At 42.1% G+C, this 57,444-nt stretch carries 59 protein-coding genes and 1 pseudogene (2 of these 60 running past the window's edge); 32 read left to right on the forward strand and 28 right to left on the reverse strand.

What is annotated here, in order from left to right:
- Window positions 1-154 carry the 3' portion of a hypothetical protein gene (locus LZZ98_RS01330; protein ID WP_237786326.1) on the forward strand. The gene continues 134 nt to the left of window position 1, outside the view, so 154 of the gene's 288 nt are visible here — the last part of the coding sequence; its start codon lies beyond the left edge, outside the window; it ends in the stop codon at window positions 152-154.
- A gap of 273 nt (window positions 155-427) precedes the next feature.
- Here LZZ98_RS01330 and LZZ98_RS01335 read toward each other — a convergent pair whose 3' ends face one another.
- A complete protein-coding gene (locus LZZ98_RS01335) occupies window positions 428-2,932 on the reverse strand; it encodes an acyl-CoA dehydrogenase (protein WP_237786327.1) in 2,505 nt (834 codons plus the stop codon).
- Between the two features lie 376 nt (window positions 2,933-3,308).
- Between LZZ98_RS01335 and LZZ98_RS01340 the strand changes: the two genes are divergently transcribed.
- Window positions 3,309-3,626: a Nif3-like dinuclear metal center hexameric protein gene (locus LZZ98_RS01340; protein WP_237786328.1), complete on the forward strand. Its 318-nt coding sequence runs from the start codon at window positions 3,309-3,311 to the stop codon at window positions 3,624-3,626.
- A gap of 178 nt (window positions 3,627-3,804) precedes the next feature.
- Here the strand turns inward: LZZ98_RS01340 and LZZ98_RS01345 are convergent, their stop codons facing one another.
- Together LZZ98_RS01345 and LZZ98_RS01350 are read right to left on the reverse strand one after the other, a co-directional pair.
- Window positions 3,805-4,572, reverse strand: a complete 768-nt coding sequence (locus tag LZZ98_RS01345) for a nitroreductase family protein (RefSeq protein ID WP_237786329.1) — start codon at window positions 4,570-4,572, stop codon at window positions 3,805-3,807.
- 104 nt (window positions 4,573-4,676) lie between these two features.
- Window positions 4,677-5,477, reverse strand: coding sequence for an enoyl-CoA hydratase (locus LZZ98_RS01350; RefSeq protein WP_237786330.1), 801 nt, complete (start codon window positions 5,475-5,477; stop codon window positions 4,677-4,679).
- 104 nt (window positions 5,478-5,581) lie between these two features.
- On the opposite strand from LZZ98_RS01350, the gene LZZ98_RS01355 reads away from it, so the two are divergent.
- From LZZ98_RS01355 to LZZ98_RS01370, 4 genes and pseudogenes are all read left to right on the forward strand, one after another.
- A complete protein-coding gene (locus LZZ98_RS01355; RefSeq protein ID WP_237786331.1) occupies window positions 5,582-6,151 on the forward strand; it encodes a nicotinate-nicotinamide nucleotide adenylyltransferase in 570 nt (189 codons plus the stop codon).
- A 46-nt stretch (window positions 6,152-6,197) separates the two neighbouring features.
- Window positions 6,198-6,761 (forward strand): YceI family protein, encoded by a 564-nt coding sequence (locus LZZ98_RS01360; RefSeq protein ID WP_237786392.1) that lies wholly within the window; start codon window positions 6,198-6,200, stop codon window positions 6,759-6,761.
- A 48-nt stretch (window positions 6,762-6,809) separates the two neighbouring features.
- Window positions 6,810-7,025, forward strand: a pseudogene (locus tag LZZ98_RS01365) (nicotinate-nicotinamide nucleotide adenylyltransferase); the annotation flags it as partial.
- A 57-nt stretch (window positions 7,026-7,082) separates the two neighbouring features.
- Entirely contained in the window at window positions 7,083-7,661 is a 579-nt protein-coding gene (locus LZZ98_RS01370; RefSeq protein WP_237786332.1) for a YceI family protein, read from the forward strand.
- Between the two features lie 45 nt (window positions 7,662-7,706).
- Here the strand turns inward: LZZ98_RS01370 and LZZ98_RS01375 are convergent, their stop codons facing one another.
- Window positions 7,707-8,597, reverse strand: coding sequence for a LysR family transcriptional regulator ArgP (locus LZZ98_RS01375; protein WP_237786333.1), 891 nt, complete (start codon window positions 8,595-8,597; stop codon window positions 7,707-7,709).
- Between the two features lie 118 nt (window positions 8,598-8,715).
- Here LZZ98_RS01375 and LZZ98_RS01380 point away from each other — a divergent pair, with 118 nt between their 5' ends.
- Entirely contained in the window at window positions 8,716-9,315 is a 600-nt protein-coding gene (locus LZZ98_RS01380; RefSeq protein ID WP_237786334.1) for a LysE/ArgO family amino acid transporter, read from the forward strand.
- A 78-nt stretch (window positions 9,316-9,393) separates the two neighbouring features.
- Here LZZ98_RS01380 and LZZ98_RS01385 read toward each other — a convergent pair whose 3' ends face one another.
- The 5 genes from LZZ98_RS01385 to dapD all read right to left on the reverse strand — a co-directional run bounded on the left by LZZ98_RS01385 (window position 9,394) and on the right by dapD (window position 12,794).
- Window positions 9,394-9,852 carry a peroxiredoxin gene (locus LZZ98_RS01385; RefSeq protein WP_237786335.1) on the reverse strand — a complete coding sequence of 153 codons (459 nt, stop codon included), beginning with the start codon at window positions 9,850-9,852 and terminating at the stop codon, window positions 9,394-9,396.
- Window positions 9,853-10,006: 154 nt separating this feature from the next.
- Entirely contained in the window at window positions 10,007-10,420 is a 414-nt protein-coding gene (locus LZZ98_RS01390; protein ID WP_086175586.1) for a hypothetical protein, read from the reverse strand.
- Window positions 10,421-10,433: 13 nt separating this feature from the next.
- Window positions 10,434-11,105, reverse strand: a complete 672-nt coding sequence (gene queC, locus LZZ98_RS01395) for a 7-cyano-7-deazaguanine synthase QueC (protein ID WP_237786336.1) — start codon at window positions 11,103-11,105, stop codon at window positions 10,434-10,436.
- Between the two features lie 45 nt (window positions 11,106-11,150).
- The gene (queE, locus tag LZZ98_RS01400) at window positions 11,151-11,861 is read right to left on the reverse strand and encodes a 7-carboxy-7-deazaguanine synthase QueE (RefSeq protein WP_237786337.1); all 711 of its coding nucleotides are present in this window, start codon (window positions 11,859-11,861) and stop codon (window positions 11,151-11,153) included.
- Between the two features lie 111 nt (window positions 11,862-11,972).
- On the reverse strand, window positions 11,973-12,794 hold the full coding sequence (gene dapD, locus LZZ98_RS01405; RefSeq protein ID WP_086175583.1) for a 2,3,4,5-tetrahydropyridine-2,6-dicarboxylate N-succinyltransferase: 822 nt from the start codon (window positions 12,792-12,794) through the stop codon (window positions 11,973-11,975).
- Between the two features lie 299 nt (window positions 12,795-13,093).
- Between dapD and carO the strand changes: the two genes are divergently transcribed.
- The gene (carO, locus tag LZZ98_RS01410; protein ID WP_237786338.1) at window positions 13,094-13,849 is read left to right on the forward strand and encodes an ornithine uptake porin CarO; all 756 of its coding nucleotides are present in this window, start codon (window positions 13,094-13,096) and stop codon (window positions 13,847-13,849) included.
- Between the two features lie 86 nt (window positions 13,850-13,935).
- On the opposite strand, the gene LZZ98_RS01415 is transcribed toward carO, so the two are convergent.
- From LZZ98_RS01415 to LZZ98_RS01450, 8 genes are all read right to left on the reverse strand, one after another.
- Window positions 13,936-14,835: an outer membrane protein transport protein gene (locus LZZ98_RS01415; protein ID WP_330848184.1), complete on the reverse strand. Its 900-nt coding sequence runs from the start codon at window positions 14,833-14,835 to the stop codon at window positions 13,936-13,938.
- A gap of 89 nt (window positions 14,836-14,924) precedes the next feature.
- Window positions 14,925-15,848, reverse strand: a complete 924-nt coding sequence (locus LZZ98_RS01420) for a CysB family HTH-type transcriptional regulator (protein ID WP_237786339.1) — start codon at window positions 15,846-15,848, stop codon at window positions 14,925-14,927.
- 56 nt (window positions 15,849-15,904) lie between these two features.
- Window positions 15,905-16,966, reverse strand: coding sequence for a sulfate/molybdate ABC transporter ATP-binding protein (locus LZZ98_RS01425; protein WP_237786340.1), 1,062 nt, complete (start codon window positions 16,964-16,966; stop codon window positions 15,905-15,907).
- Between the two features lie 11 nt (window positions 16,967-16,977).
- Window positions 16,978-17,871 carry a sulfate ABC transporter permease subunit CysW gene (gene cysW, locus LZZ98_RS01430; RefSeq protein ID WP_086175578.1) on the reverse strand — a complete coding sequence of 298 codons (894 nt, stop codon included), beginning with the start codon at window positions 17,869-17,871 and terminating at the stop codon, window positions 16,978-16,980.
- On the reverse strand, window positions 17,868-18,701 hold the full coding sequence (gene cysT, locus LZZ98_RS01435) for a sulfate ABC transporter permease subunit CysT (protein ID WP_237786341.1): 834 nt from the start codon (window positions 18,699-18,701) through the stop codon (window positions 17,868-17,870). Before cysT ends, cysW begins: the two co-directional genes overlap by 4 nt.
- An 85-nt stretch (window positions 18,702-18,786) precedes the next feature.
- The gene (locus LZZ98_RS01440) at window positions 18,787-19,392 is read right to left on the reverse strand and encodes an RBBP9/YdeN family alpha/beta hydrolase (protein ID WP_237786342.1); all 606 of its coding nucleotides are present in this window, start codon (window positions 19,390-19,392) and stop codon (window positions 18,787-18,789) included.
- A gap of 27 nt (window positions 19,393-19,419) precedes the next feature.
- Window positions 19,420-20,433: a sulfate ABC transporter substrate-binding protein gene (locus LZZ98_RS01445; protein ID WP_237786343.1), complete on the reverse strand. Its 1,014-nt coding sequence runs from the start codon at window positions 20,431-20,433 to the stop codon at window positions 19,420-19,422.
- A 177-nt stretch (window positions 20,434-20,610) separates the two neighbouring features.
- Entirely contained in the window at window positions 20,611-21,615 is a 1,005-nt protein-coding gene (locus tag LZZ98_RS01450) for a sulfate ABC transporter substrate-binding protein (protein ID WP_237786344.1), read from the reverse strand.
- A gap of 167 nt (window positions 21,616-21,782) precedes the next feature.
- On the opposite strand from LZZ98_RS01450, the gene pabC reads away from it, so the two are divergent.
- From pabC to LZZ98_RS01470, 4 genes are all read left to right on the forward strand, one after another.
- A complete protein-coding gene (gene pabC, locus LZZ98_RS01455) occupies window positions 21,783-22,595 on the forward strand; it encodes an aminodeoxychorismate lyase (RefSeq protein WP_237786345.1) in 813 nt (270 codons plus the stop codon).
- Window position 22,596: 1 nt separating this feature from the next.
- Window positions 22,597-23,643 (forward strand): endolytic transglycosylase MltG, encoded by a 1,047-nt coding sequence (mltG, locus tag LZZ98_RS01460; RefSeq protein WP_237786346.1) that lies wholly within the window; start codon window positions 22,597-22,599, stop codon window positions 23,641-23,643.
- A gap of 9 nt (window positions 23,644-23,652) precedes the next feature.
- Window positions 23,653-24,258: a dTMP kinase gene (gene tmk / locus LZZ98_RS01465; protein WP_237786347.1), complete on the forward strand. Its 606-nt coding sequence runs from the start codon at window positions 23,653-23,655 to the stop codon at window positions 24,256-24,258.
- A 74-nt stretch (window positions 24,259-24,332) separates the two neighbouring features.
- Complete coding sequence (locus LZZ98_RS01470) at window positions 24,333-24,749, forward strand: PaaI family thioesterase (RefSeq protein WP_237786348.1); 417 nt, start codon at window positions 24,333-24,335, stop codon at window positions 24,747-24,749.
- A 67-nt stretch (window positions 24,750-24,816) separates the two neighbouring features.
- Here LZZ98_RS01470 and nadB read toward each other — a convergent pair whose 3' ends face one another.
- Window positions 24,817-26,460 carry an L-aspartate oxidase gene (gene nadB / locus LZZ98_RS01475; RefSeq protein ID WP_171264014.1) on the reverse strand — a complete coding sequence of 548 codons (1,644 nt, stop codon included), beginning with the start codon at window positions 26,458-26,460 and terminating at the stop codon, window positions 24,817-24,819.
- A gap of 226 nt (window positions 26,461-26,686) precedes the next feature.
- Between nadB and LZZ98_RS01480 the strand changes: the two genes are divergently transcribed.
- From LZZ98_RS01480 to LZZ98_RS01530, 11 genes are all read left to right on the forward strand, one after another.
- The gene (locus tag LZZ98_RS01480; protein WP_237786349.1) at window positions 26,687-28,069 is read left to right on the forward strand and encodes a Do family serine endopeptidase; all 1,383 of its coding nucleotides are present in this window, start codon (window positions 26,687-26,689) and stop codon (window positions 28,067-28,069) included.
- Between the two features lie 135 nt (window positions 28,070-28,204).
- Window positions 28,205-28,666: an acyl-CoA thioesterase gene (locus tag LZZ98_RS01485; RefSeq protein WP_237786350.1), complete on the forward strand. Its 462-nt coding sequence runs from the start codon at window positions 28,205-28,207 to the stop codon at window positions 28,664-28,666.
- Between the two features lie 172 nt (window positions 28,667-28,838).
- Window positions 28,839-30,656, forward strand: a complete 1,818-nt coding sequence (gene lepA, locus LZZ98_RS01490; protein WP_237786351.1) for a translation elongation factor 4 — start codon at window positions 28,839-28,841, stop codon at window positions 30,654-30,656.
- 20 nt (window positions 30,657-30,676) lie between these two features.
- Window positions 30,677-31,504 (forward strand): signal peptidase I, encoded by an 828-nt coding sequence (gene lepB, locus LZZ98_RS01495; RefSeq protein ID WP_237786352.1) that lies wholly within the window; start codon window positions 30,677-30,679, stop codon window positions 31,502-31,504.
- A gap of 22 nt (window positions 31,505-31,526) precedes the next feature.
- Window positions 31,527-31,901 carry a DUF4845 domain-containing protein gene (locus LZZ98_RS01500; protein ID WP_237786353.1) on the forward strand — a complete coding sequence of 125 codons (375 nt, stop codon included), beginning with the start codon at window positions 31,527-31,529 and terminating at the stop codon, window positions 31,899-31,901.
- The gene (rnc, locus tag LZZ98_RS01505) at window positions 31,873-32,571 is read left to right on the forward strand and encodes a ribonuclease III (RefSeq protein ID WP_086175563.1); all 699 of its coding nucleotides are present in this window, start codon (window positions 31,873-31,875) and stop codon (window positions 32,569-32,571) included. Before LZZ98_RS01500 ends, rnc begins: the two co-directional genes overlap by 29 nt.
- On the forward strand, window positions 32,571-33,599 hold the full coding sequence (era, locus tag LZZ98_RS01510) for a GTPase Era (RefSeq protein WP_237786354.1): 1,029 nt from the start codon (window positions 32,571-32,573) through the stop codon (window positions 33,597-33,599). Before rnc ends, era begins: the two co-directional genes overlap by 1 nt.
- Window positions 33,600-33,623: 24 nt before the next feature.
- Complete coding sequence (locus LZZ98_RS01515) at window positions 33,624-33,821, forward strand: NF038104 family lipoprotein (protein ID WP_237786355.1); 198 nt, start codon at window positions 33,624-33,626, stop codon at window positions 33,819-33,821.
- Window positions 33,822-33,833: 12 nt separating this feature from the next.
- Complete coding sequence (gene recO, locus LZZ98_RS01520; RefSeq protein ID WP_237786356.1) at window positions 33,834-34,544, forward strand: DNA repair protein RecO; 711 nt, start codon at window positions 33,834-33,836, stop codon at window positions 34,542-34,544.
- Window positions 34,545-34,569: 25 nt separating this feature from the next.
- A complete protein-coding gene (gene pdxJ, locus LZZ98_RS01525; RefSeq protein ID WP_237786357.1) occupies window positions 34,570-35,295 on the forward strand; it encodes a pyridoxine 5'-phosphate synthase in 726 nt (241 codons plus the stop codon).
- Between the two features lie 12 nt (window positions 35,296-35,307).
- A complete protein-coding gene (locus tag LZZ98_RS01530; protein ID WP_086175558.1) occupies window positions 35,308-35,961 on the forward strand; it encodes a tRNA-(ms[2]io[6]A)-hydroxylase in 654 nt (217 codons plus the stop codon).
- 144 nt (window positions 35,962-36,105) lie between these two features.
- Here the strand turns inward: LZZ98_RS01530 and lipA are convergent, their stop codons facing one another.
- Window positions 36,106-37,119, reverse strand: coding sequence for a lipoyl synthase (gene lipA / locus LZZ98_RS01535; protein ID WP_237786358.1), 1,014 nt, complete (start codon window positions 37,117-37,119; stop codon window positions 36,106-36,108).
- A gap of 209 nt (window positions 37,120-37,328) precedes the next feature.
- On the opposite strand from lipA, the gene sthA reads away from it, so the two are divergent.
- On the forward strand, window positions 37,329-38,744 hold the full coding sequence (sthA, locus tag LZZ98_RS01540) for a Si-specific NAD(P)(+) transhydrogenase (RefSeq protein ID WP_086175556.1): 1,416 nt from the start codon (window positions 37,329-37,331) through the stop codon (window positions 38,742-38,744).
- Between the two features lie 109 nt (window positions 38,745-38,853).
- Here sthA and LZZ98_RS01545 read toward each other — a convergent pair whose 3' ends face one another.
- From LZZ98_RS01545 to LZZ98_RS01565, 6 genes are all read right to left on the reverse strand, one after another.
- Complete coding sequence (locus LZZ98_RS01545; RefSeq protein ID WP_237786359.1) at window positions 38,854-39,183, reverse strand: four-helix bundle copper-binding protein; 330 nt, start codon at window positions 39,181-39,183, stop codon at window positions 38,854-38,856.
- Between the two features lie 211 nt (window positions 39,184-39,394).
- A complete protein-coding gene (gene chrA, locus LZZ98_RS01550; protein WP_237786360.1) occupies window positions 39,395-40,618 on the reverse strand; it encodes a chromate efflux transporter in 1,224 nt (407 codons plus the stop codon).
- 439 nt (window positions 40,619-41,057) lie between these two features.
- Window positions 41,058-42,020 (reverse strand): TauD/TfdA dioxygenase family protein, encoded by a 963-nt coding sequence (locus LZZ98_RS01555; protein WP_237786361.1) that lies wholly within the window; start codon window positions 42,018-42,020, stop codon window positions 41,058-41,060.
- 189 nt (window positions 42,021-42,209) lie between these two features.
- Window positions 42,210-42,344, reverse strand: coding sequence for a hypothetical protein (locus LZZ98_RS15480; RefSeq protein WP_265733364.1), 135 nt, complete (start codon window positions 42,342-42,344; stop codon window positions 42,210-42,212).
- Window positions 42,337-43,551: an MFS transporter gene (locus LZZ98_RS01560; RefSeq protein WP_237786362.1), complete on the reverse strand. Its 1,215-nt coding sequence runs from the start codon at window positions 43,549-43,551 to the stop codon at window positions 42,337-42,339. Before LZZ98_RS01560 ends, LZZ98_RS15480 begins: the two co-directional genes overlap by 8 nt.
- Before the next feature lie 155 nt (window positions 43,552-43,706).
- Window positions 43,707-44,789 carry an OmpW/AlkL family protein gene (locus LZZ98_RS01565; protein WP_237786363.1) on the reverse strand — a complete coding sequence of 361 codons (1,083 nt, stop codon included), beginning with the start codon at window positions 44,787-44,789 and terminating at the stop codon, window positions 43,707-43,709.
- 421 nt (window positions 44,790-45,210) lie between these two features.
- Here LZZ98_RS01565 and LZZ98_RS01570 point away from each other — a divergent pair, with 421 nt between their 5' ends.
- Window positions 45,211-45,390: a hypothetical protein gene (locus LZZ98_RS01570; RefSeq protein WP_086175550.1), complete on the forward strand. Its 180-nt coding sequence runs from the start codon at window positions 45,211-45,213 to the stop codon at window positions 45,388-45,390.
- A gap of 69 nt (window positions 45,391-45,459) precedes the next feature.
- On the opposite strand, the gene LZZ98_RS01575 is transcribed toward LZZ98_RS01570, so the two are convergent.
- Both LZZ98_RS01575 and LZZ98_RS01580 read right to left on the reverse strand, forming a co-directional pair.
- Window positions 45,460-46,917, reverse strand: coding sequence for a sensor domain-containing diguanylate cyclase (locus LZZ98_RS01575; RefSeq protein ID WP_237786364.1), 1,458 nt, complete (start codon window positions 46,915-46,917; stop codon window positions 45,460-45,462).
- Between the two features lie 196 nt (window positions 46,918-47,113).
- A complete protein-coding gene (locus tag LZZ98_RS01580; protein ID WP_237786365.1) occupies window positions 47,114-47,902 on the reverse strand; it encodes an A1S_2505 family phage non-structural protein in 789 nt (262 codons plus the stop codon).
- Between the two features lie 182 nt (window positions 47,903-48,084).
- On the opposite strand from LZZ98_RS01580, the gene uvrB reads away from it, so the two are divergent.
- The 4 genes from uvrB to LZZ98_RS01600 all read left to right on the forward strand — a co-directional run bounded on the left by uvrB (window position 48,085) and on the right by LZZ98_RS01600 (window position 53,620).
- Window positions 48,085-50,109: an excinuclease ABC subunit UvrB gene (gene uvrB, locus LZZ98_RS01585; RefSeq protein ID WP_237786366.1), complete on the forward strand. Its 2,025-nt coding sequence runs from the start codon at window positions 48,085-48,087 to the stop codon at window positions 50,107-50,109.
- A 118-nt stretch (window positions 50,110-50,227) separates the two neighbouring features.
- The gene (locus LZZ98_RS01590; protein ID WP_237786367.1) at window positions 50,228-50,815 is read left to right on the forward strand and encodes a lipocalin family protein; all 588 of its coding nucleotides are present in this window, start codon (window positions 50,228-50,230) and stop codon (window positions 50,813-50,815) included.
- 148 nt (window positions 50,816-50,963) lie between these two features.
- Window positions 50,964-51,893, forward strand: a complete 930-nt coding sequence (rarD, locus tag LZZ98_RS01595; RefSeq protein ID WP_237786368.1) for an EamA family transporter RarD — start codon at window positions 50,964-50,966, stop codon at window positions 51,891-51,893.
- A 269-nt stretch (window positions 51,894-52,162) separates the two neighbouring features.
- Window positions 52,163-53,620, forward strand: a complete 1,458-nt coding sequence (locus LZZ98_RS01600) for a glyceraldehyde-3-phosphate dehydrogenase (RefSeq protein WP_086175544.1) — start codon at window positions 52,163-52,165, stop codon at window positions 53,618-53,620.
- A 161-nt stretch (window positions 53,621-53,781) separates the two neighbouring features.
- Here LZZ98_RS01600 and LZZ98_RS01605 read toward each other — a convergent pair whose 3' ends face one another.
- Window positions 53,782-54,633, reverse strand: a complete 852-nt coding sequence (locus LZZ98_RS01605) for an SDR family oxidoreductase (protein ID WP_237786369.1) — start codon at window positions 54,631-54,633, stop codon at window positions 53,782-53,784.
- Window positions 54,634-54,751: 118 nt separating this feature from the next.
- On the opposite strand from LZZ98_RS01605, the gene LZZ98_RS01610 reads away from it, so the two are divergent.
- The 3 genes from LZZ98_RS01610 to proB all read left to right on the forward strand — a co-directional run.
- Window positions 54,752-55,126, forward strand: coding sequence for a winged helix-turn-helix transcriptional regulator (locus LZZ98_RS01610; protein ID WP_086175542.1), 375 nt, complete (start codon window positions 54,752-54,754; stop codon window positions 55,124-55,126).
- Window positions 55,127-55,383: 257 nt separating this feature from the next.
- The gene (gene cgtA, locus LZZ98_RS01615; RefSeq protein WP_086175541.1) at window positions 55,384-56,598 is read left to right on the forward strand and encodes an Obg family GTPase CgtA; all 1,215 of its coding nucleotides are present in this window, start codon (window positions 55,384-55,386) and stop codon (window positions 56,596-56,598) included.
- A gap of 29 nt (window positions 56,599-56,627) precedes the next feature.
- Window positions 56,628-57,444: the 5' portion of a glutamate 5-kinase gene (gene proB, locus LZZ98_RS01620; RefSeq protein ID WP_237786370.1), read on the forward strand. 317 nt of this gene lie beyond the right edge of the window; the window shows 817 of its 1,134 coding nt (coding positions 1-817); its start codon is at window positions 56,628-56,630; its stop codon lies off the right edge, out of view.

Raw genomic sequence — 57,444 nt, forward strand, 5'->3', positions numbered from 1 at the left:
TGATGAAGTCTTTGTGAAATATAAGGAGAATATTCTATTTGATAGGAATTTTGCATTTTATATTAAATATGGCAATAAGATTTATGATGAAGATTGTTTTTATGAAAAATATAGAAAAGAAAGACAATTAAAAGTTTATTTTATATTTTTTTAAGTTTGGTCTTTGTGGTTTTTTGGTGGGTGGTTAAGTACAAATCTAATATTTATTTTAAATAAATAATTTATTATTTAAATTATAAAGGTGAGAAAATATCTAATACAGTAAAAGTTAATGCGGAAATTTATGGGGAATTACATAATGTTTGGTCTTTGTATATAGCGTTGCAAAAGTATTTTGCTGAGCCAAATGCTGAAAATTTAAAATCTGTTTTTGATAATGGTGACTATAAAAAACGGCCTCAATCAGCCGTTTTTTATTGCTGAAATTTTATGGGGACAATGGTTCTCGCTGTTTTGGATCAGGCATAGGGGCAGATTCTTCTTCCTTATTATAAGGGTTCTCCAGTTCCAGCGTTTGGTCCAGTTCAGAATCAAAAACATCGGTCAGCATACTGTCGTAGCGCTTGGCATTATAAACAGCAAGTTTTGATGCTTCATCTTCAGTTATAAAACCGATTGCCACGGCATCTGCAAGGCGTTCATCAAAAGTTAAACCACTAAACTGACCTTTGGATTCAGCCTTTTTGAATTTATCCCATAGGGGTTCTATTTCCAATAGCATGTTAAAGGTTGATTCCATACGACCGGTCACATCATTTTCCGCAGTGGTGTAAAACACATGTTTTTTCAGTTCATCGCGGAAAGCATTGTCCTGCATAATGATATCACCAGCCTGTTGTTTCAAAGCATCACTTGGTTTTTTCAAAGGTCGGCCCAATGGAAAACAGATAAATTTGATCAGACCGGCTGCCATACCTACCGGGAAGTTTTCAAACAAGCCATAGAATGCTTCCTGAGCATTGTAAAGTGATTTTTCCAGCGCCAGTTTGGCATGAACCTGTTCAGCCTCAGTTTTTTTGCCATGTTCATAATATTTAATTATCGCCGTGCTAATAAAAAGATTGGCATGAATATCTGCCAGGCGACCGGATAGCATTTCTTTACGCTTAATATCACCCGCAAGTAAGCCTAAACACATATCGGCAGTAACTGAAAAGTCGGCACTTAAACGGTTAATAATCTTGTAATAGGGACGGGTAAATTCATCCACATTTTTCGGTGCATCGGATGAGCCACCGATATAGCCATAGGCAAATGCACGCGCAGTACGATTCAAGGTATAGCCTAAGTGTTTAAATAACATATCGTTAAAAGTGGTTAGGGCAGTATCTTTATCCTTGGCTTGCAGCAGTTGCAATTCCTCAAACAAATAAGGATGGCAACGCATAGAGCCCTGACCAAAAATCATTAGGGAACGACTTAAAATGTTTGCACCTTCCACGGTAATTGACACAGGTATGGTCTGATACATTAATGCCAGAAAATTGCGCGGACCCATTTGTACCGCACGACCGCCGACCACGTCCATGCCATGATTGACTACATCGCGCATGGTTTCAGTGGCGTAGTATTTAGCCATTGCAGTCATGACCGCAGGTTTACCGCCTTGGTTCAGTCCACAGGTGACTAGGTAACGGAATGCTTCCAGCATATAAGTCTCGCTGGCAATATCACTGGTTGCCTCTTGTACACCTTCAAATTTACCCACAGAAATTTTGAATTGCTGGCGGATTTTGGCGAAAGCCCCTACGTTTAGATAGGTCATTTCACTTGCAGCAGTAGAGAGTGCAGGAAGGGAAATACCGCGACCTACTGCCAGACATTCCATCAGCATGCGCCAGCCTTTCCCAATATTTTCAGCACCGCCAATAATCCAGTCCAGTGGAATAAAGACATCTTTACCATCCACCGTTCCATTCATGAAGGGTACGCCCGGATTGTGTCTTGGCCCTACTTTTACACCCTCATGGCTGGCAGGAATCAGCGCACAGGTGATGCCATATTCCATTTTGCTTTTATCACCCAACAAACCTTCCGGATCGTACAGCTTAAAAGCCAAACCTATGACGGTGGCAATTGGGGCTAGGGTAATCCAGCGCTTGGAAAAATTCATGCGTAGGCCAAGTACTTGCCGACCATCAAACTCGCCATAACACACCACGCCGGTATCGGGAATGGAACCAGCATCTGAACCTGCCTCAGGGCTGGTGAGGCCAAAGCAGGGGATTTCTTTCCCTTTGGCCAAGCCCGGTAAATAACGGTTCTTTTGTTCTTCTGTTCCGTAATGAAGGAGTAACTCGCCCGGCCCTAAAGAGTTGGGCACCATACAACTGACCGCTGCCGTTAAGGAGCGTGAAGCGATTTTGCTCATAATGCGGCTTTGAGCAAATGAACTAAACTCGCGACCGCCGTATTCTTTGGGAATAATCAGGCCTAAAAAACCGTTTTCGCGAATATAAGTCCATGCTTCGGGAGGTAGGTCTTTATAGTTATGGCGAATTTCCCAGTCATTCAGCATCGAGCATAATTGTTCTACTTCATGATCTAAAAAAGACTGTTCTTCTTCTGAAAGGGTGGGATAAGGATAACTTTCGAATTTAGACCAGTCGGGTGCGCCCATAAACAGGTCTTTTTCCCACCAGCTGGTACCTGCATCCAAAGCTTCGCGCTCAGTGGTGCTCATTGTCGGCATGGCATTGGCCAGCATCTTATAGGCAGGTTTGGTGATGAATGCCATTCGTAATGAATCAATCATCACAATTAAACTGATGAGGATGAGCGGAATACCAAAAATCAGCGACCAGGGACTGATAAATGTAGTAATGACAGCCACAATAATAGTTGTAATAGCACCGGTATTTCGACTCAATCCAAAAAAGAAGATGGCCCATACTGTAAAAAATTGAATAAGCAGACTGATGATGAATAGCATTTATTGTCTCCAGTTGCTTACACCAGTACAAAGCCAGAGAAACAGTAAAGGATATCTGGAAATCGCAAGATAACTTATTGCACTGTTTTATTAGAATGACTTTGGGTGTAATAAAAATATTGTTGTTAAGACCGGGAGGCGAATGAAAAACTTCTATCCCGAATTTATAAAATTAAATCTTGTTTTTAAAATAGAGTGTTTTTTGAGCAGTGTAAAAGATTGAACTGTCATAGAAATGTCAAAAAAAGTAATAGGTAGTTGTATTTAAAATGGTTTTGATTTTTGAGGCTCTGATAAGGGTTCAATCAAATCTCATAAAGATTAATTCAGATTTAAGCGCTAAGATAATCCTATCTTTATTCTGTTTGTTGATAGCATGCTTAAACTGATTTATTACGTTCCTGAATCTCATCTTGAATCAACCAAAAACGCCGTGTTTCAAGCAGGGGCAGGTGGGATAGGCAACTATGAGCATTGTGCCTGGCAGGTGTTGGGTACAGGACAGTTTAAGCCTCTAAAAGGTGCAGATCCTTTTATTGGTGAGGTCGGAGAACTGGAACAGGTAGAGGAATGGCGGGTGGAAACCATTGTGCCTGAAAATCAAGCATCCAATGTGGCAAAAGCACTCAAGGTCAGCCATCCGTATGAAGAGCCTGCGTTTGAGTTTATTCAGATGGTGGATATAAATTATTGATGATATTTGATTGGTGAAAGGGTGACATGGATGTCACCCGCTAGCCAGAGGTTCAGGGATGAACCTTCTGGCTAGCAAAGATTTTGGTTACTTTGATCTTTCAAAGTAACGTAAATGCCTATGCAAATTTAAACTGAGTTATGACAGCATATGAGGCTGTGCCAATTGATTATTCAAATCAAACCTTTTGAACAAATAACTCACGATCAAAACGGTATTGCGGGAAGAACACGCCGTCTTTAGCCCGTTCACCGGCAGCAATCACCATTACAGGATATTCCTCATCATTGAGATTTAAAATTTTATTGACCATAGGCTCATCAAAACCTTCCATCATGCAACTGTCAAAACCATAAGCCCTTAAAGCCAAAACCAGATTTTCACAAGCTAAAGCTGTGGTTTTGCTTGCCCAAAGTTTTGCATCTGCCGGGTTAAAAGCAGTTACTGGCAATTGCTTATCCAGTGTACGTGCAATTTTGAAAGCAACTTTCTTAAAGTTACCCAGAGCATTGAAATAACCCGTTTTATAATTATATGGAATAAACTTGTAATACTTCTGCACAGCAACAGGTGTTTCCGGAAATGGGAACTCGGAAATATTCATCTTTGCCATTTCATCAATACGGTCGGTACGTGCCACACAAACAATTAATTCCGAAGCTGTTTTTGCTGCAAGCTGGCTTAAACAGGCTTTGACCAGCTGTTTCTTTTTGGAAGAGTTCTGCACCACATAAAAAGTCCAAGGCTGTAAATTGGATGAGTTTGGGGCAAGCAAGGCAAGATCTAAACAGTCATCCAGTACTTCTGCAGGAATGGGTTTTTTCGTAAATTTACGTACCGAACGACGGCTTTGTACGACTTTTTTAAAGTTTTCAACATCAATATCTGTTGGGGCTGGCTCAAAATAACGTTTCTTTTCAGTTTGGGTTTCGCTTGATTGGGTCATCTTTGTTTACTCAGCTTTTAAAGCTTGAAATTTATATCTATTAAAACGCATAAAGCCACCGAACAATGTCATTATTCAGTGGCTTTTCATTTAACTCTAAAAAATTAGTTAAATTGTGCAAAATCTGGTTTACGCTTCTGCATAAATGCAGCAACAGCTTCAGCCATTTCAGGTGAAGATACACGCTTCATAAAGATTTCAGCTTCATCATCAATACAGCCAATAATTTCTTTAAGATTGTGCTTCATTAAGGCTTTGGTCTGTTTGATCGACGCTAGAGGAAGTGCAGCCAGAGTTTGTGCCTGTTTCAGTGCAGTAGCATAAACGTCATCTTCAATGCTATTTACAATTCCAGCACTCAAGGCTTTTTCGCTGTTAAATTTTTGTGCGGTGAATAGCAACTCTGCTGCTTTATGATAACCCGCTTGCTGGATTAACAGTTTGCTTGAAGCACCTTCAGGAGAAAGCCCAAGGCTGACAAATGGAATCTGGAACAGGGCAGTGTTATCACTATAGACCAGGTCAGCATGTAACAGAATCGTTACCCCAATGCCAATCGCTACACCGCGTACAGCGGCAATCAAAGGCTTGGAAAATTTTGCAGCTGATTTCAAAACCACGAATGGAGGTGCATCACCGGCTTTACCTGCAAGAGGGGTCTGGATAAACTTCATGAAATCCTGCATGTCGTTACCGGCACTGAAGTCGGCATCCGCACCACGCAAAATCACCACGCGAACCTCTTTATCCTGATCGGCTTCATCCAGTGCCTGGGCAATTTTTAGATACAGCTCGCCGTACAAGGCATTTTTAGCTTCAGGACGATTAATGGCTAAGGTAAGCACCCCATGCTCTAAATTCGCATTCAAATGTTGATGTGGTTGTTGAATACAGCTCAGTGTCATCGTACTATCCTTGCTTTAAAATTTAATTTGATTTTATGGCGTTTATTATGTCGCATATTTATTTTAGCGGCACAACTCACGAGTCATAAAAAATTTGAACCGTTATGAACTATACATTTGATTATCTGGTTTTCATTGGTCGCTTTCAGCCCTTTCATCTGGCACATATGCAAACCATTAAAATTGCATTGCAGCAAAGCCAGAATGTGATTCTGGCTTTGGGCTCGGCACAGAATGAACGCAATATTAAAAATCCATTTAGTGCTTCCGAGCGTGAACAGATGATTTTGTCCAACTTTTCAGAAGCAGATCAACAGCGGATTAAGTTTGTGCATGTGATTGATGTGTATGACGATCAAAAATGGCAACAACTGGTGCAATCTTTGGTAACTGGCGTAGTCGAGCCCGAAGCGAAAGTCGGATTAATTGGTCACTTTAAAGATGAATCTTCCTATTATCTGAAGCTGTTCCCGGAATGGCAGATGGTAGAACTGGACAGCCTGGTCGGGGCAATTTCAGCAACGCCACTACGTGAAGCTTATTATCGTGGTGAAATTATCGAATCGGCTTTTCCGCTCGGAACCAGCGAGTTTTTACATAAGTTTAAAAATACTGAGACTTATCAACAATTGGCACATAAATTTGCAATGAACGATAAAACAAATCTGAGCTGAAGCTGTTTTAAGTATTGAGTTCATTTAATTGTTAGGCAGCAACATGATGAATCTATTCTTAAAAAATATTGTTTATGCAGGATGTCTCTCAGCTGTTTGTATGTCGGCAGTTTATGCCAAGAGCTGGAGCTTGACGCCAAAAAGTGATGTAGGCTTTAGCATTAACTCATTGGGCTTGACTGTAGTGAAGGGGAGTTTCCAGCAATTTAAGGCAACAATGCAGTTTGATCCGCAAACACTGCAACAGGCATCAACAGAATTTACCATGCAAGTCGATAGCCTGAATGTTTCCAAACCAGGTTTAAAAAATATGATTATGGGTGAGGACCTGTTTTATACCTCACGCTATAAAACAGTGAATTTTAAAAGTACCCAGTTTAAACCGCATGCTACCAACAGATATTGGATTCGGGGAAATCTAACCTTGCGTGGTGTCACCCGTCCAGTTGTGTTTGATACCATCTTAACGCCCAACAACAACAATCCAAATCTGCTCGATGTGAAATCAGCTACCGTGATTAACCGCTCGGATTTTGGCATGAAAAAAGCGAGTACCGGTGTGGGTGAGAAGGTGAGTATTCATCTGATTGGGCAATGGAAAGCTATATAATTCAAATATATTTTTAATTGGACCATTTTAAGAAAATTGTCTTAAGATCTAAAATTCTTCCTGGAATGGGAGATGGTGGAACTTGATAACCAGATCGGCGAAATTTCAGCGACCCCGTTGCGTGAAGCCTATTATAGTGGTGCAATTATCGAATCAGCTTTTCCGCTCGGAACCAGCGAGTTTTTACACAAATTTCAAAAAATGCCCATTTACCAACAATTACAGGACAAATACCTGACCCAAGATAAAACCAATCTTGCATAATTTTCAGTAAGCTACTAGGTCGAGGCAAGCCATTGCAGCGATCCAGGAGTGGGTAAGATGAACCTCAACACAAGCTTGAAATGTATCTTCATTACGGGTGTTCTAAGCTTAAATATTAACGCGATCAACGCGCACGCCAATCCCCAGCAGTGGTCTCTCACGCCAACAACTTATGTCGGTTTTGATATCAAGTCGATGGGATTTTCGATCGTAAAAGGCAAATTTGAGAAGGTTCAATCCAGCATGAGTTTTGATCCCGCAGCCCCACAAAATGCCTCTGCCCAGTTTGTATTGAATGTGAATAGCTTGAGTCTGACCAAGCCATCGCTAAGAAATTTAATTTTAGGTGAAGATTTCTTTTATGCTGAAAAATACCAGACCGCAACATTTACCAGCCATCAATTCATCTCTTTAGGCAATAATCACTACAGCATAAAAGGGGATTTATCCTTGCGTGGCGTGACCCAGCCGGTAGTTCTGGATACCCTTTTAAAACCCAATCCGACCAATCACCAGCTGCTGGATGTTGAAGCTAAAACAGTGGTTAAACGCAGTGACTTTGGTATGAAAAAAGCATTCGGCGGCATAGGGGAAAAAGTCAATATTGAGGTCTTTGGCCAGTGGCAGCCCAAATAACGCAGCATATCCATCTAAAACCAGTTTCTGTGGATCGGGTTGTTTTTAATTCATGTGATGTGGTGCATTTTCCAGCAAGTCTAGCGTCAATTTTTGTAATAGCGCAGATTGCTGCTTCCAGTGATGCCAATACAGTTTCATCTCGGTTTTGGCATCCGGGATGACTTCTACTAATTTACCGGTTTGAAGATCATCACCCATTTGATATTGCGGCACTAAACCAAAGCCTAAACCCAAATGTACTGCTTCTACAAAAGCAGTCGAAGAGGGAATAAAATAATGCGGATAACTTTGCTGGTTCAGACCAAACAAGTTCAGGATCACCTGATGATGCATTAAATCTTTACCATTAAAAATAATGGCTGGAGCATGTCTTAACGCATCACGGTGAATGCCATCTTTAAACCAATTTTCTACAAAAGAAGCTGTTGCCACCATGCGGTAAGTCATCTGTCCCAAGTAATGCACTTCACAGCCTTTCATGGCAGTGGATTCAGTCGAGATGCAGGCATTGACCAAACCGGTTTCAAGCAGTTGATGGGTTTGGGTCTGGTCATCCAGAGACAGTTTTAGCGCAATCTTTTGCTCAATCAATGTGCTTTGCAGGACTTTAAGTAGCCAGGTCGATAAAGAGTCGGCATTGGTGGCAATACTGAATTGATGAAACTCATGCTGGCTGGATTGCCCCATGAACTGTTGTAACAGATTCTGTTCACGTAGGCGTTGATGCTGTAAATATTCTAACAGCTTTTGACCGGCTTGCGTCACCCGGCAGGGACGTTCGCGCAGCAATAAAATCTGTCCCAAATCTTTTTCCAAAGCCTGCACCCGTAATGTGACCGCAGAAGCGGTAATACACAGCCGCTGTGCAGCTTCGTCAAAACTGCCGGATTCCGCAACGGCAAGAAAAGCTTCACAGGATTTACTTGAGAGCATGGCAATAACCTAAGAAAAATTTAGTAAGATTGATATTTTCTTAATCATACTTAATTTAGGCTTTAAGCTGGGATAATTCACTACAGGATTTTTGAATTATTTTTAAGATTTAGTATGTATGTTAAATAGTGCTTTACACGGTTTTGCCATGGCTTTAAGCCTGATTGTGGTGATTGGTGCACAAAATGCTTTTGTATTGAAACAAGGGATAAAACAGCAACATATTTTTGCCGTTTGCCTATGTTGTGCCTTGTCTGATGCAATATTGATTTCAGTAGGAGTACTGGGTTTTTCAGAACTGGTCTTGTTGCATCCGGATTGGCTGAATATTGCCAAGTATTTGGGTGCGACTTTCCTGTTGATATATGGGGCACAACATTTTTATCAGGCCTGGAAAGGGGAGCAGCGTTTAGACCTTACTCAAGACGAAGTACCTTGTTTATGGAAGGTCCTGTTGATTTGTTTAGGCCTAACCTGGCTGAACCCGCATGTGTACTTGGATACAGTCGTGTTACTTGGCTCAGTCTCGACCCAATATCCCAACACGCAACTGTATTTTGCCCTAGGGGCAATCAGTGCATCATTCCTGTTCTTTTTTAGCTTGGGCTATGCAGCACGTTATTTGCAACCAATTTTTCAACGTCCTCAAGCCTGGAAAATATTGGATCTAATAATTGGCTGCGTGATGTGGTCTATTGCCATTTCCTTATTGAAATAAGTGGATGCACAACACAAAAGAAAAAGGCATGAGCAATACTATTTCTAGTTAAAATCATGCCTTTTTTATAGGGGGAAATTAAGCAGCTTGCAGAGCTTTCAAGTCTTCAAGCACTTGTTTTGCATGCCCTGCGGCTTTGACCTTACGGTATTCTTTTAGCAGTTCGCCGTTATGGAAAATAAAGGTTGAACGCTCAATACCCATGACTTTTTTGCCATACATGTTTTTTTCTTTAATCACATCAAAAAGATTGCACAGAACTTCTTCTTTATCGCTAATCAGGTTAATGCTCAGATTTTGTTTTTCGGTAAAGTTTTGATGGGCTTTTACCGAGTCACGTGAAATACCCAGAATTGTAGTATTCAAGGCATCAAACTGGTCTTTCAAGCAGGAAAAACCGATCGCCTGTGTAGTACAGCCCGGGGTAGAATCTTTAGGATAAAAATACACAATCAGCCATTCGGTCGGTATTTCAGTCAGGTTAATTTCACCGCTTGTGGTTGGGAAGGTTTGATTGGGCAGCGTAATAGCAGACATGTGTGGATCCTTATAAAGTCGAATTTATCATATTGATCTTAAGTTTATGCTGACATGATAGCGAATTTAGTCCTGCTTATGCTGAAGTTGGGATATAAATTTCAACCATAAAAAAGCCTGCAACGATGCAGGCTTTTATTCAATCTAAATCAACTTATTTTTTAGGTTGTTGAGCAGATTTCATTGCTTCTTCAGTCAGGCTTTTAAGTTTTCCGGTCAATTGTGGGCCGAAACAAGCTTGTAAGTCTTTATTTTGTTTTTGTACAAAAGCTAAAGTCGCAGGGCTTTTCTTTTGGTTAATGGTACTTTGGATTTCCCATTTTTGTGCATTGGTTAAGCGACCATCGGCTTCAACTGCACAAGTACAGTATTTGCTTACTTCAGATGAGCTAAGTTTTTTACTTTTACCAGTTTCTTCTTTACAAACATTAATTAAAGCAGATTTTACATTAGTGCTTTTATAAGCTTCTTGAAGCTTATTTGTTTCAGCTGCATTTGAAGCAGTAGCCATTAATGCAACCGCAGAAACCAATGTAGAAAGAATAATGTTTGACTTCAAATTTTTCATGTACTGTACCCTGTTATGACGGTATATAACGTGTCGGATCGGCGATACCCGCATCAGCAAAACCTTGTTTACGTAAGCGGCAGCTATCGCATTTACCACAAGCACGTCCTTGGTCGTCTGCTTGGTAGCAAGACACCGTTTGACTGTAGTCTACGCCATGTTCTATACCTAAGCGAATGATATTTGCTTTGGATAAATGTAACAGAGGTGTTTCAAATTTAAGAGGTTTACCTTCTACACCCACCTTGGTTGCAAGGCGAGCCATGCGTTCAAAAGCATCAATAAATTCAGGGCGACAGTCAGGATATCCTGAATAATCAACGGCATTAATCCCAATTACAATCGCTTCTGCACCAAAAACTTCCGCTGCAGCGAGCGCATAAGACAGAAATATGGTGTTACGTGCTGGAACATAAGTTACAGGAATACCTTCTTGTTCATGTTCCGGCACATCAATGCTGTGGTCTGTTAACGCAGAGCCGCCGAGGTTACCTAAATCAATATTAATGACACGATGTTCTACACCAGCGCGTTGTGTTAATGCTCTAGCCGCATCCAGTTCAGTGGTGGAACGCTGACCATACATGAAACTTAAAGCAATACATTCATAACGTGCTTGCGCCCAAGCCAAACAGGTTGTTGAGTCTAAGCCGCCAGATAACAAAACTATGGCACGAGGGCGCATATTCAAATCTCCAAACAAATATAGGTATTCAAGAACAGAAATAAATTAACGACCAGTTTCATCATTCCAGAGCAATTTATGCAATTGTAACTGGAAACGAACAGGGAGATGGTCTTCTAAAATCCATTGTGCTAAATCACGGGCAAGTTGAGGCAAACGTACTGCACCTTTTTCCACCGCAAAAGCAGGCGAGAACCAAACGGTACTCACTTTATCGGCGAGTTGGTATTGTTCAACCTGCTGTTTTGACCATTCATAATCTTCCCGGTTACAAATTACAAACTTGATTTGGTCATGCTGGGTTAAATGATCGAGATTACTAAGCAAATTTCGTGCAACTTCACCGGAAGTCGGGGTTTTTAAATCGAGTACTTTAGAAACGCGCGGGTCGACTTTAGAGACATCTAAAGCACCACTGGTCTCAAGTGAGACTTCACAGCCCAAGTCGGCTAAACGCTGCATCAAAGGCAGGGCGTTAGGCTGTGCCAGTGGTTCACCACCAGTCACACAAATATAAGGGGTTTTAAAATCGAGCGTGGTTTGAATAATATCTTCGAGTGATTGTCGCTCGCCACCTTCAAAAGAATAGGTGGTGTCACAATAGGTGCAGCGTAAAGGACAACCGGTTAAACGAATAAAAACCGTAGGCAAACCCGCAGCATTGGCTTCACCTTGCAATGAATAAAAAATCTCCGTGATGCGTAAACCCGCAGACGGATCAGAAACAGGAATAGCGGAAGATCGAAGAGTATTCATAACAAAAAATTACCACACCAAAAAATGACAGAGCACAAAAACAAAAATCCCTACGATCATTGCTGACCGTAGAGATGAGGAGCGATCGCTCCGCAACAGACTTAAGAAATCTTAGTCTTCGCGTAATAAATCGTTCAAGCTGGTTTTTGCACGGGTTTTCGCATCTACTTTTTTCACGATGATTGCAGCATACAGGTTGCAAGTACCATCTTTAGATGGAAGGCTACCTGAAACCACAACCGAACCGGCAGGAACACGGCCGTAGTGGATTTCGCCAGTTTCACGGTCAAAGATTTTAGTCGATTGACCAATGAACACGCCCATAGAAATCACAGAACCTTCTTCTACGATTACGCCTTCAACGATTTCAGAACGTGCACCGATGAAGCAGTTGTCTTCAATAATGGTTGGATTCGCTTGAAGTGGTTCAAGAACACCACCAATACCCACGCCACCAGACAAGTGAACGTTTTTACCAATTTGTGCACATGAACCTACAGTTGCCCATGTGTCAACCATAGTACCTTCATCCACATAAGCACCGATGTTCACGTATGAAGGCATCAATACCACGTTTTTCGCCTGGAAAGAACCTTTACGGGCAACAGCAGGTGGTACTACACGTACGCCTGCAGCTTTAAACTGTTCTTCAGTCCAATTAGAAAATTTAGTTTCTACCTTGTCGTAGAAACGAAGATCACCAGACTCGATTGGTTTGTTGTCATTTAATTTAAAAGATAACAAAACAGCTTTTTTAAGCCATTGGTGAACAACCCATTCACCGTCGATTTTTTCAGCCACACGAAGTGTACCGTTATCTAGGCCAGCAATAGCTTCTTCTACAGCGCTACGAATTTCAGCGGAGCAGTCTGCCGCAGTGAAATTTGCACGGTCTTCAAAAGCTTGTTCAATGATTGTTGAAAGCTGAGACATGATCTTCCATTTCCAAAAAAAATTTTCAAGATTTTACACTATATTGAGACAGAAATAGATGAAAAAGTGGCTTTGGATCGGAATTAATTATGAAAGAGGCGAAAAATAAGATAAAAAATCAGCGATGAATATTAAGTAAACAAAAAATGATTTAATAATCAAAAGCAAACAGAAAATGTATCAAAAAATAACAAAAACTCAGCAAATTTCGAATAAAAGTTAAGCAATTAATATTTTATAGTTTTAATGATCAGAAAAGCACTAATGATGAAAATAGAAATTTTTTGAGGAGATCTATCATGAAAACTTTAGCTACGATTTTAGCAGTATCTGTATTAACTGCTATTGCAGGAACAGCTATGGCAGCTGATGATGCAGTAGTGCAAGATGGCTATACATTTGAGCGTAACCAGCTTATTCCTACCGGTGTTCGTGCTGAAGTAGGGACAACTGGTTATGGTGGTGCCTTGCTTTGGACTGCAAACCCGTATGTCGGTTTAGCCCTAGGTTATAACGGCGGTGATATTTCTTGGACAGATGATGTATCAGTAAATGGTACAAAATATGACTTGGACATGGATAATAAGCTGGCTTATTTGAATGCAGAAATTCGTCCTTGGGGTGCAAGTACAAACCGTTGGGCACAAGGCTTATACATGGCTGCGGGTGTAGGTTATCTGGATAACCAATATGATTTACAAAAACGTATTGGAGATGGGGAAACCTTAAGCATTAACGGCAATAACTATCAATTAGCTGTTGCAGGTCAAGAAGGTAATGTACGTGGTCAAATGTCCTACGAAAACGACATTGCTCCTTATGTAGGCTTTGGTTTCGCACCAAAAATTAATAAGAACTGGGGATTATTTGGTGAAGTAGGTGCTTACTACACAGGTAACCCAAAGGTTCAATTAACACAAAATAATCTAGCGCCAGTAGCAGGTAATACCATACCTGCTCAAGTTGCAGTAGATCAAGAAGCGAATGAAATCGCAAATGATGATAAATATCAATGGTTGCCAGTGGGTAAAGTAGGCGTAAGCTTCAACTGGTAATCAAAGATTGCCCCATTAAAAAAACGAGCTTCGGCTCGTTTTTTATTTTTTCAAAATTAAATTATGCAAAATTAAGCTGGTTTTAGTTAAAAGCGATAACCGACCTTAAGGCCATAAGCAATAGCTTTGTTATTGTTTACCGAAGATAACACGCCAAATAAATTGCCTGCACCTTCTTGATCCGTCTCAATTTTGGTTTTGTTTAGCTTGAAATATTTAATGCCACCAGCAATAAATAAATTAGACTGCACATTATAAAACCCGCCAACTCCAAAACTATAATAACCATCCGAAGGGCTTAAGGTAGAGGCTGGATTGCTAATACCTGAATCCATCCCTATATCTAGGGCCGATGTCCAGTGCTCATTGAAGATATGGGCAAGTCCCAAGGTGGCTGAAAGCTGATTTTTTTGATAATCCACCAAGTTGACCGGTGTAGCTTTACCCCGGCTCATCAGGGGAGAAACCATTTTAAAATTTTTCCAATTGACCCAACGCAAAGAGGTATAGATAACATTGCGAGGCGTGATCCCGGATTGAAACTCGAGATTTAGCGACTGCGGTGTGTCGATGCTGATGTGCTGTGCAGAGCTTAAATTCAAGACTGGAATTGCAGGAATGGATGAAGTCTGCTCATAAAATTGTGGCGTATGTTGAATTTTAGAACGATAGGTGAGTGAGGTTTTTAGTGCATATTCAGGAATTTGATAGTTGATACCTACCAACCAGCCCAAGGCCGAGTTTTTATCCATATTTGCAATATAATCAGCCTGTATTCCCATCGATTGCCCTGAAATTTTCAGTTGAGTGTCTAGGGTCTGATAACTTAAACCGCCATAAAAATTCCAAGCCGAATTGGGTTGATAGCCTAAAAGCGTGGTCAGATTGTGAGTGTCTATTTTAAAACGTACTGCATTGACTAAATTTACCGGGCTGCTGCTGACTGGTTCGAAGGCATAGCCTACATCTGTAACAAAGTGAATTATTTATTTGATTGATAAGTAAAATAATAAAAAATTTGAATTAAAATTAAAAAAAGGGATATTTAATATCCCTTTCTTAATCAATCAAATTTTTAATCTTCGGGATAAGCCAATTTTTTCAGTGCCTTGATATCTGCTTCTGGCGAGCAGAGTGAAATAAACTCATAGCCATAACCGCGCAACAAATGTCCTTTACGTACCGCAATCCAGGTGGTATTTACACCAAAGATATCGGTTGGAATCTGTTTAAGGCGATAATCCCGTTCCGCATCATAAGCGACATTGTTGACAATACCGACGCCCATATTCAATTCCACATAGGTTTTGATCACATCGGCATCCAGTGCTGACATCACAATATCAACATCAATGCCGGCATCTTCAAAAGCCTTGTCAATTTTAGAACGCCCTGTGAAACCGCCGTGGTAAGTAATAATCGGAAATTGTGCCAAATCTTCCAGCGAAATATCTGTTTTGTTGGCAAGTGCATGGTTTTGCGGTGTAATAATACTGTGTTGCCAATTATAGTAAGGTACGCTAGCCAGATTTTCTTCAGTGGTTAAAGATTCGGTGGCAATACCAATATCTGCTTCGCCTTGCAGCAACATTTCGGTAATTTCAACCGGACTGGCTTGTTGCAAAATCAAATGAACTTTCGGAAATTCTTTTTTGAACTGGTTGACAATCGGTGGCAACACATAACGCGCCTGGGTATGCGTGGTTGCAATGGTCAGGGTGCCTTCATCGACACGGTTAAAATCATCTGCCAGACGTTTAATATTGTCTGCATCCACCAGCATGCGTTCTACAATGCCCAGTAAAGATTGACCCGGTTCAGTGAGGCCCAGTAAACGTTTGCCTTTACGAATAAACAGTTGTACGCCCAGTTCATCTTCTAGATCTTTAATATGCTTACTTACTCCAGACTGTGAGGTATAAAGCGCCGCTGAAGCTTCAGTTAAATTAAAGTTCTGTCTAACGGTTTCTCGAATAATTCTTAATTGTTGGAAATTCATAATGCTGTATACCTTAAAAGGGATGGGGGCTGTTTTTTGGCCCCATCTATTTGTTATTAAGCGACGTCATTGGCAAACAAATGCAATGCTGTTGGGCTTAACCACACTGTTTGATTTGGCTTAAATTGATGTAATTTCGCTTCTTCCGAGTTAAGCGAAATTTCAATTAAATTGCCTTGGCGGTCTTGCAGCTCAGCAAGAACTTTGCCGGCAATCCATATTTCACGTAAGAAAGTGGCTTGAATGGCATTTTCTTGCGGAGCGGCATGAATACGCAGTTCGCTTGGACGCGCAAAGGCAATAATTTCACCTTGCGGCGCATCTTTGGCTTGTGGCAATTGCAGACGGTCATCACCAATCTGAATAATGCCTTGCTGGTGTTGGCCTTCGAATCGGTTGGCCTGACCAAGGAAGTCGAATACAAACGGGGTTGCCGGTTTTTCGTAAACTTCACGCGGCGAACCGATTTGCTCGACATTTCCTTTGTTCATGACCACGATCTGGTCAGCAACTTCGAGTGCTTCTTCCTGGTCATGGGTTACGAAAATCGAGGTGATATGCAATTCATCATGCAGGGTACGTAACCAGCGACGCAATTCTTTACGCACTTTGGCATCCAGTGCACCAAAGGGTTCATCCAGCAATAATACGCGCGGTTCAACCGCCAATGCACGTGCTAAAGCAATACGCTGACGTTGCCCCCCCGAGAGTTGTGCAGGATAACGGTCTGCCAAAAAGCCCAATTGAACCAGATCAAGTAAACGGGAAACACGTTTTTTAATTTCGGCTTCAGATGGTCGGGTAGAGCGCGGGCGCACACGTAAACCGAAGGCGATGTTGTCAAATACGGTCATATGACGGAACAGGGCATAGTGCTGGAATACGAAACCCACTTCACGTTCGCGCACGTGAACATTGGTTGCATCTTCACCTTCTAAAATGACCCGACCGCCATCAGCCGATTCCAGACCCGCAATAATACGCAGTAGAGTGGTTTTACCACAGCCTGAGGGACCGAGTAATGCTACCAACTGACCATCTGGAAAATCGAGTGAGATGTTTTTAAGTGCATGGAATGCACCAAAGTGTTTTTCAATATTTTTAACTTGAATACTCATGATGTCATTCCTTAAGAAACTGTTGAATCGTCATTACGTTTGTTTTGTCGTTCTTGGCGTATCTCTACCCATGTTTTTAAAATCAGGGTCACAATAGCCAGTAAAGCCAAGAGTGAGGACACGGCAAACGCAGCACTAAAGGTATATTCGTTGTAAAGGATTTCTACATGCAGAGGTAAGGTGTTAGTTTCACCACGAATGTGACCAGACACCACCGATACTGCACCGAATTCACCCATGGCACGGGCATTACACAGAATAACACCGTAAATCAGACCCCATTTAATATTGGGTAAGGTCACTTTCCAGAAAGTTTGCCAACCTGAAGCACCCAGTACAATTGCGGCTTCTTCTTCTTCTGTACCTTGTGCTTCCATTAACGGAATCAGTTCACGCGCCACAAATGGCACCGTAATAAACACGGTTGCCAGCACAATGGCAGGAACGGCATACAAGATTTTAATGTCATGGTCCATCAACCAACCGCCAAACCAGCCTTGGGTACCGAAAATCAGTACTAACATCATGCCTGCGATCACAGGTGAAACCGAGAAAGGTAAATCAATAATAGTGGTCAAAATGGATTTGCCACGGAAATTAAACTTCGCTACCGACCATGCAGCTGCTACACCAAACACCACGTTTAATGGAACGGCAATCACAGCAGTCAGTAAAGTCAGTTTCACCGCAGACAAGGTATCTGGATGCACCAGGGCCTGAAAATAAACGCCCACCCCTTGTTTAAACGCTTCAACAAACACCAGAATTAAAGGCAGAATCAAACAGCTTAAAAAGAAAATCAGGGCAATGGTGATGAGCAGGTAACGAATCCAGGTGGGTTCACGGGTAGCATCGCGGGACTGCAATTTCTCGGCCAAAGCATTGCTATTGGTGATTAAACTCATCGTGCAGTTCTCCCGGTACGTTTGCTTGCCCATGCCTGTAACAGGTTAATCAGGAACAAGATCGCAAATGACAGTACCAGCATCACGACTGCAATGGTGGTTGCACCTGCATAGTCATATTCTTCCAGACGGGAAATAATCATCAGCGGCGCAATTTCAGTCTCGAAAGGCTGGTTACCGGCAATAAAGATGACCGAGCCGTATTCACCTACACCACGTGCAAATGCCAAGGCAAAACCGGTTAGTAGCGCAGGAAACAGAATCGGTAGAATGATTTTGCTGATAATCTGAAAACGGTTCGCACCCAATGCCGATGCTGCTTCTTCCAGTTCGGTTTCCAGATCACTTAAAACCGGTTGTACGGTACGGACTACAAATGGAATACCAATAAAAATCAAAGCCAGAGTAATCCCGATTGGGGTATATGCCACTTTAATGCCTAAAGGCTCTAAATACTGACCGATCCAGCCTGTAGGGGCATATAAAGATGTGAGTGCAATACCGGCAACGGCTGTAGGCAAGGCAAAAGGCAAATCGACCAAAGCATCAACAATACGCTTGCCAGGGAAGCTATAACGGACCAAGCACCACGCCAGCAGTAAACCAAAGACCACATTGACTAAGGCTGCAAGCAGGGCAGCACTAAAACTTAACTGCAAAGATTTTAAGATACGTTCTGAACTTAAAATTTCCCATAAACCGTCCCATCCAATTCCCAGTGATTTAATAAACACTGCCGAAAGTGGAATAAGCACGACTAATGACAAATACGCTAGGGTAAAGCCTAGAGAAAGACCAAATCCTGGCAGCACTCGGGATCGCTGCGACATGATGATTCCTTAAAAATAGCGAATACTGACCAATAAAGTCAGCGAAAATAAAAGTTTAATTCGGCACAAGCATAATTTGCAGGGTTTAAATTGCAAATTTAAAAAAGCACTTGCTGTCATCAGTAAAATTGATGTGTTGCAACACATTTTCTGAAATCAAATAATCATAAATTTCAGGAAAAGATCCAAAACCGGAAGCCACATTAATATGTCCAACTTGACCCAGGTTAATTGGATTGAGTTTCCACGCTTTGGCCAGGAATTGCGCATCCTCAAAATTTAACCAGGGATCATTTTCACTAATCAGCATTGTGGTTGGTACAGCAATTTTAAGCTGATGAAAATAGCGTTGATAATCTTGCTGGCTATCTCGCGAAAAACCGGCTTCACCAAAACGGGCAGGATTGGCCGGTGCAACCAGAATCAAATTTTTAATTTTTTGATTTAATTCCGGATACTGGGCTAAAGCTGCCACAGTGGTTAAACAACCAAAACTATGTGCAACAATCTGGACACTGCCTTGAATAGGCGCCACGGTCTTTACAAACTCGGCAATCCAGTTTTGTAACACCGGCGTGTTCCAGTCCTGTTGCTGCACACGCGAGCATGACATGAGTTGTCGTTGTAACCAAGACTGCCAGTGCGCAGATTCACTGTCACCTACACCCGGAACAATTACGGTATGAATCATGTCGATGCTCCTGTCTATCGAACGCTATTATTTTGCACTATTGGCTTTAACGATTTGGTCAAATACGCCGCCATTTTCAAAGTGCGCTTTTTGAACTTTGCTCCAGCCACCAAATTCTTGATTGATGGTGACCAGTTTTAATGGCTTAAATACTTTGCTGTATTGCGCCAGTGTTTGTGCGTTGCGTGGACGGTAGAAGTTTTCAGCCGCAATTTGCTGGCCGCGTGGCGAATAAAGGAAATTTAAGTAGCCTTTGGCCAGATATTGGTTGCCTTTTTTCTCTGCATTTTTTTCGACAATCGCCACAGGTGGCTCAGCCAAAATTGAAAGAGAAGGGGTCACAATTTCAAACTTGCCCGGTTGTTCACGAAGGGCTAAGTGAGCTTCGTTTTCCCAGGCCAACAGCACATCACCAATGCCACGTTCTGCAAATGTTGTGGTTGAACCACGTGCGCCAGAATCGAGAACCTTGGTGTTTTTATAAATTTTACGCACAAATTCCTGTGCAGTTTTGTCATTGCCACCCGCCTGGTGTTTTGCCCAGGCCCATGCCGCTAAATAGTTCCAGCGTGCACCACCAGAAGTTTTAGGGTTTGGGGTAATAATGCCTACACCCGGTTTAACCAGATCGCCCCAATCTTTAATCTGTTTCGGGTTGCCTTTACGCACTAAGAATACGATGGTAGAAGTATATGGGGTTGAGTTTTGAGGGAGTCTCTTTTGCCAGTCGGCCGGTAAAAGTTTGGTTTTTTCCGCAATCACATCAATGTCGGCAGAAAGTGCTAAAGTCACCACATCGGCATCCAGGCCATCAATGACTGCACGAGCTTGCTTACCTGAACCGCCGTGTGACTGTTTGAAGTTAATTTTCTGTCCAGTACGGCTTTCCCAGTATTTGCTGAAATCTTTATTCACGTTTTCATACAGTTCGCGTGTTGGATCGTATGAGACGTTAAGGAAATCTTTCGCTGCAGCACCCAGAGAAAAGGTGGATACGACTGCTGCTAAAACCCCAAGTTTCAATTTTGCTGAAATGCTCATGCGAACCTCAATATTTTCAAATGTTTCATCACATGGATGCAGAATAGCGCTATTCTTTATGCATAAAAAATAATAAAAAATGAATTTTATATGAATAAAAAAGATAAATGGGGCTGGGTTCATAAAATAAGCACCAGTCTTATGAATAAAACTGATGCTTTGTTTACTTGACTGAGATTATTTGGTGTTATTGGCTTTTACGATCTGGTCAAATACGCCGCCATTTTCAAAATGCTGCTTTTGAACTTTGGTCCAGCCGCCAAATTCTTTATTAATGGTGACCAGTTTCAACGGTTTGAATACGGATTTATGTTTTGCCAGTATTGCTGCATTGCGCGGACGGTAGAAGTTATTGGCAGCAATGGTTTGACCTGCAGGTGAATACAGATAGTTGAGATAAGCTTTGGCTAAATTCAGGTTGCCGTCTTTCTGTGCATTCTTCTCTACAATTGCCACAGGGGGTTCGGCCAAAATAGACAACGACGGTGTGATAATTTCGAACTTGCCCGGTTGTTCACGGATCGCTAAATGAGCTTCGTTTTCCCAGGCCAGCAATACATCTCCAATGCCACGTTCAGCAAATGTGGTGGTTGCACCACGTGCACCCGAGTCAAGTACTTTGGTGTTTTTATAGATTTGACGTACGAATTCCTGTGCTTTGGCATCGTTACCGCCTGGCTGATGTTTTGCCCAAGCCCATGCTGCCAGGTAGTTCCAGCGTGCACCGCCAGAAGTTTTAGGGTTTGGGGTAATAATGCCGACATTATTTTTCACTAAATCGCCCCAGTCTTTAATGCCTTTCGGGTTACCTTTATGTACCAAAAATACGATGGTAGAAGTATAGGGTGTTGAATTATTCGGGAACTGTTTCTGCCAGTTTTTTGGCAGCAGATTCGAGTTTTCTGCAATGGCATCAATATCTGCTGCAAGTGCCAAGGTCACCACATCGGCACCCAGACCATCAATCACTGAACGTGCCTGTTTGCCAGAACCGCCGTGTGACTGTTTAAAATTAATATCTTGGCCGGTGGTTTTCTTCCAATATGCGCCAAACTCTTTGTTGTAGTTTTCATATAATTCACGCGTTGGATCATAGGAAACGTTTAAAAAGTCTTTTGCCAGTGCAGTAAAAGATGTTGCTGAAATAAGAGCTGCTAAAACCCCGATTTTTAGTGAGCGCATTTTGCTATCCTTTGAATTTGAATTATTAATGTTTCGTAACGGAGCCAAGCATAGCCTTATCTTTTTTGTTGAAAAAATAATAAGAAACGAATTTGATATGAATAAAAAAGCTATTAATTTAAGGCGGCTGTTCTTAAACTAAGTCATCATTTACAGGATATTTGCCTATGCCATGTTTTAAAAATGCACAGCAAATCAACGAAATTTCATTATTGGATCGTGCCTTCCATTATGGTGATGGTTGTTTTACCACTGCGCGTGTGCGACATGGCAAGATTGAACTTGAAAGCCTGCATCGGGCACGGCTACAGTTAAGTTGTGAACGGCTGATGTTGCAGGCAGATTTAAGCTGCATTGGAAAAACTTTGGCTCTACTGCAACAGCAGTTTCTTGAATTAAATGGCACATTAAAAATCATCATCAGTCGCGGTGAGGGACAACGTGGTTATAGCCTGCCTGATCATCCGGCAGATGTCTGGGTGTTTTTTTATCCCCAAGCAGTCGATGATTTTCAGATAGAGAAAATTAAATCCGGGGTGTTACAGCAAGCATTGGGGCTGAGCATGCCCAATCTGGTCGGTTTGAAAAGTCTGAACCGTCTGGAACAGGTATTGTTAAAACATGAAGCTGATCAGCACGGATGGGCAGAAGCTTTGGTGACCGATGTACAAGGCACTGTTGTTGAAGGCGTAAGCAGTAATTGTTTCATTCGTTTAAACAATTCATGGGTTACGCCAGAACTCCGTTATAATGGCGTGCATGGGGTGATGCGGGCCGAAATTTTATCCCGCATGCAGCAGCAGGGCATTCACTGTGAACAGCGTTTTATTGAGATGGAAGATATTTCAAAATTTGAAAGCCTGTTTTTTTGTAATGCCTTAAGTCCTATGAAAGCTGTGACTGAACTTAACCGGCAACCGTTGAATATTCAGCCGTGTATTGAACTCTTTAATATCCTTCAATTGAATCAGATTCATTAATATGTCTAGCAAAAAGCAAAAATCGAAAAATAAAACTGCATCAGGATTTCCTTTAAAAGGCATCCTTATTTTAATTGCAGGTCTGACGGTATTATTTGCAGTCATCTTGGCTACCAGCTTGTTCAAGTCCTATCCGGTGCAAGGTGAAAAGCAAATGCTGGCGATTGGAGATGGTGACAGTTATTCAGGCTTTATTGACCGTCTAGCTCAGCAAGATAAGGTTAGTTTTCCTATTATCTTGAAGCTTTATCAAAAAATCATGATTCATGACAGCATGAAAGCTGGTGTTTATGAAATTCGTCAAGGCATGTCGGTACGTGAAGTGCTGGAACTGGTCTCGAATGCTGAAAATGCACAGATGAACCGCATTCTGGTGATTGAAGGTACGACCTTTAAACAGTTAATTGAACTTCTAAAGAAAGATGATTTGGTCACTAAAGAAGTGTTGAATCTTCCGCAAGATCAAATGTTAAAAGCCTTGAATATTCCATTTAACCATCCTGAAGGGCTGTTTGCGCCAGATACCTATTTCTTTGCCAAAGGTGAAACCGATAAAAAGATTTTGACCGATCTATATAAACGTCAAATGAAGGCTTTGGATGCGGCATGGGCCAATCGTGCCAGCGGTTTACCTTATAAGGATAAATATGAAGCGTTGATTATGGCTTCAATTGTGGAAAAAGAAACCAGCCTGGATAGTGAGTTAAATCAGGTATCAGGAGTATTTATCCGTCGCTTGCAACAAGGCATGCGTCTGCAAACCGATCCAACCGTGATTTATGGCATGGGCGATCGTTATACAGGTAATATCACCCGCACCGATTTGCGTACGCCAACAGCTTATAATACTTATACCAACAATGGCTTACCGCCAACACCGATTGCTTTGCCAAGTCAAAAGGCGATTGAAGCCGCCATGCATCCAGATAACTCGAATAACGTTTATTTTGTTGCAACGGGGAATGGGGGGCATAAATTCACTAGTAATTTGCAAGACCATAATCGTGCTGTGCAAGAATATTTAACTGTAATTCGTTCAAAAAATTAAGGAGTGGGGATGTTTATTAGTTTTGAAGGCACTGAAGGTGTCGGGAAAACCACACTCATTGGTAAAATTTATGATTATCTGCAACAGCAAGGTCATGAAGTTGTACTGACGCGTGAGCCGGGTGGTACGCCGATGGCAGAACAAATCCGTTCCCTGCTGTTGTCAGTCAACCATGAAGAAAGCATGTCGAATGACACAGAACTGCTTTTAATGTATGCGGCACGTGCACAGCATTTACAGCAGGTGATTGTTCCGGCATTGAAGGCAGGTAAAACAGTACTGTGTGACCGTTTTACCGATGCAAGTTTTGCTTATCAGTGTGCAGGGCGTGGCTTAAGCAAAGAAAAACTGGCTTTATTAAATGTAAATTTTGTCTCGCATATGCCTGATATCACTTTTTGGCTGGATGCGCCGACTGAGCTGGGGATGTCACGCGCACGTGCACGGGGTGCGCTAGATCGCTTTGAGCAGGAGAAAGCCACGTTCTTTGAGAAAGTACGCTCTGGTTATCAGCAGCTTTGGCAACAGCAGGGGGAACGGATTAAACGTCTGGATGCCACCCAAACACCAGAACAGGTATTCACTCAGGCACTCGCGTGTTTGCAATCGGTGTAGTCATCCCCAGCAATTGGGTTTAAATGAAAAATCTTCTATAGTGAGCAACATTATGGAAGATTTTTTTATAAACAATGAAAAGTAATAAAGCCGAAATTATTGAGTTTTTGCAACGTGAATTTCCGCAAAGCCTGGAAAAATGCGAAATAGAAACAGTCACTGAAAAAGGCGCATCCATTATTTATCATGTGGGGAGTGCAGATTTAAGACCGGGTGGAACGGTGTCTGGTCCGACCATGATGACCGCTGCCGATTATGCACTTTATATTGCGATACTGGGTGAAATCGGTATCGTTGCGCTGGCTGTCACGACCAGTTTATCCGTTAATTTTTTAAGAAAACCGACGGCAGCACAGGATATTCGTGCAGTTTGCCAATTAATGAAAGTGGGTAAGGCCCTCATTGTCGGTGATGTATGGTTATATTCCATCAATTTAGATGAACCCATTGCACATGCAGTGGGTACTTATTCCATACCACCCCGGCAATAAAGAGATATCATGCAAATTGAAAAAGCCGAACAAAGATGTTCGGCTTTTTTATTTAGACTAGACGGGTTTAAGCATCTACATTGACCAACGGAGTTTCCACTTTGAAGTTGGGTGGAGTCAGTACCGTTTTACGCAATTCAGGCCCAAGCTCTGGATAATCCAGAGTGTAATGCAAACCGCGTGATTCCTTGCGTTCCATGGCACAGCGCACAATCATCTCTGAAACCAGTACCAGGTTACGCAGTTCAATCAGGTTTTTGCTGACATGGTAATCCTGATAATATTCAGTGATTTCACGCTTCAACATTTCGATACGATGTAAGGCACGTTGCAGACGTTTAGTCGTTCGTACAATCCCCACGTAGTTCCACATAGTCTGACGCAGTTCATCCCAGTTTTGCAGAATAACGACATTTTCATCCGGATTCATAACTTGGGAGTCATCCCAGCTTGGCGCATCAGGAGAAACATAATCCGGATTGAACAGGCTTTCTATATGTTTTGCTGCACTCATGCCGTAGACGAAACATTCTAAAAGTGAGTTACTGGCCATTCGGTTAGCACCGTGTAAGCCGGTATAAGAAGTTTCACCAATGGCATATAAACCTTCGATGTCGGTCTGGCTATTTTCATCAACCACCACGCCGCCACAGGTATAGTGGGCTGCAGGAACCACTGGAATCATTTCTTTGGTAATGTCGATTCCTAGTTCAAGTAACCGTGCATAGAGAGTCGGGAAGTGCTCTTTAATAAACGCTTCATCTTTATGGGTAATGTCCAGCCAGACATGACGGATACCCAAACGCTTGATTTCATAGTCAATGGCACGTGCCACGATATCACGCGGTGCCAGTTCCGCACGTTCATCAAAACGCAGCATGAAACGTTCACCGTCAGGCAAGCGTAAATAAGCCCCTTCACCACGCATGGCTTCGGTAATTAAAAAGGAACGTGCTTGCGGATGATACAGGCAGGTTGGATGGAACTGGTTAAATTCCATATTGGCAACCCGGCAACCGGCACGATAGGCCATGGCAATACCATCACCGGTCGCAATATCCGGATTAGAGGTATACAGATAGGCTTTCATGGCCCCGCCACATGCCAATGCGGTAGAGGGTGCCAAGAAGGTATGGACTTTTTCAGTCTTTTCATCGAGCGCGTATAAGCCCAGGGCACGATTAGTTTGATCTTTCAGACCGAGTTTTTTTGAAGTAATTAAATCAATGGCAATATAGTTTTCAAAAATCGTGATGTTTTGCTTTTCACGGGCACGTTGCACCAGAGTGGTTGAAATGGCACGACCGGTCGCATCTGCAGCATGGATGATACGGCGCTGTGAATGTCCACCTTCACGGGTTAAATGCAGTTGTTCCTGTTCATCTAAGGTAAATTGCACGCCATGCTTTAACAGAAAATCGACCGAAGGTTTGCCGCCTTCTACAGTCTGCTTGACGGCTTCACGTTCGCATAACTGTGCACCTGCAATCATGGTGTCATCAATATGCTGTGCAATGGAGTCGGTTTCATCTAAAACCGCAGCAACGCCGCCTTGCGCATAAAAAGTACTGGCTTCGGTGAGTGTCGATTTGGCCAAAACAGCAATATTGAAATGATCGGGTAATGATAAGGCCAGACTCAAACCTGCGCCACCACTACCCACAATGATCACGTCAAAATGATGTGTTGTATTTAAATTAGACATGTCCATCAGCTAATTCGAAAAAAGTTTGCTAATAACACCGCTTTTTTGATCAAAAGACAAGGGCTAATATGCTAATGTATGATGAGAAAAAGTAATAAAGCAACAAACTTTTAAGAAAGATTTAAGCTGTTGTTTATACAAATATAATCAAACATATTATTACCCAAGACAGATATATTTTATGCTAAATACTGTCTCTGCATACTTATAATGAATGGAGTGCATGCTTTATATGAACAATCGCGATATAAAAAAAGGAATGTATGCTGCTGTATTTACAATGGCGGCTATGCAAACACAAGCAGCTTCTTCGGTAGACTTTTCTAATCTGGTTGAACAAGTCAGTCCGGCGGTGGTCAGTGTAAATGTCGTCAAAAAAATGACTCAGGAAGAGCTGATCCAACAACAGATCCCTGAAATTTTAAAACGTTTTTTTGGTAATCAAGTGATTGTTCCGCAGCAACAAAATCAGCAGGATAAAACAGCTTATGGCAGTGCATTCTTTATCAGTAAGGATGGTTATCTGTTAACCAATCATCATGTGATTGAAGATGCTTCTAAAGTAACTATTATGTTGAATGATCGCCGTGAAATTGATGCGACGGTGGTCGGAAGCGATGCACGTACCGATGTGGCATTACTAAAAGTCAATGGTTCCAATTTCCCTGAATTACGTACCGGTAATGTCGATCGGCTCAGAGTGGGAGAGCCGGTACTGGCCATTGGTTCACCTTTCGGTTTTGATTATTCTGCATCAGCAGGCATTGTCAGCGCGAAAATGCGTAACATGATGGGGGAAACCTCGGTGCCATTTATTCAAACCGATGTGGCTTTAAACCCGGGTAACTCAGGCGGTCCTTTGTTTAACCAGAATGGTGAAGTGGTTGGGGTAAACTCGCGGATTTTTAGTGGTACTGGCGGATATATGGGCCTGTCGTTCTCCATTCCGATTGATGTAGCTATGGATGTGGCGGAGCAGCTGAAAAAGAATGGCAAGGTGACACGTTCTTATTTAGGTGTCATGTTGCAAGACATCGATCGTACCCTTGCAGAATCTTATAACCTGTCTAAACCTGAAGGCTCACTGGTCACTCAGGTTGCACCCAACTCCCCGGCAGCCAAAGCAGGCTTTAAGTCGGGCGATGTGATCTTGAAATATAATGGTTCACCCATTTCAAGAACTTCGGATTTGCTTAATTACTTAAACCGAACTACACCAAATCAAAACATTCAATTGCAAGTTTTACGCGATGATAAAACCCGTAATATCTCAGCAACACTCACCACTGCTCCAGATGATACCCCGGCGAAAGTGGAACAAGTTGCTGAACAAAAAGGTCCTGTTATAGGAGTTAGCATTCGTAACTTAACGGCTGCAGAACAAACGCAGTTGAATATTAAAGGTGGTATTTTGGTACAGGAAGTGAAGCGCGGGGGAATTGCTTCACAATCGCGTTTGATTGCAGGCGATATTATTACTCAAATCAATAATGAAACCATTTTGAATAGTAATGATTTTATTAAATCTGTGTCTGAATTGAAAAAAGGTTCAATTGCACGGGTTTCAATTATTCGTCAAGATCAGCGCGCAATTTTAGGCATGCGTATTGAATAACCTTAGACTATCAAATGAAAACCACTCTCTCGAGGAGTGGTTTTTTATATTTTGCAATTTTACTGCCATCCAAAATTACGTAGACTGTCTGGCCTTGAAGGTAATGTTTGCACAGCGTAAGGATCAGTGAAATAGATGAGCACAGTTTTTGATTTGGAAATCACCGTTCAAGCAAAAGATATTGACCGTTTGGGACATGTCAATAATGTGGTGTATATGCACTGGATGCAGGATGTAGCCACTGCACACATTGATGCCTTGGGTTTGGGCTTGAATGAATATCTGGAACTGAAACATGCCATGGTCGCAGTAGAGCATCATGTGCAATACCGTAAGGCGGCATTTGCAGGCGAAAAGATCATTCTGCGTACCTGGCTGGATGATATCAATGCCTTGTATTCTTTCCGCCAATATGTGTTTTACCGTCCGCACGACCAAGCGGTTCTGTTTATGGGAAATACGAAATGGGCCTGTGTGGAAATTGCTACTGGCCGACCAAAACGCATGTCTCCGACATTTATCCAAGCCTATCAGCCGATATCGGAACAGGTGAATCCTCTAGATTTTACCCAATACGATAAGATGGTTTCAAATTGAATAAATGAGTTCAATCCAGCTTTGCTTTGAAAATGACTGCACAAAGCGAAAAGGAACTCATTATTTAGAATACATTGAAAAATCCATCTGCTATAATCCTACGCAATTTCTATTCGGCTTTTGCCATGCATTAATTATTGGTTGCATGGCGTGTTTTTTCTCAAGGTAGCCCATGGCGCAAGCTAAAAAATCTGTTGATATTAAAAACATTCGTAACTTTTCGATTATTGCGCATATCGATCATGGTAAATCGACACTGGCAGATCGCTTTATTCAAACCTGTGGTGGTTTGCAAGATCGCGAAATGCAGGCTCAGGTTCTGGATTCTATGGAACTTGAACGTGAGCGCGGTATTACCATTAAAGCGGCATCAGTGACGTTGTACTATACGCATCCAAATGGTCAAGAATACCAATTAAACTTTATTGACACACCAGGACACGTGGACTTTTCCTACGAAGTATCACGTTCGCTTGCGGCATGTGAAGGCGCTCTTTTAGTTGTCGATGCTGCGCAAGGTGTTGAAGCACAGTCGGTCGCAAACTGTTATACCGCGATTGAGCAAGGCCTGGAAGTTTTGCCTGTACTTAACAAAATTGACTTGCCACAAGCTGAACCTGAGCGTGTGATTCAGGAAATTGAAGACATTATCGGGATTGAAGCGACTGAAGCACCAACCTGTTCAGCGAAAACAGGCCTCGGCATTGAAGGGGTGCTTGAAACGTTGGTCAATGTTATTCCTGCGCCTACAGGTGACCGTGATGCACCGCTACAAGCTTTGATTATTGACTCATGGTTCGATAATTATCTGGGCGTTGTGTCTTTGGTGCGTATCAAACAGGGGCGTGTGCGTAAAGGCGACAAAATGTTGATTAAGTCAACAGGTCAAGCGCACATCATTACCTCTGTGGGTATCTTCAATCCTAAACATACTGAAACAGGCATGCTTGAAGCTGGTGAAGTAGGCTTTATTATTGCAGGGATCAAAGATATTTTTGGTGCGCCAGTGGGTGATACCATTACGCTTGCGACTACACCAGACGTGGCAATCTTGCCTGGTTTTAAAAAGGTCAAACCGCAGGTCTATGCTGGTTTGTTCCCGATTGATTCAAGTGATTTTGAACCGTTCCGTGAAGCATTGCATAAGCTGCAAATCAACGACTCGGCATTATTCTTTGAACCAGAAAGTTCAGATGCTTTAGGTTTTGGTTTCCGCTGTGGCTTCCTGGGTATGCTGCATATGGAAATCGTACAAGAGCGTTTAGAGCGTGAGTACGATCTTGACCTCATTTCTTCTGCACCAACCGTAATTTATGAAGCGGTGATGAAGAATGGCGATACAGTTTATATCGACAGTCCATCAAAAATGCCTGATGGTTCAACGGTTGAAGATTTGCGTGAACCTATTGCTGAGTGTCATATCCTAGTACCACAAGAGTATCTAGGCAATGTGATGACTTTATGTGTAGAGCGCCGTGGTGTGCAAAAAGACATGAAGTTTATGGCGAATCAGGTTTCGATTACTTTTGAAATTCCAATGGCTGAAGTGGTCATGGATTTCTTTGATAAATTGAAATCATGTTCACGCGGTTTTGCATCACTCGATTATAACTTTGTCCGTTTTGAGAGTTCATCTCTGGTTAAGGTTGATGTGTTAATTAATGGTGAGAAAGTTGATGCTTTAGCAATGATTTGTCACCGTCAGGATGCACGTCATCGTGGTATTGCACTGGTTGAAAAAATGAAAGAGCTGATTCCGCGTCAAATGTTTGATGTGGCTATTCAGGCTGCGATTGGGGCGCAAATTATTGCCCGTTCTACTGTAAAAGCGATGCGTAAAAACGTATTGGCAAAATGTTATGGTGGTGACGTGTCGCGTAAGAAGAAACTTCTGTCGAAACAAAAAGAAGGTAAGAAACGTATGAAGCAGGTGGGGAGTGTTGAAATCCCACAAGAAGCGTTCCTTGCCGTATTAAAAGTAGAAAGATAATAAAAGAGGTCATTTAGCTCATGGATTTTGATTTTAATTTAATCCTTGTACCCGTCACACTGATTTTCTTTTTGGTGTGGCTACTGGATAAGTTTGTATTTAAACAAAGACAAACGCTAGGCAAGGGTAATGAAAATTTCATCATCACCTGGGCATATGACTTCTGGCCAGTTCTGGCAGTGGTTCTGGTGCTACGTTCATTCCTGTATGAACCATTTAATATTCCTTCCGATTCCATGGTTCCGACTTTAGAAACGGGTGATTTTATTTTGGTCAACAAATTTAACTATGGTATTCGCTTGCCAATTGTGAATACCAAAGTCATTGACGTGGGTGAACCAGAACGTGGTGACGTGATCGTGTTCCGTTATCCGCCACAACCGACCATCAGTTATATTAAACGTGTGGTCGGTTTGCCAGGTGATCACATTGTTTATGATCATGGACAACTGAGTATTAATGGACAAAAAGTGGCGAAAGTTCCGGTGGAGTTTAGTCGCGAAAAAGATATTCTGGATACGCCTACTTCAATTTATCATCAAGAAACATTGGGTAAACACACATTTAAGATGCGTGAGCTTGAAGGTGTAAATGTTGCACGTCAGGCGCCATTTATTAACTATATTGAAAATGGTAAATATTCATCTGAAAATGGTTTATATTGGGAGGTAAAAGTTCCCAAAGGTCATTACTTCGCGATGGGGGATAATCGCGATCAAAGTGCTGACAGTCGTTTTTGGGGCTTTGTACCAGAGCAAAACCTAACAGGTCGTGCATTCTATAAGTGGATGCATAAAGAACCTGGATTTAAATTGCCGTCGTTTAATCGCAACGGTGTAATTGATTAAGCATGATTGGAAAAAATAACAAATGCGTAAAAATCAACAAGGGGCATCCTATATTGGAATTTTAATTGCAATTATTGGTTTTGCTTTCTTAGCCAAAATTGCAATTGCTGTTTGGGCACCGTATGTGGATGATCGTATAATAGATAATCAGATTGCGGAGTTAATGCAGAGTAGTCCAGCAAATACCACGCCTGAGAAATTTGCTCAGCAAATATCACAGCGGTTAGATATGAATGGCGTGCGTGATATCAATTTTAAAGATATTGCACAGGTGACCAATGTGGATGGTTTGCAAGTGAAAAAAGATTATGAGATAAGAAAGCCATTCTTGCTCAATATAGATTTAGTGTTAAAGTTCGAGAAAAGTTTTGATCAAAGGTCAACCCAAACTAAGTGATATGCGCTTAGTCCACCGTATCGGTTATCAGTTCAAACAGCCTGAATTATTGCAGCTTGCACTGACCCACCGATCGGTTAGTCACAAAACTAACTATGAGCGTCTGGAGTTTCTAGGTGATTCATTGTTAGGGATGATCATTGCCCATTATTTGTATCAAGCCTACCCTCATGAAAATGAAGGGCGTTTAACGCGTATGCGTGCCACATTGGTTCGTCAAGAAGCATTAGGCAAAATTGCAAACGATTTGAAACTCGGCCCATGTTTAATTCTGAGCACGGGTGAGTTGAAATCGGGTGGACATCATCGGGAATCTATTCTTGCTGATACTGTAGAAGCGATTATTGGTGCAATTTATGTCGATTGTAATGATTTAAAAGTCTTGCAAGACATCGTATTAAAGTGGTACACGCCATATTTAGACCATATCGAGCCTACAGACCAACTCAAAGATCCTAAATCACGCTTACAGGAATATTTACAGGCACGTAAAAAACCTCTCCCTGTTTACGATGTGGTGGATATTCAAGGTGATGCTCCCAATCAGCATTTCAAGGTGGAATGTATTATTGAGGGCTTGCCTGTGTTGTATGGTGAAGGTTCAAGTCGTCGCTTTGCTGAACAGGCAGTTGCGGCAGATATTTTAAAACAATTGGAGCAAAAGTCTTAATGACTACTCATTCCGATCACATCGATGCTGATCACGAGCCGCAAGAGAGTGGTAACGATTTAATTAATCAATTCTTTAGTTCACAAGGAACCACTATTCCTTCTGATTTTAAAAGTGGTTTTGTCGCTATTGTTGGACGCCCGAATGTGGGTAAATCTACATTGATGAACCATTTACTGGGTCAAAAACTTTCAATCACTTCACGTAAACCACAAACCACGCGTCATAAGATTGTCGGGATTGATAGCCGTGAAAAATCTCAGGCCGTATTCGTAGATACGCCGGGGATGCATAAGAAAGAAGTACGTGCCATCAATAAAATGATGAACCGTGCTGCACATTCAGCCCTGCGCGATGTCAACCTGGTGCTGTTTGTGGTGGATGCGCAAAAGTGGACGCAAAATGATGAGCTTGTGCTGGAAAAGCTGAAAAATGCTGAAATGCCGGTGATTCTGGTCATCAATAAGTTGGATACTTTTGAGAACAAAAATCAGGCGCTTCCATTAATTCAGGAACGTGCCAAGCTGATGAACTTTGCTGAGATTGTTCCTGTATCGGCTTTACGTGGTGCCAACCTTGAGCATTTGCGTAATACCATTGAAAAATATTTGCCGTTCCAGCCGCCACTTTATTCACTGGATCAAATTACCGACCGTTCAGAACGTTTCCTGGCTTCTGAAGTGATTCGTGAAAAAATCATGCGTCAGTTAGGTGAAGAGTTGCCTTATGATTTGACTGTGCAAATTGAGTCATTCAAGACTGAAGAAGCGACTATTAATGCGAAAACTGGTCGTCCGAAAGCAGCCTGTACCTATATCGATGCGACTATTTTTGTTGATCGTCCAGGGCAAAAGGCGATTGTGATTGGTGAAAAAGGTTCAAAATTGAAGAAAATCGGGATGGATGCGCGTGCCGATATGGAAAAAATGTTCGAACAGAAAATCATGCTGACGCTTTGGGTGAAAGTCAAAGGTGGCTGGTCTGATGATGAACGAGCATTAAAAAGTTTAGGTTATAGCGATATCTAGCTTTTAACTTTGAAAGGAACGGTGATGATTAAAGTGCTGACTGTTGTAGCGTGTATAATGTTTTTGCAAGGATGTATTTACAAGATTGTCACCGTTCCTGTCAAAGTGGCTTATAAAACCACTAAAGGCGTGGTCAAAGGTACCGCTGCTGTTGTGGGGGCAGTCATTCCAGATGGGGATGATGAAGAAAGTGATACTGATAAAAAAAAGAACAAAGACTAGATTTAATTTGTCATGCGCAATGAACTCTTGCATGGTTATTTAATCCATCATCGTAAATACCGGGAGCGCAGTCACATTGTGCATCTGTTTACGCAGGAGCATGGGCGTGTTGATGGAATCTTAAGGCAAACGCCACCTCCGCAATATCAACCCATTTGCTTGCAAGCTTCGGGTAAATCTGACCTTAAAAATTTTACCAAGCTGGAAATTGTCAATCAGCCGGTTTTCTTTTTTGGTGATGCCTTCTTTTCTGGCTTCTATTTAAATGAAATTATCCTTCGGTTATGTCCGGTTGAAGTAGAAATGCCGCAAACCTTTGTACAATATCATCAAACTTTACAACAGCTTCAGCAGTTGGCACAGCATGAACAGCCCAATCTTTTTTTAAGGCAAATTTTACGACAGTTTGAACATGTCCTGCTGGAAGAGTTAGGCTATGCACTGGATTTTACAGTGGATGCTCATCAACAGGAAATTCAGGAAAACCAGCATTATATATTCCAACTTAACGATGGTTTTATTGCCACCGCACAACAATCACGTTCGACTTTATTGGGACAGCAAATTCTGTCGATGCGTGAATATGAAAAAGGTAGGGATTTTAATCCTGAGCAGTTACAATTATTGTCACAACTGTATCGGCAAATGATCACCTCTCTTTTGGGAGACCGACCGCTGAAAAGCCGTCAATTGTGGATTCAAAATACTCAATCTCAATCTTAATTTAGAACCTAGTTAGGAAATTGTTATGGCTGCATTGCTTGGTGTGAATATTGACCATGTGGCGACATTGCGACAGGCGCGCGGAACCACTTATCCAGACCCGGTCAATGCTGCACTGATTTGTGAACAGGCGGGTGCAGAAGGCATTACCCTGCATTTACGTGAAGATCGTCGCCACATTCAGGATGACGATGTCCGCCGCATGCGTCCAGTACTAAAAACGCACATGAATCTGGAAATGGCAGTGACTCCTGAAATGGTTGAATTTGCCAAAGAAATCAAGCCGCATCATGTCTGTTTTGTGCCAGAAAAACGTCAGGAAGTGACCACTGAAGGTGGTCTGGATGTAGTCGGCCATTTTGAAGATGTCAAAGCCGCAACTCAGGCCTTGTCTGCCATTGGTTGTGACGTTTCGTTATTTATTGATGCCGACTTTGCCCAGATTGATGCCGCGGTGGCTTGTGGTGCTCCAACCATCGAGTTACATACAGGTGCCTATGCCGATGCCGAAACTGAAGAAACTCAGCAGCATGAATTAGAACGCATTGTCAAAGGTGCAGAATACGCGGCGTCTAAAGGTTTAGTGGTCAATGCTGGGCATGGTCTGAACCTTGAAAATGTCACCCCGATTGCCGCCATTCCGCAAATTCATGAACTCAATATCGGTCATTCTATTATTGCCGATGCTGTATTTGTCGGTTTAGCTCAAGCGGTTCAACAAATGAAAGCTGTCATTAAATCAGCAAGATAAGTTTTTAGAATTATGTCGTTAATAAATTATGATGATCTTATGAAGCCCGTTTTGGGCTTCTTGGGATGTGAAACGCCAAAAGCATGGTTAGATGAAGCCATGAATAACCTCGAGTTACTCATGCAAGATCATGCCAATTGTGAAAAAAAAGCAGCAGGTACGGCCATGAACCTGATGTTTCGCTACACCTTCTTTACCGATTTACAGGTCAAGTTGGCACAGTTGGTGCGTGAAGAAATGCTGCACTATGAACAAGTACTTGAACTGATGACCAAGCGCGGTCAGGAGTGGCAATCGATTAGTGCCGGTCGTTATGCAGGTGGCTTGCGTAAAGAAGTACGCACGTATGAGCCTGAAGCTTTAATCGACATTATGATTATTGGTGCTTTTGTTGAAGCACGCTCATGTGAGCGTTTTTATGCGCTTGCACCGCTTGTAGATGAAGATTTGGGTAAATACTACCGCTATTTGCTGAAGTCTGAATCGCGGCATTTTGAGGATTATTTGGCTTTGGCATTGGATGTTGCTCAAACCTCGAAGTTAAAAAATCCTAAAGAAGATATTCAGCAGCGTATTGCACACTTTCGTGAAGTTGAAAAAAACCTGATTTTAAGTCCGGATGATTTATTCCGCTTTCATAGCGGTGTACCTAATAAAGCGGCTTAATGGTTTTTCTGTTTTAAAAATCCTCTATTTGAATAGGGGATTTTTTTATCTCTTTGGACTAATAAAAAGAGATAAACAAAAATGCCAATCTAAATGGATTAGATTGGCATCATTCAATCATACTAAATTTATATTCAAGATAAATTAAGCTTCAATGGTTTGTACTGCAATTTTTTTGGCAGGATCAGCTTTACGACGTACAGTCGGAACAGGTTCGCCATAGTATTGACGATCTGCAAAGTAGCTTGAACGTACCATCGGGGCAGCCCAAATATTTTTGAAACCGAGTTTTTGGCCATGTGCGGTGTAACGTTCAAATTCTTCTGGTGTTACAAAACGGTCAATCGGCGCATGCTCTTTAGAAGGTTGCAAATACTGGCCAATGGTCACATAGTCCACGCCATGTGCATGCAAGTCATCCAGCAGTGCAATCACTTCTTCTTCAGTTTCACCAATACCGACCATCAAGCCACATTTGGTTGGAACATCTGGGCAATATTCTTTAAACATTTTAAGCAGGTTTAAGGAATGCTGGTAATCTGAACCTGGACGCATGGCTTTGTATAAACGCGGCACAGTTTCAATATTGTGGTTAAAAACGTCCGGTGGGCATTCGGTCATAATGCGAAGTGCCACATCCATACGGCCACGAAAATCGGGAACCAGAATTTCTAATAATGTTTTTGGGCTTAAGCTGCGAGCTTCTTTAATACAATCAACGAAATGCTGTGCACCGCCATCTCTTAAATCATCACGGTCAACTGAGGTAATCACGGCATATTTTAAACCCAGGTTGGCAATGGTTTCTGCCATATGACGAGGTTCGTCAGGGTCAAGTGCATGAGGACGACCATGTGCCACGTCACAGAAAGGGCAGCGACGGGTACAGATATCACCCATAATCATAAAAGTTGCAGTACCACCACCAAAACATTCTGGCAAGTTCGGACAGGCAGCTTCTTCACAGACGGTATGCAGTTTTTGTGCACGTAAGGTGGTTTTGATGCGTTGAACTTCATCTGGAGCCGCCATTTTCACACGAATCCAATCCGGTTTACGTGGCGTTTCGACCGTAGGTACAACTTTTACAGGAATACGAGCGACTTTCTCTGCGCCACGAAGTTTGACACCCTGTTCAGGTTTACGGTTTTCAGACATATTCAACTTTTCCACTGTTTTTTGACGGGGGAGATACTAGATATATTAGTGGTTTTATTATAACGGACTTGAATCTAAATGGGGTAAAAACGATATTCATTTAATAAATGTAGTCATCACTTAATATATGTGAGGTAAATACAGCAAATTGCTACTAATTACGTCATAATATAATGAAGATAGATCAGGATTAAATATAGGAGCGTTGAATGCCACGTAAGAAAGAGGTCGTTAGTGGAACTTTCGTCAAGTACGATGCGGTAGTTCTCGGTTCAGGCCCTGCGGGTGAAGGCGCGGCAATGAAACTTGCCAAATCTGGCAAGCGTGTTGCAATTATTGATGTGCGTGAACAGTTAGGTGGTAACTGTACACATGTAGGTACCATTCCAAGTAAAGCATTGCGTCAGACCGTATCAAGCATTTTGCGTTACCAGCGTGACCCGATGTTCCAAAAAGTGGGTGACTGGAAACAGTTCACCATGAAACAGGTGCTGCGTAATGCACATAAAGTAATTCAACAACAGGTTGAAACGCACTCCCGTTTCTATGACCGCAATAAAATTGATATTTATCACGGTCGTGCGTACATCCAAGATAAAAATACTGTATTGATATTCAGCCCTGAAGGCGTAACAGAAACGATCGTTTTTCAGCAATTGGTGATTGCGACGGGTTCACGTCCATACCGTCCAGCGGCGCTTGATTTTAATCATCCACGTGTCTTTGATTCAGACAAAATTTTGGATCTGGATTTCTCCATCCAAAAAATCATCATCTATGGTGCTGGTGTAATTGGTTGTGAATATGCATCCATTTTCATTGGTCTGGACCATAAAGTCGATTTGATCAATACCCAGCCTAAATTGCTCAGCTACCTGGATGATGAAATTTCTGATGCCTTGTCTTACCGTTTACGTGAGCAGGGTGTATTGATTCGTCATAATGAACAACTTGATCATCTGGAAACATTTGATGATCATGTGGTGATGTATTTACAAAGCGGCAAGAAAATTAAAGCCGATGCCATTTTGTGGTGTAATGGCCGTTCGGGAAATACTGACGGTTTAGGTCTGGAAAATGTGGGTATTACACCAAACAGTCGTGGTCAGCTCACAGTGAATGATCAGTACCAGACTGAAGTGGAAAATATCTACGCTGCCGGTGACGTGATTGGCTGGCCATCATTGGCTTCTGCTGCATATGACCAGGGTCGTTGCGCTGGTTCAAACATGAGTGGTGAAGAGAATGTTAAACCTGTAACGGATATTCCGACAGGTATTTACACCATTCCGGAAATTTCTTCCATTGGTAAGACTGAACAGCAGTTGACTGAAGAAAAAATTCCTTATGAAGTTGGGCAGGCATCTTTCCGTCATTTGGCACGTGCACAAATTACCGGTGATACCGTGGGTGAATTGAAAATTTTATTCCACCGTGACACTCTGGAAATTTTAGGTGTGCATTGTTTTGGTAATAATGCTTCGGAAATTATTCACATTGGTCAAGCCGTGATGAACAGTCCAAACAATACCATCAAGTATTTTGTTGAAACCACGTTCAACTATCCGACCATGGCGGAAGCATACCGTGTAGCAACATTAAATGGTATGAACCGTTTGTTCTAAGATTTTTTAAATTTTAGATAGAAAACCCGTGAGTGAATACTTGCGGGTTTTTTGTTTATGGGGAGGAATAAAAACATCATGCCTGGGTAGGGGTGATTATATCTTGATTCTAGGCAGCCATCTTTCGGCACTCAGCAGCACAGCGGCGGCAGGCTTCAGCACATTGCTGACAATGTTCATGCTCATGATGACTGCATTCTTCTACACAATATTCGCAAGCCTGAGCACAAAGCTCACAGATTTCTTTTAGAAAAGGAGATTGCTTTTGTTGCATGCGGGCACAGAGCTGACAGATATCCGCACAGTCCAGACAACGTTGTATACATTCCCGCATCATCTCCAGCTCCTGTTCTTTTAAACAGGAGCTGGCACAGTGGGTACAGGCTAGGGAGCAAGTCATACAAGCCTGAACACAATCTGAAAATGGGATCTCATTCATCCTTTTCTCCTTTATCCACATAGTGTTATTGCAATTTTTTAATACGCTAAGCAGAAAAAGGAAAATACACTAGTGATATTCAGTGAGTAAAAGTAAAAAGTGTCCTGTTTCAGTAAGATCTAGCTCAGAATATAAAATTGATTCTGCCTGGACATATGATGGGTGATTGGAATTCTAAATGCCAAAAAAGCATGCTTGTTTACATGATTGTTTAATAGAAAGAATGGTTCAAGATAAGCAGCACAGCATAATAAACCAAGAAACTGCCAATAATGCTGAGCCAGACTGGAATTTTGCTTTTAAGTAATGCAATGACACCAATAACAAAAACAATATCTAAGCCAGAGAGTAAATATTTTTGCCCCATCTGCACCACCAGACACAATAACAAGCCAACCACTGCGGCATTAATTCCTGCCAAGGCTTGAAATAAACGTGGCTGTTGCATTAAACGTGACCAGTAGGGTAAAGCACCAAATATGAGTAAAAAAGAAGGTAAAAAAATCACCACGGTGGCAAAAGCCGCGTTCAATACAGTAGATGAACTTAAGGGCAATAATGCACCTAAATAACTGGCAAAACTAAATAATGGTCCCGGCATCAGCTGGGCAATGGCATAGCCCAAGTCAAAATGCTGGTTCGAGATTAAACCAGTAGCAACAAAATCTTGCTGTAAAAATGGCAAGATAATATGACCACCCCCAAAGACTAAAGATGCGGTACGGTATAAATCTGAAAAAGTTTCTAACCAGAGACTAGGGAAAAAATGTTGTAATGGTGGTACCAATACAAAAGGTAAGGTAAATAAAATAAGCCAGAGATAAGCAAAAGATTTTTTAGCTGTGATTGATTCCTTGGCAACAGGTTTAAGCGTATTTTGTTGCGGGAAATAATGGTGATAAATCAGTCCTGCGAATGCCCCGAATAGGATGGCTAAAACCTGATTGATTCCTAGCGGTACAACATAAACCAGTAATCCGGCCAAAAACATCAAGAGATATTGGCATTTGGCTTTACAAAAAGTAGTCAACATTTGCCAAAAAGCCCATGCCACCACACTAAACACAATCAGCTGAATCACATGAAAAAAATCGGCAGAAAAATAGTTGGAAAATTGAATGCCGATCATTGCCGCAAGGGTCATGAGCAGGGCGGATGGTAAAGTAAAGCCGAGCCATGCCAGCAGCGCACCAGGATAACCTTTCAGCTGATAGCCAATCGCGATGCCCATTTGACTACTGGTGGGCCCGGGTAAAATTTGTGCCAAGGCCAAGAGATGGGCATATTGCTGTTCATCCAGATATTTAAGTTGTTGCACAAAACGCTGATAAAAAAACACCAGATGAGCTGCTGGGCCGCCAAATGCCGTACAGCCTAATTTAAGGAATATTTTAAATAAACTGAAATTTGACAAGATGGGAACAGAGGGCAACATAATGATCCAAAAAATATTTGAGTTTTAGCCGGAGCAAGATTAACAGGCCAGATTTAATTTGTTATGTATTTTTCCTGCAATACATATTTCTAGCATGAAAAAGCCCATTTCAAGTGATTACTTTTGATGGGCTTTTATTTTTTAATTTAACCTGGAAATATTTAAATAAAATGACCATCTTGAAAATAATCAACGATTTGATGGGTTTGTGTACGCTATGAAAGGATCGTAGACTCAACAATCGCTGCATTCCATGATACAGCAGTTAAAATCAACAGCCTTTTTCAGTCAATGTATGAGAGCCGAACAGTAAAAAAGCAGCATCATGGCCACACCTGGATTTACGATTTTGCGCATTCGTAAATCTAGTGGCCATGATGCTGTGGAGTAATCTTATGAGGTATTGTTTATTGTTATTATTTCAGATCGATGACATTGATTAATAAGGTCGACCGCCTGCCAGACTGATGCGTTTCAGTAAACGGCGCTGATCGGATGGGAAGGGGCGACGAGAGTGTAGCGTGGCCTGATTATCCCAGAATACGATATCGCCTGGTTCCCATTGATGTTCATAGCGGAATTCAGGTTTTAACAGATGTTCGCGCAATGAAGCAATCAATTCACTGCCAGCCTGATCATCATAATTGACCAGTTCCACCTCGGAATGGGTATTTAACCAAAGTGCTTTACGACCACTCTCAGGATGGGTGCGCACCAGTGGATGTGGGTAGGCATGACCAATAATCGGTTGATCTTTAAAACGATATAAAGGACTGCTGCCATAACCATTACTGTTATTGTCTTTAAGGTGTTGTCGACGTACAAAGGGGTTATAGGTAATCAGTTGTAATTGATCGATATGCTGTTTGGTTGTTTCTTCTAAAGCGTCATAAGCCTTGATGGTATTAAACCAGGATGTTTGTCCGCCATCCTTTGGTAATTCAATGGCATATAGCAATGAACCAAAAGAAGGTTGTGGCGTCCATTGGTGATCAGCATGTGGCGAAAGTTCACCATAGCCGGTGTAATCACCCTGTCCCACAGCATTGGAAACAGGAACGACATCGGGTGGTGTCCCAGTATCTGTTTGGGTGGCAAGTACAGGATTATCTGCACTTGGGCGGAAAATGGAACCAAAATAGCTGGCAAAGGCCAAATACTGTAAATCGTCCAAGCGCTGGTTTTTAAAAATTAAAATCAGATGTTCGGCCAGTGCTTGTTTTAGACGGTAAATAGTTTCACCTGCTTGGGCTTTACGTGCATCCAGGCCAAAAATTACAGCGCCTAAAGCTTCACCCTCTAAGGGCACAATAGTAATGTCCCTCGGGTTTTGAAATTGCTCTGCCTGATGCCAGCGCGGTGCATCATGAATGGCTTGTGAAAGTTGGGTTAATGCGGTCATTGTTATTGCTCAGACTGTTTTTTGTTACCACTCAATCTAAGAAAAAATGCACTGGCTGAAAAATCAGAAATTATTCTAAGTTTATGAAAAAACGCATAAATTTAACTAATATGTTGAAAATACAGCTTTTAATAAAAACTGTATTTTTTAGTGTAAAAATAGCTGTTGCTGTGTTTAAAAATCAGCAGTTTAGTGGGCACAGAAAGCTTGATTGAAATACTCAAACAGTTCAGGTGTCTTGAGCCATAAGAAGATGGCAAACGCGAATAAAAGCAATAAGGCAGCTATAATCGCCAGTCTTAGTCCAAGGGTAGAATCAGTCATGAATGACATGCTCCTCATTGACAAAGAAATGCACCAATACACCAAATATGCTCAGTAGAATGGAAAAAATCCACACCATATTGTAGTCACCGGTGATGTCATGATTAACACCGCCCAGCCATCCGCCAAAGAAGGAACCGACTTGGTGGGTAAAAAATACAATGCCGCTTAACATGCTGAGGTATTTTATCCCAAACATATTGGCCACAATACCATTGGTCAGCGGTACGGTAGATAACCACAATAAACCCATGATGATGCCGAAGCTGTAAATTGTCCAGGTACTCAAAGGCAGCAATAAAAAGCCAATAATGGCAATGCCACGTAGGCCATATAAGCCCATGAGCAAATAAGGTTTTGAATATTTTCCACCCAGCCAGCCTGCGGTATAGGTGCCGACAATATTAAATAAACCGACCAAGGCCAGGAAAATCGTGCCTGTGGTGGCATCAAAACCATGATCAATCAGATAACCCGGTAAATGAATACCAATAAACACCACCTGAAAACCACAGACAAAAAAGCCTAAAGACAGGAACCAGAACGGTTTGTGATTTCTGGTAATAATCAAAATTTCTTTGACGCTTAATGCGGATTTATTGGCTTGGGCAAGAGCATGAGGTGCCACATACATCGGTGCCTTGAGTAGCCATGCCAGAGGAATGATCAGAGCTATCAGAATGGCACTGACGATTAATGCTGCTGACCAGCCTACACTTTGTAAAAGGAGCAAGGTGGACGGCAGCATAATAAATTGGCCAAAAGAACCTGCTGCACTGGCAATGCCCATGGCAAGACTGCGCTTTTCCGGATGTGCGGCACGCCCCACGGCAGAAAGCAGCACAGGAAAAGAAGTCGCAGAAAGCGCCAGGCCCAGAATTAAACCGACACTTAGATTCAGCAGCAAGCCACTTGAGCTGACCGCCATCAGCAACAGGCCCAGGGTATAGAGCGCGCCCCCAACCGCAACCACAATTTTACTGCCATATTTATCGGCAAAAGCTCCGGTAATCGGTTGTACCGCACCCCAAATCAAGTTTTGCATGGCGATAGCAAGACTAAAAATATTATGTCCCCAACCAAATTCATGGCTCATGGGAACAAGATACAAGCCAAATGCATGACGAACACCCAATGACAAAGCCAGAATAATGGCACTTCCAATTAACATATAAATCAGAGGTTTGGAAAAACGGGTGTCTGACATAATTCATCCATGCGGGGTTTTGTTGTGGCTATGTTATTCGATTATAAAGAGCGAGGCGATTAAATAAAATTTAAACAAAAGATAAAATTAAGTTATAGAAAGTTTTATAAATACAAAAAAGACGACAAAAAGTCGCCTTTTTATTCAGGGTGAACTTAAAAACGAATGCCCACCCCCGCATAAGCCAGTATCGGGTTGACTTCAATATCTGCTTTAGAGGTAATTAATTTACCCAGCCTGTCATCAGATACGGTAATGGTGGTTTCATTTTTAAGATGTGCATAAGACACTGAACCCACCGCAAACCAGCGCTCATTAAAATCATAGGTGAAACCGACAGTGGCAATTGGAGCAAAAGCGTCGGTGGCTTCGAGGTCTACTTTAGGATTGGCTTTACTTGGTTTGCCTTCTAGTGAAGCTCCGGCATTGCCTTGTTTGATATTGGCAATCATATGACCAGCTGCAATCAAATCCTGTTCAGTACGCGGATTAATTTCCAGTTCATTAAAGTAAGCATACATCACCCCTAAACCGACATAAGGGCGGAACTTATTGATACCAGTTTTACCAAAGTGATATTGGAATTCAAAGGCAGGCGTCCAGGCACGTGCCGATGCAGCAGGCCCATGGGCTTCTAAATCGGTAATAAAAATATCATTTTGCAAATCAATATTGAGGAATTCTAAAGGCAAGTTGCCAATTTGCGGTGTTGCCACAGCAGAGAAGGGCGCATAAATTTTTCCTTTGCCCTGTAAGTCCACTTTGGGGGGAATGCCTGCCTTCATTTCAAAAGAAACATGATCGGTAAAGAAGTAATTGGTCATGATCCCCAGTGTAGTGACATCATCTGCCTCCAGACCTGTACCCGGATTGTTCCATTGTTCTAAACCCTGAATCTTTGAACTTCCGCTCAGTCCACTACTGAGTTGACCACCACTAAGATAGCCTAATCCTTTTAATGCTGCCGCGAGTGCAGTTTGATTCACCTTTGGATTGAGATTGTTGAGTACGGTATCGACTTGAATATCACCATTCTTGGCGACTTCACCATTTTTAACCGCAGTATTGACCTGAAAAGGCTGAGCTTTACCTTGAGGCATAACATGCAGTGCACCTACAGAAACAGCAAAGCGTTTAAAGCCATCCCCATCTTTTAAACTAAAATAAGGGGAATCGGCATGGCTCAGGGCAGGTAAGGCAGCAATAGACGACATCATACAAAGTAATGTTTTTTTCATTCAGGGACTCCATGTCCATGTTGCGTTTATTCGTTTTATTCGTTCACTTTTCTTATTCTATGTTTAGAGAAAAATCATTTTGTTATTAAAAAACATTAATCTGGTAGTATTCATGTAAAAATTTAGCTGTTTTGTTTCAATAACATGGAGAAAAATAATTTTATGTAACATGTTATTTTTACTGTTTGATGAGGTTTTAGCGAGTTGAAAATAAACTAGAAGTGAGAAGATATTTATATATTTTTAACGCATTTATAGCGGTGATATGAGGGTTCCAGGTGATCAATTGTTGTTACTATGCGGTGAAAAATAGCGGATTGCTGGCATGAATAAAGTGCTTGCGCAATGAGCTAAAATCCAATCCTCGCACTGCGAGGTATTTTTCCGTACAATATGTCGCAGAAATCCTTGAGTGAATCATATGAGCACCCAAAATACTCCCAAGAAAAAGCCCCTTGTGAATTTGCCTTTTCCAATTAAAAAGGCAGATGAAAATTCTTCCGATGAAGTATTAGAAGATTTACGCCCTAAACCCCAGCGCTATGCTGATCGTACCTGGATGCCGCCACGTGGTACGCGCCGCTCTATGGGCAAGCGTTAAGTTCTCCATATAAAAAAGCCATGGTCACCATGGCTTTTTTATTGACGTATAACCCTGGGTTTTGAATGTTTAACTCGAGCTAGAAAGTTGGCTGCGTCTATCATGATTCTGATAGTAATTCTTTTTCTGACGATACATGTCCAGGTCAGCACGCTTAAGCATATCTTCAATCCGTTCGTGCTCAAAATTTGTCGCATGACCTATAGACAGGCTGATCGGCTGATTGGCATAAAATTGATTATCGACCAATAAAAGCTCATGCAGACTTTGCAAACAATTTTGTAAGGCGGCTTCATCTGCACCCGGTAAAAGGACTACAAACTCATCTCCGCCAATGCGTGAAGCTGAATAGCGGGTATGCTGAATCAGCTGGGTAAGAATGTTACCCATACGCCGTAATAGACTGTCACCTGCATCATGTCCCTCGCTGTCATTCAGCTGTTTTAATCCATTTAAATCCATAAAAATACACGAGACCGGACGTAATAGATTGCGTTCAAGCCGGTTCAGTTCTGCCACATAAAAAGAGCGGTTGTACAGTTTAGTGAGTACGTCGTGTTTGCCTAAATATTCCAGATAATGTTCAGCCTTTTTGCGTGCGGTAATATCAGTCAGGGCAACCTGTACAATGCTCCAGTCATCCAGATAATCTGGAAATACGGTAAATTGCAGCAGCACATGGCGAATGCTGCCATCAATCGCGTAATTGACCGCTTCACGTTGATGATGCAGATGACCGTTCCACAATTCAATCAATTGTTCCCGAAAAGTTCGAACCATTTCCTCAGCAAAAACAATATGAAGATTTTTTAATAAAATATCTTTGCTCGGGGCACCAAACAGGTCGAGTGTGGCTTGATTGACATCAATGACTTTAATTTCCTTGATGCATTCAATGATAAATTCATTATGCACATCCAGAAAAGTTGCAAAATCTTCAATGCCTAATTTACGTAATTGATCCAATTTAATTTTAATACGACTGAAATCTTCTATCCAAAGTGAGGTTGGAGAATAAGTAAAGCGTGCCTCTGCCATATGACGGCTTCGTTCTTCCCTACGGCAGGCTTCAGTGTAATGAGTGATATCTTCTGTGGTAATTAATACCAAGGATAAATCCTGTTCATGTTGCGGCAATACAAGGCCTTTGAGCTGGATATCCAGGCGCTTTCCAGTCAAGGTATAGTTTACTGCGGGATTGGAAAAACGGATTTCACCATTCCACAACGCAACAAGTTCGTGGATATGGGTTTTTGTCATGTCTTCTTTAAAGACTAATTGCAGGTTTTGCGATAAATGTTCAAAGTCTTGGGCTTGATAAAGTTCAAGGGTTTTAGAATTGACCTTTAATAATTTAATTTTTTTTGCGCATTCAAGAATACGCGATTCATCTTCTTGCAGGAAACTGAACAGATCTTGCACGCCCTGACTACGCCAAAGATCAAATTGTTTTTTGATTTCACTATAGTCTTCCAGCCACATGGCAACGGGAGAGAGTTCAAAAAAGGGGGAGTTCAGCATGTCCATTCAAGACGCTCATTATTTTTTAGAATTTAAGTATCAAGTATATGATGTAAAAAATGATTTTAAAATAATATGATAAGTAAAATAATATGTATTTTTAATGAGCGTTATGTCTCAAAATAAAAAAAGTAAGGCGGATAAAAAAAAGCCAATTCAGGAACTGGCTTTCAAGATCGGTTCTATGAAATAGGATTAAAGCTTAGCGGCTGGCTCTACGGGCCTTGTTTTCTGGTTTGGGTGCAGAAATTTCACGTTCACCTTGCCAGACATCCATAAAGTCTTTTTCATTGATATTGTAGAGTTCCAGCAAGGCCAGAATGACTCCGCCAAACATCATTGAACCTTCTGAATGCTCTTGCCAGTCAAAAATCTTGCCGTTTAGCCCATGCAAAATGTCTGAAATTTCAAAACTACGATCACGGCCATTGCTATCGGTTGGGTAGATTTGGGTATTGAGAATAATACGGGCGGCACTTTTTTCATTTTCTGACAAATCTAAACAGGCAGTAATATCTTCATCTGGAGAGGAAAAAATAACCTCATCAGTAAATACCGTTCTGAGAAAATGTCGGGTCAGTTTGGGTAAGGCTCTTTCTACAAAAGGGCGGAAAGAAATGGGAAAAATCACATTATGCGAAATACCTTTGAACATGGGTGCAATTTCTTCGGTTTTATAGCCGGCAATGCCGCAACCCACCGAGGTAATGAAATAGGTCATTTTCGGATGGTTTTTGGTATAAATTTTAAAGTCATCTATATAGTGCTGAATTTGCGACAAGGGCATTTGTTGCAAATGCTCATTCATGGTCGGAATGGCATAGCTTTGACCCGACCAGCCACGTCCTACGCCTTGCATTGCACCAAAATGTTGCAGGGCAGTACGCGCAGCCCCACCTGCATGGTTTCCTGCCATGTTGCTGCCAAAAACAAAAACGCTATCTTCCGGTAGATTTTTGACAATACTTTCGTCATGGTAATGGTAAGTCATAGGCTTTATTGTGATCACGAGGCTTTGTTTCATGTTGCTATTGAATGCGCATGCGGTCAAGACAAAAATGCTGCAATTTTCTCAATATAAGGACAGCACTAAATATCGAAACATTGATATTGAATGTTGAGCTTTAACCCTCATATCATTCAAACTGCATTATTGTATAGAAGCTGAAAAATATGTCGGATAGTCATCAACCTTTTGAATTAGTGACCAGCTATCAGCCCGCGGGTGATCAGCCACAAGCCATTGAAAAATTAGTCAAGGGTATTCAAAAAGGCTATCACGACCAGTTGTTATTAGGAGTAACCGGTTCAGGTAAAACCTATACCATGGCCAATGTGATTTCCCAGTTACAGCGTCCGACTATTGTTATGGCGCATAACAAGACTTTGGCTGCACAGTTGTATGGTGAGTTTAAGTCATTTTTCCCGAATAACGCGGTTGAATATTTTGTCAGCTATTATGACTATTATCAGCCTGAAGCGTATGTGCCATCTTCCGATACCTTTATTGAAAAAGATTCGGCGATTAATGACCATATAGACCAGATGCGCCTTTCGGCAACGCGGTCATTACTGGAACGCCGTGATGCGATTATTGTCGCTTCAGTTTCGGCCATTTATGGTCTGGGTGATCCGAATGCCTATATGAGCATGTTGCTGCATATTGTGCAGGGCGACCGGATCAGCCGTGATGACATTATTCGCCGTCTGGTGGAAATGCAATATAGCCGTAACGAACTGGAATTCTTGCGTGGTACTTACCGTATCCGTGGCGAAATTATTGATATTTTCCCGGCCGAGTCGGATCAGGATGCCATTCGCATCGAACTGTTTGATGATGAAGTCGATTCTATCCGCTGGTTTGACCCCTTAACCGGCAAAATGGTGCGTAAAGTTCCACGCGTGACCATTTATCCTAAAAGTCATTATGTTACTCCGAAGGATAATTTACAGCGTGCCATTGGTACCATCCGTGAGGAGCTTCAGGAGCGTTTAGGCTTCTTTAGGGCCAACGATAAATTACTGGAAGCACAGCGTATTGAACAGCGTACCCGCTATGATCTGGAAATGATGCAGCAATTGGGCTATACCAACGGCATCGAAAACTATTCACGTCATTTGTCCGGCCGACCGGCAGGTGAGGCACCACCGACCTTATTTGACTATATTCCCGATGATGCCTTGCTGATTATTGATGAATCGCATGTCACGGTGCCGCAAATTGGCGCCATGTACAAAGGTGACCGCTCTCGTAAAGAGAATCTGGTCAATTATGGTTTCCGTTTGCCAAGTGCGCTGGATAACCGTCCCATGCAGTTTGAAGAATGGGAACGTATTATTCCATCAACGATTTATGTCAGTGCAACACCGGCAAAATATGAACTGGAAAAATCGGAACAAATTGCCGAACAGGTGGTTCGTCCAACTGGGCTGTTGGATCCTGAAATTGAAATTCGCCCAGTGCTGACTCAGGTCGATGATGTGCTGTCGGAAATCAATATCCGTAAGGAACTGGATGAACGTGTTCTGGTCACGACCTTGACCAAACGCATGGCGGAAGACTTAACCTCGTATTTAAAAGAATACGGCGTTAAGGTGGCTTATCTGCATTCAGACATTGATACCGTAGAACGTACCAAAATTATTCATGAGCTGCGTAGCGGTGTGCATGACGTACTGGTCGGTATTAACCTGCTGCGGGAGGGTCTGGATATGCCGGAAGTATCTCTTGTAGCCATTCTGGATGCCGATAAAGAAGGTTTCTTGCGTTCGGAGCGTTCATTGATCCAAACCATTGGTCGTGCTGCACGTAATGTGAAAGGTAAAGCGATTTTGTATGCCGACCGGATCACTGATTCCATGCAAAAGGCGATTGATGAAACTGATCGGCGCCGTGCCAAACAGATTGAGTTTAATACCCTGCATGGTATTACACCACGAAGTACCAAGCGTCAGAATAACCAGGATATTGATACCGGTGAAGTGCTGACTGATGATCAAATTGACGAGAAAATTTCGGATCAGGCTCGTGCCTTAAGTGCCGATGAACGCCACATTTTGGCAGACCCTAAATTGCTGGCAAAACATTTGTCCAAACTGGAAAAAGAGATGCTCAAAGCCTCGAAAGAATTGCAGTTTGAACAAGCAGCGCGACTACGTGACGAGATTGTCCGCTTGAAAGCTCAAATGCTCAGTTAGTTGGATGATTTTTATTGCAAAATCATTACATAACGCTACAGTATGAAGCAGTCGAAATCGTTACTTTTAAATGTATAAGCATTTTAAGAATTTAAAATTTTGACTGAAAGGTATTTTTATGACATCCAATAATCTTCCAAAAGCAAGTTATAAACTGGCGAAAATTGCTGTGGGTGGAGCAGTATTGCTCGGTCTGGGTATGGCTACCATGGCCTATGCACAAACCAAGCCATTACAAACAGTGGAAAAGGTTGAGCTGGATAAATATCTGGGTGTCTGGTATGAAGTGGCACGTAAACCTTTATATTTCCAGAACAAGTGTGATCGTGATGTCACTGCGACTTATACCTTGAACGAGAATGGCAATGTTGCTGTAGACAACCGCTGTTACAGCAAAGATGGCAGCCTAAACCAGTCTATTGGTGAGGCTTTTGTGCAAAATGCACCGTTTAATAGCAAATTAAAAGTGAGTTTCTTGCCTGATGCAATTCGCTGGTTGCCTGTGGGTCGTGGCGATTATTGGGTGCTTAAAATAGATGACGATTATCAAATTGTATTAGTCGGTGAGCCGCGACGCAAATACATGTGGGTATTGTCACGTAGCCCGCAACCCGATCAGGCCGTTGTTAAAGAGTATTTAGAATATGCAAAATCGGTGGGCTATGACTTGGGCGATGTGATTCATACCAAGCAGACAGTGAAATAGCAAACTGAATATTTAACAAAAGTTCAAAACCATGCTTAGGCATGGTTTTTTATTTGCTACTATAGCCTGACTTAAAAAAGATGAATGATCCATTATTCTGGGATCATTCGGTATGCGCATGAAATGGATAATATCCTTGAGGTAAAAGATGTATAAAGGCTTGGCTTTGTCGATATTGGCATCTGTTACTTTTGGGGTGTTGTATTTTTATAGCCAGTTTCTGAAACCATTTGATAGCGAACAAACTTTTGCCTGGCGGATGCTGGTGACGCTGCCTTTTTTAACCCTGTTTATGTACTGGTCTGGGGATTTGCAGCATATTTCCCAGATTTTTAAACGTATTGTTAAACAGCCTGTATTGTTGATCTGGCTGATTTTTAGTTCCATTTTGTGTACCACACAGTTATGGCTGTTTCTGTGGGGGCCCATCAATGGCCGTGGCTTGCAAGTTTCACTCGGTTATTTCTTATTGCCTTTGGTGATGGTGCTGGTCGGTTGTGTACTTTATAAAGAAAAACTATCGAAATGGCAGCTGGCAGCTGTGATCTTGGCCATTTTAGGGGTAGGACATGAAATCTGGCGTATCGGCAGTATTGCCTGGGAAACGGTTTATGTCGCTTTAGCTTACCCCTTATATTTCTTTTTACGTCGTGTCTTTAAAACGGATCATCTGGGTGGTTTCTGGTGGGATTTATGCCTCATTTTGCCGGTGGCTTTTTATTTGGGCTTTATTCACAGTGACACCTTGGGTGTGATGGGATCTTTCCCTCATCTGATCTGGGCCATTATCGGTTTGGGCTTTTTAAGCGCACTTGGACTGGGCAGTTATATTTTGGCCAGCCGTTATCTGCCTTTTGTAATTTTTGGCTTACTCAGTTATCTGGAACCGGTGCTTTTGGCCTTTGCTTCAATTGTGCTGGGTGAGCGGGTTGAGGCAGGGGAATGGCTAACGTATATTCCCATCTGGATTGCTGTTTTATTGTTGGTGGTAGAAGGCACAATTCATATCATCAAACAAAAGCGTAAACAGCAGGCGCTGAATCAAAATGTAGAAAACTATCAGGATCGTTTGAAATAGACTCCATTTGCTAAATTGAATAAAAACTTAGGTTGTTTGATTAAACAACATGTAACAAAAAAGTTTTTTAAACCGCAAAAATTGCGGTTTAAAAATTTCAAAAGCAAAATCATTATAATAATTACAACTATTTTGTAAAATTATAGTGAATATATCGTAAAAAGCGCATTGAAAATTCAGCTTTCGATTCAAAGTTGCTGATAATTCCTTTACAATTGCCGGGTTTTGAAATTTATGCCTAGATATACAATTAATTAGAGGACGTATCTGTGAGCAAAGACACTATCATCGCCCTACATGCAGAGCACCAAGGTCGCTGGAAAAACCGTGAAGAAATCGCGGAACGTATGATTGCACTTATTGGTCAATTATATCGTGAAAAAAATATCGTGACTTCTGTATACGGTCGTTCTTTAGTTAACCGTTCAGTAATCCAAATTTTAAAAGCTCATCGCCGTACACGTGTGATGGATGTTGAGCTTTCAGTGGTTCACACTTTCCCGATTTTAGAAGCTTTAGCTAAAATTGAAAATATTGGTTCAGCAGAAATTGATCTAGGTAAACTTGCTGTTGAATTCAAAGAAAAAGGCGGCGATGTAGACGCTTTTGTTGCTGATGCAGTGAAATCTTTAGCAGGTAGTGCGAAGGCTGTAGAAGGCAAAGATGTTGTTCTTTACGGTTTTGGTCGTATCGGTCGTATTCTTGCTCGTTTAATCATTGGCCAATCAGGTTTGGGTCGTGGTTTAAACCTTAAAGCAATTGTAGTGCGTAAATCATCTGATGGCGATTTGGAAAAACGTGCTTCATTGTTGCGTCGTGATTCAATTCACGGTCCGTTCCAAGGTACAATCTCAGTTGATGAAGAAAACGAAGCAATTATTGCAAACGGTAACTTCATTAAAGTGATCTATGCATCTAGCCCAGCTGAAGTGGATTACACTGCTTATGGTATTAACAATGCATTGGTGATTGATAACACTGGTAAATGGCGTGATGCAGAAGGTCTTGCTCAACATCTTCAATGCCCAGGCGCTGCACGTGTAATCTTGACAGCACCTGGTAAAGGTGACATGAAGAACGTTGTATTTGGTGTGAACCAAGCCGACATTCTTGATGAAGACACCATCATTTCTGCTGCAAGCTGTACAACGAACGCCATCACTCCGACACTTAAAGTGTTAGAAGACAAATACAAAGTGCTGAATGGTCACGTTGAAACAGTTCACTCGTTCACGAATGACCAGAACTTGATCGACAATTACCATAAAGCTGACCGTCGTGGCCGTGCTGCGACTTTGAACATGGTTATTACTGAAACTGGTGCTGCTAAAGCTGTTGCTAAAGCACTTCCTGCACTTAAAGGTAAGTTGACTGGTAACTCTGTACGTGTTCCTACTCCAAACGTATCACTTGCTATTCTTAACTTAACGCTTGAGAAAGAAGTAGATCGTGAAGAAGTGAATGAATACATTCGTCAAATCTCGATCAACTCTAACCTTCAAGGTCAAATCGGTTATACCAACTCGACTGAAGTTGTATCTTCTGACTTTATCGGTTCACGTACTGCAGGTGTATTTGATGCGCAAGCAACAATCACTTCAGGCAACCGTTTAACTTGCTACGTTTGGTACGATAACGAAGTGGGTTATAGCTGCCAGGTATTACGTATTGCGGAACAAATGGGCGGCGTAAGCTATCCTAAGATTCCTACTGAAACAAATGCATAATTTGTAAAGTAGTATGAAAAAGAGCCTTATTTGAGGCTCTTTTTTTGCATTGAAAAAAATTGGCAGATGGCTTTCTTTGCCGAATATTTATAAGGTCTCTCGACATCACTATAAAAATCCCCCTGAGCATACAGAGGGATAAAGATAAAGGGCAGTGAAATTTAAAGCATTGCCTGAACTGAGGCTTGTATTGGCGTTGTTGGATGCTTGATCAGCTGTTCCAAGTCTTTGCGATCGCTAAACATTGCACCTTTTTTGGTTTGTATATCTGCATCTACAATCACTTCGACCAAGCCGACGGGCAAACCAGCCTGAATCAGGGCTTGTGTATATTCTTCAGCGCTGAGGTTTTGGTAGTTTACCGTTTTACCCGAGGCTACCGAAATATAGCCCGCTAAATCCGCAAGGCTAAAACTGCTTGAGCCTGTAAGTTCATAGGTTTTGTTTTCATGCCCTGAACTTGTTAATACTTTGGCTGCTGCCTCTGCATAGTCTGCCCGAGCTGCGGAACTGATTAAACCATTTTGTGCTGCGCCGAATAAAGTTCCGGTTTCAATAGTATGGGCTAAGCCAGCCAGGTAGTTTTCGCTATACCAGTTATTGCGTAAAAAAGTATAGTTTATACCGCTCGCCTTAAGCAGGCTTTCGGTTTCACGGTGTTCCTGCGCTAAACCTAAAGGAGAAGTATCTGCATTGAGTAGACTGGTATAGGCAATATAAGGAACGTCTGCTTGTTTCGCTGCTTCAATCACGGCTTGGTGCTGTGGGGTGCGGCGGCCAATTTCATTGGCTGAAATCAGTAAAAGTTTATCAATGCCATGTAAAGCCGGTTCTAATGTTTCTGGCTGATCATAATCAAAATGACGTACTTCAACCCCTTGATCTGTCAAAGCCAGGGCTTTGGAGGGTGTGCGAACCAAGGCGACAATATTTTGTGCAGCGGTATTTTTTAATAAAAACTCAATGACGAGTTGACCAAGCTGACCTGTTGCGCCTGTGACTGCAATTTTCATAACATGAACCTCTGAATGTTGCTGAATAAATGTACTTGATGGCTAAATCTTAATCTGTTAACTTACTAAATGTAAGTACGTACCAAAAAGTAAGCCTATTACTCCCAGGAGAAAATTGATGACAGCCTACGCAACCAGTAAATTATTAGGTCAAGTTTTATCCACAGCATGTCCATCACGAGAAATATTGGAACATCTTGCGAACAAATGGTCGGTATTGGTTTTACGCTGTTTAAGTGATGGGGTACATCGTTTTAGTGAGCTGAAACAGCGCATTGAAGGGGTGAGTGAAAAGATGCTGTCGCAGACGCTGAAAATGCTGGAACAGGATGGTTTTATTTTACGTACGGTCTATCCAGTGGTACCACCCAAAGTGGAATATCAGTTGACCATTTTAGGTTCGCAAGCTGCAGAAAAAATGAATTATCTGATTGGCTGGATTGAAAAAAGTTTGCCTGAGATTCTGGAGAATCAGCAACGCGTGGCAAAATAAGTTAACTGGGGTTTTGGCTAGGCTGCTGTCAATGAAATTGCGATGCCCGATATTTAATTTGGGTGATCTCAATAGTAACGATCACTCAATTTTATAAATGCTCTGATGCTCCTCAATTTTATCTATAGAGTTAAGCTATTCTTCCAGAAAAACAATAAGCTGAACGAAATTTATAGTATTGCTGAATAATTCTATTCGAGAAATCCTTTAAAATATGGCAGAATATGGGGTTTTAAAGTTTTTAGAGGATTGGCAGCATGCGCTTTGTTGATGAAGCAGTCATTACCGTAGAGGCTGGCGACGGTGGCAATGGCGTAGCCAGTTTTCGCCGTGAAAAGTTCGTACCATTTGGTGGTCCAGATGGTGGTGATGGTGGTCGTGGCGGCAGCATTTATATTCAAGCCGACGACAATACAAGCACCCTTGTAGATTATCGTTATACACGTAAATTCCGTGCAGAACGTGCAAAAAATGGTCGCGGTGCAAACTGTGCAGGCCGTGGCGGTGAAGACACCGTATTATTGGTTCCAGTTGGAACTACCATTGTAGATACAGAATCTGGCGATATTATCGGTGACTTGGTCTCTAATGGCCAGCGTGTAATGGTGGCAGCAGGTGGTGAAGGTGGTTTGGGTAATACTCACTTCAAATCTTCTACCAACCGTTCACCGCGTAAATGTACCCACGGCGCCAAAGGTGAATACCGTGAAGTACGTTTAGAACTTAAAGTATTGGCGGATGTTGGCTTGCTAGGGATGCCTAACGCAGGTAAATCGACCTTTATTCGTGCAGTTTCTGCTGCAAAACCAAAAGTTGCAGATTATCCATTTACCACCATGGTGCCTAACCTGGGTGTAGTGGATGCCGATAGCCATCGCTCATTCGTGATGGCAGATATTCCAGGACTGATTGAAGGTGCCTCTGAAGGTGCGGGTCTGGGTATTCGTTTCTTAAAACATTTGGCACGTACCCGTATTTTATTGCACATTGTCGATGTTCAGCCGATTGACGGTTCAGACCCTGCGCACAATGCCAAAGCAATTTTGAATGAGTTGAAAAAATTCTCCCCAACACTTTCCAAATTGCCAGTGGTACTGGTGCTGAACAAGGTTGACCAGTTGGCCGAAGACACTCGTGAAGAATGGTGTAACCATCTGCTTGAAGAAATGCAGTGGAATGGTCCAGTCTTTAAAACTTCGGGCCTTATGTCTGAAGGAACTAAAGATGTTGTGTATTACCTGATGGATGAAATCGAGAAACAGCGTGAACTCGAAGCTGAAGATCCAGAATACGCAGCACAATTAAAAGCATTCCGTGACCAGCTTGAAGCTGAAACACGTGAACAAACCATCGCAGCAAAAGAAGCGTATCGCGAGATGCGTCGTCAACAACGTCTTGCCGGTATTTTGGGCGATGACGATGATGATGAAGACGGTGATGATGGCGAAATGGAAGTGTACTACGTACGTTAAGCTCTGAAATATGAGTAACTGAGGACAAGATGATAGAAGTGGTAGATGGGCAACGTCAGCTCAAGGCTTGTAAACGAATCGTTGTTAAAATCGGATCATCTTTACTCACAGCAAACGGAACAGGGTTAGATCTGGATGCAATTTCGCATTGGGCGAAACAGATTGCAGATCTGCACAATGCAGGACATGAGATTATTCTGGTGTCTTCCGGTGCTGTGGCTGAAGGTATGGTGCGAATGAAACTTGAGAATCGACCCACCGATCTACCCAGTCTTCAGGCTTGTGCTGCCATTGGTCAAATGGGGTTGATTCAAACCTGGTCGAGTGTTTTGGAAAATCATTCCATTCAAACGGCTCAGGTTTTATTGACCCACGATGACCTAGCAGACCGACGTCGCTATCTCAATTCATGTGATGCCTTGCAGAACCTGATTGACTGGCACGTGATTCCGGTGATCAATGAAAATGACACGGTATCCACAGATGAAATCCGCTTTGGTGATAACGATACCTTGGCTGCGATGGTCGCCGGTCAGGTACATGCCGATTTGCTGATTATCCTGACTGATCAGCAAGGCATGTTTGATTCAGACCCGCGTTCTAATCCAAATGCCAAGCTGTTCCATACCGTTCGTGCTTTGGATGAAAGCCTGTTTGACATGGCAGGCGGGGGCGGCAAATTTGGTCGTGGCGGTATGCTGACCAAAGTGCGCGCTGCACGTCTGGCGGCAAAATCGGGTTGTCCAACCCTGATTGCCAGCGGTGAAAGTGATAATGTCCTGGCACGTTTAATGTCGGGTGAGTTGCTCGGTACCTTGTTTATTACTGACAATGACCGTATTACCG

The sequence above is a fragment of the Acinetobacter sp. SM34 genome, assembly GCF_022012365.1.
Classification (GTDB): domain Bacteria; phylum Pseudomonadota; class Gammaproteobacteria; order Pseudomonadales; family Moraxellaceae; genus Acinetobacter.

Coding starts and splice junctions, on each gene's coding strand:
- dapD (WP_086175583.1), bottom strand. CDS start 12,794: ATGTCTCAGCTTTCAACAATCATTGAACAAGCTTTTGAAGACCGTGCA.
- cgtA (WP_086175541.1), top strand. CDS start 55,384: ATGCGCTTTGTTGATGAAGCAGTCATTACCGTAGAGGCTGGCGACGGT.
- LZZ98_RS01560 (WP_237786362.1), bottom strand. CDS start 43,551: ATGTCAGACACCCGTTTTTCCAAACCTCTGATTTATATGTTAATTGGA.
- LZZ98_RS01470 (WP_237786348.1), top strand. CDS start 24,333: ATGAAAAGTAATAAAGCCGAAATTATTGAGTTTTTGCAACGTGAATTT.
- recO (WP_237786356.1), top strand. CDS start 33,834: ATGCGCAATGAACTCTTGCATGGTTATTTAATCCATCATCGTAAATAC.
- carO (WP_237786338.1), top strand. CDS start 13,094: ATGAAAACTTTAGCTACGATTTTAGCAGTATCTGTATTAACTGCTATT.
- era (WP_237786354.1), top strand. CDS start 32,571: ATGACTACTCATTCCGATCACATCGATGCTGATCACGAGCCGCAAGAG.
- uvrB (WP_237786366.1), top strand. CDS start 48,085: ATGTCGGATAGTCATCAACCTTTTGAATTAGTGACCAGCTATCAGCCC.
- LZZ98_RS01335 (WP_237786327.1), bottom strand. CDS start 2,932: ATGCTATTCATCATCAGTCTGCTTATTCAATTTTTTACAGTATGGGCC.
- LZZ98_RS01425 (WP_237786340.1), bottom strand. CDS start 16,966: ATGAGTATTCAAGTTAAAAATATTGAAAAACACTTTGGTGCATTCCAT.
- LZZ98_RS01575 (WP_237786364.1), bottom strand. CDS start 46,917: ATGGACATGCTGAACTCCCCCTTTTTTGAACTCTCTCCCGTTGCCATG.
- LZZ98_RS01390 (WP_086175586.1), bottom strand. CDS start 10,420: ATGAAAAATTTGAAGTCAAACATTATTCTTTCTACATTGGTTTCTGCG.
- mltG (WP_237786346.1), top strand. CDS start 22,597: ATGTCTAGCAAAAAGCAAAAATCGAAAAATAAAACTGCATCAGGATTT.
- lipA (WP_237786358.1), bottom strand. CDS start 37,119: ATGTCTGAAAACCGTAAACCTGAACAGGGTGTCAAACTTCGTGGCGCA.
- queC (WP_237786336.1), bottom strand. CDS start 11,105: ATGCGCCCTCGTGCCATAGTTTTGTTATCTGGCGGCTTAGACTCAACA.
- pabC (WP_237786345.1), top strand. CDS start 21,783: ATGCCATGTTTTAAAAATGCACAGCAAATCAACGAAATTTCATTATTG.
- LZZ98_RS01515 (WP_237786355.1), top strand. CDS start 33,624: ATGATTAAAGTGCTGACTGTTGTAGCGTGTATAATGTTTTTGCAAGGA.
- nadB (WP_171264014.1), bottom strand. CDS start 26,460: ATGGACATGTCTAATTTAAATACAACACATCATTTTGACGTGATCATT.
- LZZ98_RS01340 (WP_237786328.1), top strand. CDS start 3,309: ATGCTTAAACTGATTTATTACGTTCCTGAATCTCATCTTGAATCAACC.
- LZZ98_RS01350 (WP_237786330.1), bottom strand. CDS start 5,477: ATGACACTGAGCTGTATTCAACAACCACATCAACATTTGAATGCGAAT.
- LZZ98_RS01360 (WP_237786392.1), top strand. CDS start 6,198: ATGAATCTATTCTTAAAAAATATTGTTTATGCAGGATGTCTCTCAGCT.
- LZZ98_RS01355 (WP_237786331.1), top strand. CDS start 5,582: ATGAACTATACATTTGATTATCTGGTTTTCATTGGTCGCTTTCAGCCC.
- rarD (WP_237786368.1), top strand. CDS start 50,964: ATGTATAAAGGCTTGGCTTTGTCGATATTGGCATCTGTTACTTTTGGG.
- LZZ98_RS01605 (WP_237786369.1), bottom strand. CDS start 54,633: ATGAAAATTGCAGTCACAGGCGCAACAGGTCAGCTTGGTCAACTCGTC.
- LZZ98_RS01610 (WP_086175542.1), top strand. CDS start 54,752: ATGACAGCCTACGCAACCAGTAAATTATTAGGTCAAGTTTTATCCACA.
- LZZ98_RS01450 (WP_237786344.1), bottom strand. CDS start 21,615: ATGCGCTCACTAAAAATCGGGGTTTTAGCAGCTCTTATTTCAGCAACA.
- LZZ98_RS01380 (WP_237786334.1), top strand. CDS start 8,716: ATGTTAAATAGTGCTTTACACGGTTTTGCCATGGCTTTAAGCCTGATT.
- lepA (WP_237786351.1), top strand. CDS start 28,839: ATGGCGCAAGCTAAAAAATCTGTTGATATTAAAAACATTCGTAACTTT.
- tmk (WP_237786347.1), top strand. CDS start 23,653: ATGTTTATTAGTTTTGAAGGCACTGAAGGTGTCGGGAAAACCACACTC.
- LZZ98_RS01370 (WP_237786332.1), top strand. CDS start 7,083: ATGAACCTCAACACAAGCTTGAAATGTATCTTCATTACGGGTGTTCTA.
- LZZ98_RS01580 (WP_237786365.1), bottom strand. CDS start 47,902: ATGACTTACCATTACCATGACGAAAGTATTGTCAAAAATCTACCGGAA.
- sthA (WP_086175556.1), top strand. CDS start 37,329: ATGCCACGTAAGAAAGAGGTCGTTAGTGGAACTTTCGTCAAGTACGAT.
- LZZ98_RS01385 (WP_237786335.1), bottom strand. CDS start 9,852: ATGTCTGCTATTACGCTGCCCAATCAAACCTTCCCAACCACAAGCGGT.
- LZZ98_RS01485 (WP_237786350.1), top strand. CDS start 28,205: ATGAGCACAGTTTTTGATTTGGAAATCACCGTTCAAGCAAAAGATATT.
- LZZ98_RS01565 (WP_237786363.1), bottom strand. CDS start 44,789: ATGAAAAAAACATTACTTTGTATGATGTCGTCTATTGCTGCCTTACCT.
- lepB (WP_237786352.1), top strand. CDS start 30,677: ATGGATTTTGATTTTAATTTAATCCTTGTACCCGTCACACTGATTTTC.
- cysT (WP_237786341.1), bottom strand. CDS start 18,701: ATGTCGCAGCGATCCCGAGTGCTGCCAGGATTTGGTCTTTCTCTAGGC.
- LZZ98_RS01375 (WP_237786333.1), bottom strand. CDS start 8,597: ATGCTCTCAAGTAAATCCTGTGAAGCTTTTCTTGCCGTTGCGGAATCC.
- LZZ98_RS01570 (WP_086175550.1), top strand. CDS start 45,211: ATGAGCACCCAAAATACTCCCAAGAAAAAGCCCCTTGTGAATTTGCCT.
- LZZ98_RS01530 (WP_086175558.1), top strand. CDS start 35,308: ATGTCGTTAATAAATTATGATGATCTTATGAAGCCCGTTTTGGGCTTC.
- pdxJ (WP_237786357.1), top strand. CDS start 34,570: ATGGCTGCATTGCTTGGTGTGAATATTGACCATGTGGCGACATTGCGA.
- queE (WP_237786337.1), bottom strand. CDS start 11,861: ATGAATACTCTTCGATCTTCCGCTATTCCTGTTTCTGATCCGTCTGCG.
- LZZ98_RS01420 (WP_237786339.1), bottom strand. CDS start 15,848: ATGAATTTCCAACAATTAAGAATTATTCGAGAAACCGTTAGACAGAAC.
- chrA (WP_237786360.1), bottom strand. CDS start 40,618: ATGTTGCCCTCTGTTCCCATCTTGTCAAATTTCAGTTTATTTAAAATA.
- cysW (WP_086175578.1), bottom strand. CDS start 17,871: ATGAGTTTAATCACCAATAGCAATGCTTTGGCCGAGAAATTGCAGTCC.
- LZZ98_RS01480 (WP_237786349.1), top strand. CDS start 26,687: ATGAACAATCGCGATATAAAAAAAGGAATGTATGCTGCTGTATTTACA.
- LZZ98_RS01555 (WP_237786361.1), bottom strand. CDS start 42,020: ATGACCGCATTAACCCAACTTTCACAAGCCATTCATGATGCACCGCGC.
- LZZ98_RS01445 (WP_237786343.1), bottom strand. CDS start 20,433: ATGAGCATTTCAGCAAAATTGAAACTTGGGGTTTTAGCAGCAGTCGTA.
- LZZ98_RS15480 (WP_265733364.1), bottom strand. CDS start 42,344: ATGACTGATTCTACCCTTGGACTAAGACTGGCGATTATAGCTGCCTTA.
- LZZ98_RS01345 (WP_237786329.1), bottom strand. CDS start 4,572: ATGACCCAATCAAGCGAAACCCAAACTGAAAAGAAACGTTATTTTGAG.
- LZZ98_RS01545 (WP_237786359.1), bottom strand. CDS start 39,183: ATGAATGAGATCCCATTTTCAGATTGTGTTCAGGCTTGTATGACTTGC.
- LZZ98_RS01500 (WP_237786353.1), top strand. CDS start 31,527: ATGCGTAAAAATCAACAAGGGGCATCCTATATTGGAATTTTAATTGCA.
- LZZ98_RS01590 (WP_237786367.1), top strand. CDS start 50,228: ATGACATCCAATAATCTTCCAAAAGCAAGTTATAAACTGGCGAAAATT.
- LZZ98_RS01440 (WP_237786342.1), bottom strand. CDS start 19,392: ATGATTCATACCGTAATTGTTCCGGGTGTAGGTGACAGTGAATCTGCG.